The following is a 45005-nucleotide window of genomic DNA, read 5'->3' as shown; positions in this document are numbered from 1 at the left end:
CGGTCAGAAGGTGCAGACCGCCGGCAACAACATGGCCAACACCGACGCCTCGGTCGGCTCCAGCTGGGCCTGACCGAAGCCCCAACAAAGCAAACCGGCGCAGCGGAGGGGGCTGCGCCGGTTGTTTTGTTTCCCGGACATCGCCATGCACCCGGTGGCGGCCGGCCGAGCACGAAAAGCGGCGCCGGTCCACATGACTGCCAGGAATTCCTCACCTGACTTGGACGGAACTTCCAGGTCATCGACGAACAGCCCAGCACCGATGCGGCGGTGGAGTCCAGTCGGGCCCGCGCCGGACCCCCAAATCGCTGGGAAGGGCCTGTGCGAATAAACCGTCAAGAATCCTGGCAGGGGCGTTAAGAACCCGTAAACGACTTCCCCAAACCGGCCCTCGGCCGGAAACAGTGGACCCTGCACTCGGCCGAAGGCCGGCCCGTTTTCCACCAGGAGAAGTCATGTCCTTCGTGACCACCCAGCCCGAGGCGATGGCGGCGACCGCCAGCAACCTGCAGGCGATCGGCTCGGCGATGACCGCGCAGAGCGCCGCGGCCGCCGCACCCACCACCGGCATCGCCCCGGCGGGCACCGACGAGGTCTCGGTCTTGCAGGCGACCCAGTTCGCCGCCTACGGGCAGCTCTACCAGCAGATCAGCGCCCAGGCCGCGGCGATCCAGGAAATGTTCGTCAACACCTTGCGCACCAGCGCCGACTCCTACGGCAGCACCGAGACGGCCAACTCGGCCGCAGCCGGGCTAGGCACGGCCACCGCCGGACTGGGCGCCGGCTCGGGGGCCGCTGACCCGACATTCGGGCTGGGCGGGATCGCCAGCAACAGCTCCATCCTGGCCGCCATGCAGGCCGGCACCATCGGCTCGGCCGCTTCGGAATTCACCGGGCTGGGCAAGGGCTACATCACCTCCCCGTCCGGGGTGGTTCACCAAGTCGCACCCGACATGCCCGCGGCCGGTCTCACCGGCCAGACCGCGCCGGCCGCCGCCGCAGCACCGGTCACCACGACCGCCGGTCAGGCCGCGGCACGGACCCTCGGCGCGCCCACGCCACCGGCCTGGGCCGGCGAACCCGCGCCGGCGGCGGCCACGCCCGCGGCGCTCTCCGGCCAGAGCACAGCAGCCGCCGCACCCCGCGCCTCGACGGCGGCCGTGCCCGCCGGGCTGCCGGCGTCCTCTAGCGAGCAGGGCAGCCGCGGCCGGCTGCGCTACGGCATCAAGCCGAAGGTGATGCCGCGCCCACCGGTGGGCTGACGGCAGACAATCGGTTACCAGCGAACGGAATTGACGAACATGGACTTTGGCGCGTTACCCCCGGAGATCAACTCCGGCCGCATGTACGCCGGAGCCGGTGCGGCACCGATGATGGCGGCCGCCGCGGCGTGGAACAGTCTCGGCGCGGAGCTTTCCACGACCGCGACGTCCTACCAGTCGGCGATCGCGGCACTGACCGGCGAGGAGTGGCAGGGGCCGGCCTCGGCGTCGATGGCCGCGGCCGTGATGCCGTATGTCAACTGGCTCAACACCACCGCGGCCGCCGCCGAACAGGCCGCCGCCCAGGCAACCGCATCCGCAGCCGCATTCGAAGCGGCGTTCGCGATGATGGTGCCGCCCCCGGTGATCGCCGCCAACCGGGCGCAGCTGATGGCGCTGATCGCCTCGAACTTCCTGGGCATCAACACCCCGGCGATCGCCGCCACCGAGGCGCAGTACGCGGAGATGTGGGCGCAGGACGCCATCGCCATGTACGGCTACGCAGGCTCGTCGGCGAGCGCCGGAATCCTGCAGCCGCTGTCCTCCCCCAACCCGATCAGCAACCCGCTCGGTACCGCGGGCCAGGCGGCCGCAGTCGCGCAGGCATCGAGCGGAGGCGCCCAGAGCGGGTTGTCCCAGCTGGTTTCGGGGCTGCCCAACACCATGCAGACCCTGTCCTCGCCGCTCAGCGCCGCGGCCGGTCCGGCCCAGGCGGGCGATTTCCTGACGAATTTCATCGATTCGACGCAGAACATCGGGATCTGGAACGCAATCCAGACCTACAGCACCTACGCGGTGACCGCCGGGTCTTGGCATCTGTTCGCCGGCATCGCCAGCGCGCTCGCCATCGCCTCACCCGGCGTGGGTGCCGCCGGTGGAGCGGTCCTGGTGGATTCGGTCGACGCCCCGGCCGGCGCGGCCGCCGCCGGCTCTGCGGCCGCCGGCCGGGCGCCGGTGCTGGCCGGCATGGCCCAGGCGGCCCCGGTCGGGGGACTGTCGGTGCCGTCTACCTGGCCGGGGGCACTGCCGGGCGGATCCGGTGCGGCGCCGTTGATCACCTCCGAGTGGATTCCCGGTGCGGTCGAGGAAGGGCAGTCGATGACCGCGGTGCCGGCCGGGATGGGTGCCGCCGGTGCGGCCGCAGCGCGCGGCGGTCGCGGTTTCAGCGATCCACACTACGGATTCAAACCCACTGTCATGGCACGCCCGGTCGCCGCTGGCTGAGAACGGCGGTTGCCGGGATGATGGTCGGGTGAGCGTCGTGAGTCAGCGCGGGGAACTCCGCATCTACCTCGGTGCCTCGCCCGGGGTCGGCAAGACCTACGCGATGCTCGGCGAAGCCCACCGGCGGGTCGAGCGCGGCACCGACGTGGTGGCCGCCGCCGTGGAAACCCACGGCCGCAGCAAGACCGCCGAACTGTTGCGGGGCATCGAGACGATCGGCACCCCCGACGCAGAACTCGACGTCGCCGCGGTGCTGGCGCGGCGGCCCGAGGTGGTCCTGGTCGACGATCTCGCGCACACCAACGCCGCCGGCAGCCGTAACCCGAAGCGCTGGCAGGACGTCGAGGAGTTGCTCGACGCCGGGATCACGGTGATCTCCACCGTCAACGTGCAGCAGCTGGAGAGCCTCAGCGACGTCGTCACCAAGATCACCGGCACCATCCAGCACGACACCGTGCCCGACGCGGTCGTGCGCCAGGCAGCTCAGATCGAACTCATCGATGTCGCCCCGGAAGCGCTGCGCCGCAGGCTCTCCCACGGCAACGTCTATCCGCCGGAGAAGGTCGACGCAGCGCTGGCCAACTACTTCCGCGGCGAGACGCTCACCGCGCTGCGCGAACTGGCGCTGCTGTGGCTGGCTGGACAGGTCGACGCGGCGCTGACGAAATACCGTGCCGACAAGAAGATCACCGAGACCTGGGAGGCCCGCGAACGCATCGTCGCCGCGGTCACCGGCGGCCCGGAGTCAGAGACCTTGGTACGTCGCGCCTCCCGGATCGCCTCCAAGGCAGGTGGCGAGCTGCTGGTGCTGCATGTGCTGGGCGGCGACGGAATCTCCGGCGCACCGGCGCCCCGGGTGGGCAAGATCCGCCAGCTGGCGATCAGCTTGGGCGCCTCGCTGCACACGGTGATCGGCGACGACGTGCCGGCCGCGCTGCTGGAATTCGCCCGTGACGTGAACGCCACCCAACTGGTGATCGGCAGTTCGAGACGCTCCCGTTGGGCGCGCATCCTCGACGAGGGTGTCGGTGCGGCAGTGGTGCAGCAGTCCGGCGACATCGACGTGCACATCGTCACCGACGAGGACATCAAGCCGAGTTTCCGGGCATTCTCGGTCTCGCCGCGGGAACGGCGGGCGGTGTCCTGGCTGGCCGCGATCGTCGTCCCGTGCGTGATGTGCGCAATCGTGGTCGGCTGGCTGGACCACTACCTCGAGGCCGGCCAGAGTGCGCTGTTCGTCGTCGGCGTTCTGCTGGTGGCCCTGCTCGGCGGTATTGCCCCGGCGGTGCTGTCGGCGTTGCTGTCCGGGGTGCTGATGAACTACTTCCTGCTCACCCCGCGCCGCGACTTCACCATCGCCGAACACGACGCCGCGGTGACCGAGGTGGTGCTGCTGTTGGTGGCGGTCGCGGTGGCGGCCCTGGTCGACGGCGCCGCCAAACGGGCCCGGGAAGCTGGTCGCGCCTCCCGCGAGGCGGAATTGATGACGCTGTTCGCCGGGTCCGTGCTGCGCGGAGCGGACCTGGACACGCTGCTGGAGCGGGTTCGCGAGACCTACGCGCAGCGGTCCGTCAGCCTGGTTCGCGTCCCGGCCGCAACGGCGAAGACCGGGATCGCCCGCGCCACCAGGGTGGTGGCCTCGGTGGGCGAGCAGCCCTGCACCTCGGTGGATCTCGCCGACACCGCTATCGATGTCGGCGACGACGAGTTCTGGATGCTGATGGTCGGTCGGCAACTGGCCTCCCGGGACCGGCGGGTGCTGTCGGTGGTGGCCCGCCAAGCCGCCGGACTGGTCCGCCAGGAGGAGCTGGCGGCCGAGGCCAGCCGGGCCGACGCGGTGATGCGCACCGACGAATTGCGCCGCTCGCTGCTCTCGGCGGTCAGCCACGACCTGCGCACCCCGCTGGCGGCGGCCAAGGCGGCGGTGTCGAGCCTGCGCGCCGACGACGTCGCCTTCTCACCGGACGACACCGCCGAACTGCTGGCCACCGTCGAGGAGTCCGTCGACCAGCTCACCGCCCTAGTGGGTAACCTGCTCGACTCCTCGCGACTGGCCGCCGGGGTAATCCGGCCCGCGCTCACCAAGGTGTATCTGGAAGAGGTGGTGCAGCGCGCTCTGATCGGAATCGGCAAGCGCAGCAACGTCTTCGGGCGCGGCAGTTTGGAACAGGTGAAGGTGGAGGTGGGTCCGACAGTGGCTATGGCCGACGCCGGACTGCTGGAACGCGTGCTGGCCAACGTGATTGACAACGCGCTGCGCTACGCCTCGGACAGCGTGGTGCGCGTGACGGCGGGCCAAGTCGGCGACCGGGTGCTGATCAACGTCGCCGACGAGGGTTGTGGGCTGCCGCGTGGCGGCGAACTACACGCATTCGATCCGTTCCAGCGACTCGGCGACCGTGACAACACCAGTGGTGTGGGACTTGGATTGTCGGTGGCGCGGGGTTTCACTGAGGCGATGGGTGGCACCATCTCGGCGACGGAGACACCGGGTGGCGGGTTGACCATGGTGGTGGACCTGGCCGCACCGGCAGGAGAAGGGTGATGAGCACACGTGTTCTGGTAGTCGACGACGAGCCGCAGATTCTTCGAGCACTGAAGATCAACCTGTCGGTGCGCGGCTACGAGGTCGTCACCGCCGCGACGGGCGCCGGTGCGCTGCGCGCCGCCGCCGAGCAGCGCCCCGACGTGGTGATTCTCGACCTGGGACTACCTGACATCTCCGGCATCGAGGTGCTGGCCGGGCTACGCGGCTGGCTGACGGTTCCGGTGATCGTGCTGTCCGCCCGCACCGACTCCGCTGACAAGGTCGAGGCGCTCGACGCCGGGGCCGACGACTACGTGACCAAACCGTTCGGCATGGACGAGTTTCTGGCCCGGCTCCGGGCAGCTGCACGCCGTAATGCCGCTACGGCCGAAATCGACCAGCCGATAGTGGAAACTGCTTCGTTCACCGTTGATCTGGCTGCCAAGAAGGTCACCAAGAACGGCTCTGAGGTGCACCTGACCCCCACCGAGTGGGGCATGTTGGAGATGCTGGTGCGCAATCGCGGCAAACTGGTCGGCCGTGATGAGTTACTCACCCAGGTGTGGGGCCCGGCCTATGCCAAAGAAACCCAGTACCTGCGCGTTTACCTGGCGCAATTGCGGCGCAAACTCGAAGATGATCCGTCCAATCCCAAGCATCTATTGACCGAAGCAGGCATGGGTTACCGTTTCGAGGTTTGAAAACTGTCAGCGCGGATATGTATTCGGGGACCTAGCGGAAGGAGTTTTACCGTGATGTTCTCTCAGATCGCCAAAAAGACGGCGGTGACAGCGATCGGCCTCGCAACGGCAGGAATGCTGGCGGTGGCACCGGCTTCTGCGGACCCGACAGTCGTCGGGTTCGGTCAATCACAGGAGATCCAGAGCCCAGGCGGAGCTATCGACTACACCGTCGAGAACCTGCAACCCAGCGGTCACAACGACGGAGTCTGGTACTCCGACGTGACTGCGAAAGCGGTAAGCGGCTCTCCTACCCCGAACATCGCCGACTTCAACGCGCGCGCGGTCAACAGTTCGACGTACGCCGTCATGAAGGGCAACGAGGTCGACGGCCTGCCCAACGGCCCGATCGCGCAGGGCAGCCAGACCAGCGGGCGGCTCTACTTCGACGTCAAGAACGGCACCGCGCCGGACAGCGTCGTCTACCGCGACGCCGGCGGCCACGACAAGGTCGTCTGGAAGCAGGGCTAAGCCCGGCTAGTCAAAGTCGGCGATCGACAGCGCGATTCCGTCCAGGATGTCGTGTTCGCTGACCACCAGCTCCTCGATGCCGGCGAGCCGGTTTAAGGCGCGGGCGAGTTCCTGCACCACGATCGCCCCGCCGCCGATCACGTCGGCACGTCCGGGGTGCATCGGCCCCAGCGCGGCACGCTGCTCCCGGGCCATGCCGATCAGCTGATCGCAGACCGCCAGTAGGTCGCCGAAGCCGACCCGGGACAGGTGAATGACCTCGGGGTCGTATTCGGTCAGGCGGTGGGCCAGCGCGGCGAGCGTTGTCATCGTTCCGGCCACCCCTACCCAGGTGCGGGCCTGCGCCACCGGCACCGCCCGCAGGGCCTCACCGAGCAGCTCGCCGGCAAGGCCGCGGGCGGCGGCGATCTCGTCGGCGGTCGGCGGATCGGAATGCAGGCAGCGCTCGGTCACACGGACACAGCCGATGTCGGCGGAGTAGCTGGCCCAGACCCCGCCGACTGGATCGCCCAGCACCAGCTCGGTCGATCCGCCACCGAGGTCGACGACGATAAAGGGGCCGGCGGCGCTGTCCAATTCGCCGACCGCCCCGCGAAAGGACAGCTCCGCCTCCTCGCGGCCGGTGATCACCTCGGCCACCGCGCCGGGAACGGCTGCACTTAACACCTGCGCTGTCATGGCGAAGAACTCGTCGCGGTTGGCCGCATCGCGGGTGGCCGAGGTCGCCACCATCCGCACCCGCGAAACCCCGTGTGCCGCCAGCAATCCGGCGTAATCCGCCAAGGCCGCGCGGGTGCGCTCCAACGCACCGGAAGCGAACCGGCCGGTCGCGTCGACACCTTCGCCCAACCGGACCACCCGCATCTCGCGGTGCACGTCGTGCAGTCGGCCATCATGCGCATCGGCGATCAGCAGGCGAATCGAGTTGGTGCCGCAGTCGATTCCGGCGACGCGGTTCGGGGGAGTCATAACCACTGCTCCGGTACCAAGATGCCGGCCATCCCCGGCTCGGCGGCCAGGATCGCCAACGCCTCGTCGCCGAACGGGTTGACGCCGCGCCCCTTGGCCAGTGCGTGTGCGATCAGCACATGCAGGCACTTGACCCGGTCGGGCATGCCGCCGCCGGAAAAGGTGGTACCCAGCGGCTCGATCGCGTCCCGTTCGGCGAGAAAGGACTCGTGGGCACCCCGGTAGCGCGCGGCGAGTTCGGTGTCAATCTGCAGCCGGGCGGTCATGTTAGCCATCAGCCCCGAGGACTCAAGCCGGCTGGCCGCGGCGGTCAACACCGGGTGGGTCAGGTAGTACAGGGTGGGAAACGGTGTTCCGTCAGGCAGTTTCGGCATCGTCTTCACCACGGCGGGCTCACCGTTGGGGCACCGGTAGGCGATCTCCAGGACACCGCGTGGTTCTCGGCCCAGCTGCCGGCCCACCGCGGCCAGGTCAGCGGGGTCAACCAACGGGCACCACCGGTGCGGGCGGAACCGGAAGCCCCGGCGGTCCGGGCGGCGGCGGAGGGTGCGGGACGTCGGCGATCGTGTGCCACAGCGCGGTGTACCAGGGATCACCGCTGGGGGCGGCCAGGGGTTCGGTGCCCGGCTCGCCCGGCACCTCGACCGGGGCGGGCAGCTGCACCTGATACGGGATCTCGCCCGGCATGACGAAGCCGAGCCGCTCGCGGGCCTGCGCCCGGATATGCGCCGGGTCATCCATGTTGGCCTTCTGCTGCTGCAGATCGGCGATCTGACCGCGCAGGGTGGCTTCCAGCTGGGACTGCTGCTTCATCTCCGCGTGCTGGGCGAAGAACGTGCGGACCGGTCCGGCGAGGGTCAAGGTGAGCACGCACATCACCGCCGCCAGGATGACCGCACGCCGCGCGGTGAAACCGACCCGCAGCTCCGCGCGCTGCTCGGCCGCTGTCGATCGCTGGACCGGCTGAGCCGGTGATTCCGGCGCGCTGCGCGAGGTGCCCGGCCCGCGGCGCACCGCCGCTGAGCGGCGTGGGCGGGCGCGTTCGGTTTCACCGGCCCGGCCCGGCCGCGACGTCGCGGAACGCCGCTTCTCGGGCCGTTTCGGATCGGACATGGCAGCGGCCCCGAGGAGCTATTTGCTCTCCGGCGCATAGCGGGGGAAGGCCAGGTCGCCGGCGTAGCGGGCGGCATCGCCGAGTTCCTCCTCGATCCGCAGCAGCTGGTTGTACTTGGCCACCCGCTCGCTGCGGGCCGGTGCACCGGTCTTGATCTGACCGCTGCTGACGGCCACCGCGAGGTCGGCGATGGTGGTGTCCTCGGTCTCGCCGCTGCGGTGGCTCATCATGGTGCGGTAGCCGCTGTGGTGAGCCAATGTCACCGCGTCCAGGGTTTCGGTCAGCGTGCCGATCTGGTTGACCTTGACCAGCAGCGCGTTCGCCGCACCGCGCTCGATGCCCTCCTCGAGACGTTCGGGGTTGGTGACGAACAGGTCGTCGCCGACGATCTGCACCCGGTCCCCGATCTCGGTGGTCAGCGCCACCCAGCCGTCCCAATCGTCTTCGGACAGCGGGTCTTCGATCGAGACCAGCGGATAGGAGTCGAGCAGCTTGGCGTAGAACTCGGTCAACTGCGCGGCGGTACGGGTCTGCTTCTCGAACGCATACCCGCTGCCGTCGGTGTAGAACTCGGTGGCCGCGACGTCGAGCGCCAGCGCCACATCGCTGCCCAGCTTCAGTCCGGTGGACTCGATCGCCGAGCTGATCAGGTCCAGCGCGGCCGTGGTGCCCGCGACGTCGGGGGCGAAACCGCCCTCATCCCCCAATCCGGTGGACAGCCCCTGCTTCTTGAGCACCGCCTTCAAGGCGTGGTAGACCTCGGCGCCCCAGCGCAGCGCCTCGGCGAAGCTGGGGGCGCCGATCGGGGCCACCATGAACTCCTGGACGTCGACACCGGTGTCGGCGTGCGCGCCGCCGTTGAGGATGTTCATCATCGGCACCGGCAGGATGTGAGCGTTGGGGCCGCCGAGGTAGCGGTACAACGGCAGCGCCGCGGAGTCCGCGGCGGCCTTGGCCACTGCCAGCGACACGCCGAGCATGGCGTTGGCGCCCAGCCGGGACTTGTCCGCGGTGCCGTCGAGGTCCACCAGGGCCTGGTCCACCAGCCGCTGGTCATCGGCGCTGATCCCGATGACCGCGGGCGCGATCTGGTCGAGTACCGCGGTGACCGCCTTCTGCACCCCCTTGCCGCCGTACCGGGCGCCGCCGTCCCGCAGTTCGACGGCCTCGTGCTCACCGGTGGACGCCCCGGAGGGCACCGCGGCCCGGGCAAACGTCCCGTCCTCCAGCGCCACCTCGACCTCGACCGTGGGGTTGCCGCGGGAATCGAGGATCTCGCGGGCGCCGACCTGCTGGATGATGGGCACTGACTTCTCCTTGAGCTGGGTGGGGACGGGCCGTTGTCAGCCTATTGGGAGCCTAACGGTGGTCCCCGCCGCGCACCTCACACACACCTCACAAGGGCCGCCCGGCCGCGTACGCGGCGGCCCAGTCCCGAACCGCGCGGGCGTAGATCTCCGACTCGTTGTAGGCCATCAACGCCGTCATCCAGCCTTTGGCGGTGGCGAGATCCTTTCCGCGCCAGCACAGATAGCCGGCCGCCGACAGCGCTGCGTCATCGATGTTGTCCGGGCTGACGATGCCGTCGTTGTTGGCGTCGACGCCGTAAAGACGCCAGGTCTCGGGGATGAACTGCATCGGGCCCATCGCGCGGACCACGCCGTCGTCGTCGGCCAGGTCCGGCTGCAGATTCTCGACGATGTGCAGCGTGCCGCCGGAGCCGTCGAGCCGCACGCCCCGGATCTTGGGCCGCACGTCGCCGTTGCGTGCCACCGTGGCGTGGTTGTAGCGACCATGATGACTCTCGATCTGGCCGATGCCGGCCAGGGTGGTCCAGCCGAGGTGGCAGTTGGGGTTCTCCACCTCCGCGACGCGTGCCGCGTACGCGTAGGCCTCCAGCGCGGTGACCGGGATGTCGAGCACCGCGGCCCGCTCGGCGGCCCAGTGGTAGAGCTGGTCGGCCGGACGGCCCGCCACCAGCTGGGTGTCCACCGGCGGGACCGGGTCCCCGGGCGGCGGCGGCACCCCCTGCGGGATGGGGTTACCGAGCTGCCAGCTGCAACTGGAAGCCAGCAGCACAGCCGTCGCAGCCACGACGGCGGTGGTCCGCAGCCAACGACGCGCCGACACCGCTCTCCCCAACCTCGAAACGCTGTTCTGTGTCCATCGTTCCATGACCGCTGCGCCACCGACGGACGTCACCGGGCCGAGTCACGGCCTAACCGGTCAGCTCGTCGCGTTCCGAATCCGCGAGCAGCGCGTCCCGGGCGCGGGCGACCCGGGAGCGGATGGTGCCCACCGGGCAGCCGCACACCGCGGCGGCGTCACGGTAGGACAACCCGAAGAGTTGAGTCAGCAGCAGCGCCTCGCGCTGTTCGGCTGACAGCCCGGCGATCAGGGTGGTCACTTCGACGACGTCCTCGAAGCCGCGGCTGGGCCGGTCGCGGTCGAGCAGCAGCTCGGGGTCGGCGCCGGCCGCGGTGCGCGGACGCGACCGCAGGTAGCGAATGTGGTCGGCCACCACTCGGCGTGCGATGGCCAGCAGCCAGGTCCGGGCACTGGAACGTCCGGAGAACCGGCCGATCGCGCCGATCGCCCGCAGGAAGGTCTCCTGCGTCAGGTCGTCGGCGTTGACACCGTCGAAGAGATAGGCCACGAACCGCCAGACGTCGCGCTGGGTGGCCTTGATGAACGCCTCCAAAGCCCGGGCGTCCCCGTTGGCGGCGGCAAGAGCGAGTGCGGTGACAGCGCCATCGTCGACCCGGTCAGCGCTCGCCATGGAAAACCACCCTAGACCCCGTGCTGGAACCGCTCTACGACGCATGGTCGTAGCGGTATCCGAACCGTTCACCGACCGCAGGTGCCGGCCTTTCCGGCCCCACCCGCGGCGGTCGGTGTCCGCCGGCGGCAGCGTCTCGTCGGCATCGCCGTCGGCGGCCCGCGAGCCGAAGCCACCGGCCCGGTGACGCGCCACCAGCAAAGCGAATACCAGGCCGATCAGGACCGGCAGATGGCTGGCGATCCGCGCGGCCGTCACCTGGCCGTGGTAGGCGTCGATGGCGACGTACCCGGTCAAGGCCAGGGCGAACACCCCGGCGATCGCGGCGACGCCCGCCGCCACGCCGGGCCAGATGCCGGCCGCGATCATCGCCCCGCCCAGCGCCAACAGCCACGCGGTGGATTCATGCAGCAAATGAGCCCCGGTGGCCGCCCCGTGGCCGTGCGCCGACACCATGCCGAAGTCGACGCCGACGATCTGGGCCAGCGCCATGGCCACCTGAAATACCCCGACCGCGATCAGCGCCAGCCGTCGGTAACCCCAGCTCGACCAGCGGCTGCCGACCGCGATTCCGCCGGTGACCGATGTCACCCCGGCGGCCGCCAGGATCTGTGCGGCCAGGTCAGGGCCGTCTCGGGAGTCGGCGTCGATGTCGATCGTGGTGAATCGGCGGGCTTGCGCGGCCGCACCGACCAGCCAGCGCCGGCAGCTGCGGCATGACGCCAGATGCGCGTCGACCTGTTGCGCCGGCAGGTCCTGCTGCTCGCCATCGAGCAGCGCCGACAGGGTTTCGCGCACCACCTCGCACCGCATGCCGACATAGTCGCCTATTCGGCGGCCTTTCACAAAGGTCACCGGCGCGGGAACCAAAGCGGGCGCCGATGCGACCACTTGGGTGTCGGAGAACAAATCACGATCGTGGGGAGAGGTGTTCCATGACCGCACCGGTCTGGCTGGCGTCGCCGCCGGAGGTGCACTCGGCGCTGCTGAGCGCCGGGCCGGGACCCGGCCCCCTGCTGGAAGCCGCGTCGGCGTGGTCGGCGATGAGCACCGAGTACGCCGAGGTCGCCGCCGAGCTCGACGCGGTGCTTGCCGGGGTGGAGACCGCCGCCTGGCAGGGGCCGAGCGCCCAGCAGTACGCGGCCGCGCACGCTCCCTACCTGAGCTGGCTGACCGAGAGCGCCGCCAAGAGCACCGCCGCGGCCGCCGTGCACCAGACCGCGGCCGCCGCGTACACCACCGCGCTAGCCGGTATGCCCACGCTGGCCGAGCTCGCCGCCAACCACGCCCTGCACGCCACGCTGGTCGCAACGAACTTTTTCGGCGTCAACACCATCCCGATCGCGCTGAACGAAGCCGACTATGCCCGGATGTGGATCCAGGCCGCGGAGATGATGACCATCTACCAGGGCGTCGCGGGAGCGGCGGTGGCCTCGGTTCCGCCTGCGACGCCCGCGCCGCCGATCGTGTCCCCAGGGGCTGCGGCCGACGCCAGTGTGAGCTGGGAACAGCAGATCGCCGACCTGCTCACCCAGTTCAACATGGGCTTTGCCGACCCGATCGCCAAGTGGCTGTGGGCGCAATTGGGTGTGGACGGATATCCGATCGAGGCATTTCCGTTCGCCAGCGCGGTCGGCCAGATGCTGCTGCAGGTCCCCGGGATGTCACCGATTCTGGCCACCTCCCTGGGCTGGACCGTCTTCCACACGCTGATGTTGTTGTGGCCGATGGGACAGATCGCGGTGCAGATGGCGATCCCGATTGTCATGGCAGCAGCGCCAGGCCTGATTGCTGCTGCCGCCGGGCTCGGTGCGCTCGGTGCGATCGGTGCGGCGGGCGGCGTGGAGCAGGCCGTCGAGCCGACCCCCGCGCTGCCGGTGACGGGCGGCGTCGCTGGCGCCCCGGTCCTCGGCACCGTGGTACCGGCCGGCGCGGAGGTGTGCGCGTGTGCGGACCCGATCTCATCGGCCGGCCCCACTGCTCCGGGCACCGTCAGCGGCGGGATGCCGGCCGGCGGCGGCGCGGCCGGCGGCGGCCCGGGAGTCGGTTTCGGGCCGACCTCGTGTCTGTACCTGGTGAGCAGCGCCGCGTCATCGGCCCGGCAGTCCAGCGGCTCGCGGCGCTCCCGCAGCGCCGAGGAAGATGCGTCGGAGAGCCAAGGCGCCCCCGGCGAGGCCGCGGCGGAGGCGTTAGCCCAGAAGCGCCGGCGCCGCCACCGGGCCCAGCAACGCGGGTTCGGCGACGAGTACATGGACATGAACATCGGGGTAACGCCGGACTGGGAGCGGCCGCCGAGCGCATCGGATTCCGGTGCCGGCCCATTGGGCTTCGCCGGCACCGCCACCGCGGTTCGCCGTCGGGCGGCCGGGATCACCGTGCTCGCCGGCGACGGTCTCGACAGCGAGCCGCGGATGCCGATGCTGCCAAACGGTTGGGGTGAGGACCCCGAGTAGCGGCCGGCGCCAGCCTCGGCGTTAGGCACTACCACTGGGGCCAGTGCGTGCGCCACTCCGCCTCGCTGATCTCACCGAGGGGCGCGGGATCATCGAGAACGTCCACGCCGCCGCCGCGCGCCGCCGCGATCGCCTCCTCGACATCGCGGACGGTATCCATGAATTCCAAAATTGCTGTGCGCAAACGGTTTTCGACGTCTCCGTCAGCGGTGATGGTGACCGCGGTGATCGCGTCGGGGATCAGCTCGGCGGGCAGACCGGCACGGGTGACGCGCTGCAGCACCTTGCTGGCCAACGCCAATGCCGGCTGGGCGGTCGACAGGTCGTCCATGATCGAGTTCCGGGACGCCTTCTCCAGTGCTTTTCGTTCGTGCCACTGCGTCACTTGGTCTTCGAGCGAGATCTCCTGGCCGGCAAGCACTGTCGGCACCCGATTGCCCAGCTTGCGCAGCAGTGCGTCGGCGACGTCGTCAATGCCGAACGGGTGCTCGGGGGCATCCTCGGCGATGCGGGCGTGGAACAGCACCTGCAGCAGCACGTCGCCGAGCTCTTCGCACAGCTCCTCGGCGTCCCCGCTGCGCACCGCGTCGAACAACTCGTAGGTCTCCTCGAGCAAGAACCGCCGCAGGGAATCATGGGTCTGCTCGCTCTCCCACGGGCCGGCGGTGCGCAACCGGTCCATGATCGCGACCGCGTCGACCAACCGCTCCCCCGGCGGCGCATCCGGTGCGGCGATCAGCGTCTCGCCGGCCGCCAGCCGCGCCACGACGGCGGGATGGTCGCGGTCCGAAGACAACAGCACCGCGGCCTGCCCGCAGTCACCGGAGAGCACCGACCGGGCCGACGGTAGCGACCACGGCACCGCGATCGGCAGTTCCTCGGTGTAGACGACGTCGCCGGTCAGCAGCGCCAGAGCTTCCACCGGCACCAACGAGGGCCGGCGCGGGTCGACCAGGACGACGGTCATCGTCGGCCGGCCGGGGCGGCTTCCGGAACCGCCGCCGCCACATCGACATGGCCCTGCGGCTTGCCCTCCAGCGCCGAGATCAGGTCGGCCACCATCTGGACCAGTTCGATATCGCGGATCCGCGCTGCGCCGACCGAAGAGCCGGCGCGAGGGATGGGGACCTGCACGGTGGCGGTGGTGGCGCGGTAGCTGGCGGACGGGTGCAGCCGCTTGAGTCGCAACTGCGCCGAATCGGCCAGCGTCATGGGGGCCAGCCGCAGCGTCGTCGCCGAGGCAACGCTGACCTCGGTGATACCGACGCTGCGGCACAGCAGCCGCAGCCGGGCCACCGCCACCAGCCGGCTCGCCGGCTCGGGCAGCGGCCCGTACCGGTCGGTCAGTTCGTCGATGACGGCGTTGATCGCCTGATCATCGGGGGCAGCGGCCAGCCGCCGGTAGGCCTCCAGCCGCAGCCGGTCGGAGTTGATGTACTCCGGCGGCAGGTGGGCGTCGACGGGCAGGTCGATGCGGACGTCCTTGGTCTCCTCGCTGGTGACGGTCTCGCCGTTGAACGCCGCCCGATAGGCCTCGACGGCCTCCCCGACCAGCCGCACATACAGGTCGAAGCCCACCCCGGCGACGTGCCCGGACTGCTCCACACCCAGCACGTTGCCCGCGCCACGGATCTCCAGGTCCTTCATCGCCACTGCCATCCCGGCACCGAGTTCGTTGTTCTGGGCGATGGTGGCCAGCCGGTCGTGGGCGGTCTCGGTCAGCGGCGATTCACGCGGGTAGAGGAAGTAGGCGTAGCCGCGTTCCCGGCTGCGGCCCACCCGGCCCCGCAGCTGGTGTAGCTGGGAGAGCCCGAAGGTGTCGGCGCGTTCGACGATCAGGGTGTTGGCGTTGGAGATGTCCAGACCGGTCTCGATGATCGTGGTGCACACCAGGATGTCGTACTCGCGGTTCCAGAAGCCCTGCACGGCGGTCTCCAGCAGTTCCTCGGGCATCTGGCCGTGCGCGACAATGACCCGGGCCTCGGGCACCAGCGCGCGCACCCGGGCGGCCGCCGCGTCGATGGAGCGGACCCGGTTGTGCACGTAGAAGACCTGGCCGTCACGCAGCAACTCGCGCCGCAACGCCGCCGCCACCTGCTTCTCGTCGTGCGGGCCGACATAGGTCAGCACCGGGTAGCGGTCTTCGGGCGGGGTCAGGATCGTCGACATCTCCCGGATGCCGGCCAGGCTCATCTCCAGGGTGCGCGGGATCGGGGTGGCGCTCATGGTGAGCACATCGACGTGGGTGCGCAGCGCTTTGATGTGCTCCTTGTGCTCGACGCCGAAGCGTTGCTCCTCGTCGACGATCACCAGGCCGAGATTCTTCCAGCGCACGCCGGTCTGCAGCAGCCGGTGAGTGCCGATCACGACGTCGACGGAGCCGTCGGCCAGGCCGTCGATCACCGCCTTGGACTCTTTAGGGTCGGTGAACCGGGACAGGCCCTTGACCGTCACCGGGAACCCGGCCATCCGGGTGCTGAATGTCTGCAGGTGCTGGTCGGACAGCAGCGTGGTGGGCACCAGCACCGCGACCTGCTTGCCGTCCTGGACGGCCTTGAACGCCGCCCGCACCGCGATTTCGGTCTTGCCGTAGCCGACGTCACCGCAGATCACCCGGTCCATCGGGACCGGCTTTTCCATGTCGGCCTTGACCTCGCCGATCGCGGTGAGCTGGTCGACGGTCTCGGTGAACCCGAAGGCGTCCTCCATCTCGGCCTGCCACGGGGTGTCCGGGGCGAACGCATGGCCAGGCGCGGCTTGGCGCTTGGCGTAGAGCGCGACGAGCTCGTCGGCGATCTCGCGCACCGCCTTGCGAGCCTTGGTCTTGGTCTGGCTCCAGTCGCTGCCGCCGAGCCGCGACAGCGCCGGCGCCTGCCCGCCGACGTAGCGTGACAGCTGATCCAGCGAGTCCATCGGCACGTAGAGCTTGTCGGTGCCGTTGGCGCCCCGTTTGCCCGAGGCGTATTCCAGCACCAGGTATTCGCGGCGCGCCCCACCCACGGTGCGCTCGGTCATCTCGACGAACTTGCCGATGCCGTGCTGATCGTGCACCACCAGGTCGCCTGCGGTCAGCGCCAGCGGGTCGACGGCGTTGCGGCGCTTGGCCGCCAGCCGCTTACCCTCGGGTCCGGCGACCCGATTGCCGGTCAGGTCGGTCTCGGTGACGATGACCAAATTGGCGCCCGCGATCACCAGACCGGTGTGCAGCGGCCCGGCCAGCACCCCGACCACCCCGGACTTGGGGGCCGCGCCGGGCTCCAACAACGTTGCCGCAGTGTCGGATTCGGCCAACTGCTCCACCAGCCGCCGTGCGGTGCCGACACCGGGAGTCACGATCGCCGCGGTGCCACCGGTCGTGACGTGCGCGCGCAGCATGGCAAAGATCTCGTCGATGTCGCGCTGTCGGCCCCGCGCCGACGGCGACGGGCGCACCTCGAGTTGGATCGCCGCCTCGTCGGAGAGCTGACTCAGCGTCCACCACGGATGGCCACTATCGACTGCCGCGGCGTGCGCTTCGTCGAGCTCGCGGAACCCCGACCCGCCCAGCTGCTCGATGTCGATCGGCGCGTCGCCGCCGATCGCTGCGACCGACCAGGACGCCTCCAGGAACTCGCGGCCGGTCTTGATCAGGTCGGCGCCGCGGGCGCGGACCTTCTCCGGGTCGCAGATCAGCACCGGTGTGCCGGCGCCGAGCTGGTCGGTCAGCAGGGCCTGCGGGCCGGGCCGCAGCACCGGACCCAGCGCCTCCATCCCGTCGACCGGGATGCCCTCGGCGAGCTTGGCCAGCATGTCGCCGACAGTGCCGGCGACGGCGTTGCCCTCGGCGTGCGGCTGGTCTCGGGCCAGCGACGACATTTCCATGGCCCGCTCCCGGACGTCGTCGGTGAGCAGCAGCTCCCGGCAGGCCACCGCCACCACGGTGCCCGCCTCGATCTCGGGGATGGAGCGCTGGTCGGCCACCGCGAACGGCCGCATCTCGGTGATCTCGTCGCCCCAGAACTCGACACGCACCGGGTGCTCGGCGGTCGGCGGGAAGATGTCGAGGATCCCGCCGCGCACCGCGAACTCGCCGCGTTTTCCGACCAGGTCCACCCGGGTGTAGGCCAGCTCGACCAGCCGGGCGATCACCGCCTCGAAGGGGGTCTCGTCGCCGACGGCCAGGATGACCGGTTCGATCGCGTCCAGTTGCGCGGTCAACGGTTGCAGCAGCGAACGGGCCGTGGTCACCACCACACGCAGCGGCTGCCCCAGCCGGGCGTCGTCGGGCCGCGCCAGCCTGCGCAGCAGCAGCATCCGGGCCCCCACGGTGTCCACGCCGGGTGAGAGCCGCTCGTGCGGCAGCGTCTCCCAGGACGGGAACAGCGCCACCGTGTCGCCGTAGACCCCGCGCAGTTCGCTGGTCAGATCGTCAGCCTCGTGGCCGGTGGCGGTGACCACCAGCAGCGCGCTGTTGCGGGCCAGCGCGGCGGCGGCGAAGGGCCGGGCCGCGGCCGGACCGACCAGGTTGAGCTCTGCGGGCCGGTTGCCGGCACGCTCGATGAGATCGGCGAAGGTCGGCGCGCTCAGTGCGGCTTCGACGAGCCCCGCGATCGGGGTCTGGACAGTCTGGTGCCCCGGTGCGGTCATGATGCGGACAATTCTAGGCGGTGCTGAGCCGGGCGCCGATTTGCGTTGGGGTGCATGCCTTATTCGTCGTGCAAGGCCGGATCGACCTCCAAGTGCGACAGTCCGTTCCAGCACAGATTGACCAAGTGCGCGGCCACCACTTCCTTTTTGGGTTCGCGCACATCCAGCCACCACTGGGCCGTCATCGACACCGAACCGACCAACGCCTGGGCATACAGCGGGGCGGTCTCCGGATCCAGGCCGCGTCGGGAGAAATCGCCGGCCAGAATCGACGACACCTGGCCGATCGCATCGTTGAGCAGGGTGGAATAGCTGCCGGAACTGATCGAGGCCGGGGAGTCGCGGATCAGGATCCGGAAACCGTCGGTGTGTTCGTCGACGTAGGTCAGCAGCGCCAGCGCGACCCGTTCGACCCGCAGTCTCGATTGGTTGTTGGTCGACTGGGTCAGCGACGTGGTGATGCCGTCCAGCAACGCCGACATCTCCCGGTCGACCACCACGGCGTATAGCCCCTCTTTGCCGCCGAAGTGCTCGTAGACCACCGGTTTCGACACGTTGGCGCGCAGCGCGATCTCCTCGATGGAGGTGCCCTCATAGCCGCGCTCGGCGAACAGCGACCGGGCGACGTCGATGAGTTGGTGCCGGCGCTCGCTGCCGGTCATCCGGGCCCGAGGGGGCCTACTATCCCTGTCCAGAGCAGCCACACGATCCAGGATATCGAGTTCGGTAGAGTCTCCTTGCACTCCATCCGTCGTGGTGTAATCGGCAGCACCTCTGATTTTGGTTCAGATAGTTCAGGTTCGAGTCCTGGCGACGGAGCAATCCCCTGGTACATGCCCTTTGGATGTTCTAGACTCCCTTCCATACCGGCAGTCACTCGGTTGGGGATTGGGGTCGCGCCCGCCCCGGATCGATGCCTCAGATGCGCCAGCGAGGGCCCATGATCCTTCCGAAATGGCCTAGCCAGCTTCAATTTCGCGCGGACCTGGGAACTCCCCCTACCCGAACCTATGCGGCAAACGGCGATTCGCAGCACGCTCCGGGGACCCCGATGGGCAGCATGTTCGCTCGAGCCGCGCTGCCGGGGCATTCACCGCCACGCCAAGATGAGCAGCGACGCCCACTCGGTCTGGTCAGCTCATGGCGGGGAGTCACCGCGACGTTCCTCTTCGACGTCGCTGTGCTGGTGGCGATCAGTCACCTGCCCGATGGCCGACCGGCGACCGTGGTGTGGTGGTTGGGCGTCACCGCCGCGGCGACGGTGACGATCGCAGCGGCACTCACCTACCACGGCGTGACGGTCATCCCTGCGCTCGCCAAGTGGTTGTGGAGCTGGTTCCGCTACTGGCGGCAGTCGGCGGCGGCAACGCAGCCGGCGTCGATCCCGGGAAGCCTCCCGGGCATTGACCACTGGCGCCGCTTCGGGCACGGAGTGGTAGGCATGCGTGAGCTCCGCGGCCAACTCGTCGCGGCGATCGCCGTCAACGATGCCGCAGACATGTCACCGGGTGGGGGCCAGTGGCCGACCGGCTCGCCGGCCACCTTGCCGGTTCCCGCGGTCGCCGCGGCGCTGCGCCAGTTCGATGTGCGCCTCGATGCCATCGACATCGTCTCGGTCCGAAAGCGCAACCCCACCGAGCGCACCGGTCCGCCGGCGCCGCACAACGTGGACGGTCACCCCACCGGAGGCCAGAGCGGAACGTGGCTGGTCTTGCGGATGGATACCCAGCACAACGTTGCCGCGATCGCGGCGCGTGATTCGGTGGCCTCCACCTTGGCAGCCGCCGTCGAACGGCTCACCGGTGATCTGAACGCCCGGCGCTGCACGGCCCGGCCGGTGGCTGGGGACGAGTTCGCCCGGGTGGACGCCGCTGTGCGGGCGGGCCTACAACGGACTCCGATCCGGCCGGGACTGTGTAACCTCCGGCACCTCGACAAGTACGTGACCAGCTTCTGGGTGGCGCCTCGACGCATCACGTCAGGCAACCTGAACATGCTGTGCCGGCAAGACACCGATGCCACCGTGATGACAGTTCGGCTGACCGCCACCGCAGGCCGGGCCGAGGTGTCGGCGTGGGTGCGCTATCACAGCAGCGAGCCGCTGGGTAAGGACTTCTGGACCGCGGCCGGCCTCAGCCGCCTGATGGGTCACCAGTTGGCGGCGGTCCGAGCCAGCCTGCCGACCCCGATGCGGCGGCCAGCGCTGGTGGTGCCGTCACGGGAACTACCCGACCAAGACCAGCTCGCAGTACGGGTGGGCGCCGTTGAGGCGGAGCTGGCCGCGGTCACCCGACGTCCGAGCCCGGGATTGAGCGACGTCGCCTGGCACGCGAAAGCGATCGGCGCCTGCAGAGGGGCGGCTGTTCGGGTGGCTGGGCTTCTGGGACACGGCATCAGGCGCCGGCATGACGGCCTGCCCGCACGCCCCGAGGAGAAGTCGCCGTTATCGCTGGTGGCGAAGTGACCGCCAACCGGCGCGATCGCCACCGCCCGCGCTGGACGAGTCTGCTGAAATCAGCCGCAGCCGCGCTGGCCATGTGGTTGGTCTTCGGCGTTCCTCTGGGGGCCGACGACAGGAACGCGGTCAGCCGCGCGGACGCCGGAAACGCCTGTCCCCCGGCACCGCCGGCCGTCGTCGACGACTTCTCCGGTCCGGCCGGTGCGCCGCCCAATCCGCAGCTGTGGAGCTACTTCCTGGGCGCCGGCGGCACGGACGGCCAACTGCAGGCATACACCAACAGTCCGCGCAACGCGTCCCTGGACGGCAACGGGAACCTCGCGATCAATGCCTTCAACGAGCCGGTCGACGTGCCAGGATTCGGCACGTTCCCGTACAGCAGCGCTTGGCTGAACACCCCCGGCCAGCTGGACTTCTGCTTCGGCACGGTCGCCGCCCGCATCAAGCTGCCTGCCGGCTCAGGCCTGCGGCCCACGTTCTGGCTGTTGGGCTCCAACGTCGGGACGGTGGGTTGGCCGGATGCCGGCGAAATCGACATCATGGAATTGCCCGACGGGGGGTCGACCCTGCACGGCGTCGGCGGGTACCTGCTGCCGTTCCGCGTGCCGCTCGCCGTCGGTACGGGTTGGCATGAGTATTCGCTGAATTGGCGGCCCGACGAAATCTCCACCTTCATGGACGGACAGCTGGTGGGTACTTGGACGCCGGCGTCGCTGCCGCCCGGTACGCCATGGACATTCAACGACAACCCGATGTTCGTTATCCTCAGCATGCCGATCGGCGGGCCCTACGGGATGCCGGACGCTTCGACCCCGTTCCCGGCCACGATGCTTGTCGACTGGGTGCGCTACACACCCCTCGCATGATCCGGCTCGCCGCAGCTGCCCTGGAAGCGCGCCTTGAGAAACGCCAACTCCTGATACAGCGACGTGCCCTCCCACTCCGCGAGCGACATCGGTTCATCGCGCGGCACTGCTCGCATGATCACGACGCCGGGCCGATCCGCAAAACATTGTGAGAAAACGAGCCGCGCCCGCGGGAGGTGATGGCGCCAACTGACCACGATGATCCGCTTCCAGTGCCGTTCGGTCGCCAATTGACGGGCCGCCAGCGCCTCCCCACGCGTGGTCGCCGGTGCCGGGCGGCGGCAGATGACCGTAATACCCTGGCCAGAACCGGCGCAGGCACGCCGCATGACCGGGTCGTCGGCGGCATAGGGGTTGGACAGCACCAGTACTGCCGCGGAGACCTGCCGAGCCACCGCAAGGCCATATGATTCGCGGCCATCATGTGCCCCCGCCAGCACGACAACGGCATCGGCGTGCTGCAGCGCGTCATCACCGACCCGTCCCAGCCACAGATACCCGCCGGTGCCGACGACGATCAGCACCGCCAGCAGGACGGTCGCCGCCGAGGTGACAACGCAACCGAGAATCGCCGCCGCCGTCTGCTTGGCGCGCGATTTCGGCCGAACCGGCATTCCCCTGGCTTCGTCCGGCGAGGGAATGTCGGGCGAGGTCATCGTTGCGGACCCGCCGTCCCGGTGTCAGGGCGTAGCGCCGCATGCCGGGCCCACAATGGCCGCGGCTGGATCGTCGAAAGCCGAGCCGGCGTCACCGACCCCGTCATCCGATCTGCCGAGGCCTCGACGCGGTTGACCGCGACGATCGCTGCTGCGCAGCCCACCATGTAATACAGAAAACGGTCGGTCAGCTGATTCTCCACCGCACCGATGGACAGCCATGCCACAACCGATATCAGCAGATAGGCCCCGAGCACTTCGCCCTCGCGCTTCGCCACCCGGCACGATTGGATCGTGCCGAACCAATAAACAAGCATCCCGACGAGAAGAACGCTCCCCCCGGCCGACACGATCTGCAGATAGATGTTGTGCGCTTCGTTGATGTGTTTTATTCCGATGCCGAACAAAGGATGATTTTCGAAGTCGGACCAAGCTTGAGCGTAAAGCTGGCTGCGCTCTTCATCACTGGATGCACTGGTACTCACCCCCGGCAACGTGATGCCGGCTCCGAACCGAAACAGTTTGTCGAGAATTCCAGGGACCAATTGGCCCAGGACAGTGACTACGCCGACGAACGACGCTACGAGGGTAACCGCCAGCCACCCCACGACCTTCTTCTTATGTGGCGAGGCGAAGACCGCGGCGAGTACCGCGACTGGCAAGGCCAGTTGCGCCCCTCGCGACCCGGACGCCACCACGCCCCCGCCGAGCAGCACCAGCGCGAGACATGGCAGCCAGCGACGTCGCGACTTGCTGATGAGGTGCACCGCGAAGGGTGTTGCGATGACGCAGACCAAGCCGAGCGTATTGGGGTGGTCGGAGAGGCCGGTTTGCCTATCGGAGTCGAACTGGTAATCGAGCGAACGCGCGAAATGGGTGAGTTTCGTCAGATCAGTCAGGGCGATAAGACTGGAAACGCACACCCCCGCAAGGAAAGACGCGGCAATCCACTCCGGTGCGCGTGACTCCAGTGCCGTGGCGGCGAGAGCGACGATCGGCACGACCACCAGCGCGATCACCCAGAATGCCGACTTGACGATACTGCCCGGCGTGCTGGAGACATCGACACCTGCGCTTTGAAGGGTGTGCTCGTACCGCACTGCAAAAGACGCGGCGGGAATAGGACGGTATGTCAAGGCGGCTGCGCATATGAGCAACGAGACAGCCGGCGCCCAGAGCCATCGGGGAATACGGAAGCGCAGATTCCCGAATACCGCCATCGCCGCCGCAACGACGAAGGCGAAAAGAAGAAAAACGTCGGCCGGCTGAATACCGCCGAGGTGGATGCCGCCCCACGTCGCGGTGAAGGATGCCACCAGGAAGGAACCCACCACCGCCTTCGCCAGCCACGGCGGAAACGCCACCGCCCCCGGGGCATTCCCCCGGGACACCCGTCCGTCCGTCAGGCTCGCCATCCGCCGGGGACCCCCCACGTGACAGCGCAGGGCCTTCCGCTGCTGCACATGCTGACCATCTCCCGTTCGTCTCGAGCGATCGGCGGCATAACCATCATCTGGGGGATACTCTCGAAGGTCAACACGCGGTATGTTAGGTCCGGGTAAATCATGCAGTATGACTCTTATCGCCGCTGAGATGAGGGACCCGGGATGGAAACTACCGAGTCGGCCGGCAAGCGAGACTGGCTAAACGTCCTTGTCCGCGAGTGGAAGCTCACCGTTGGCATCCCGGTCGTCTTCGGTTTGCTGACGCTGCTCGTGTGTTCGCTGCAGACGCCGGTCTACGAAGCCACCGCAACCCTGTACGTGACGGCGGGTACGAACGGCGAAGGCCGTGCTCAGCCCTACGAGAATGTGCTGGGCGCGGCGGGCCGGGTCACCTCATACGTCAAACTGGCCTACGCCGACGAGGTGATCGCGAGCGCAATCAATGATGTCGGCCTTGACATGACGACGGCTGAGGCGCGGGCATCGGTACGCTCCGCGGTGGTGCCGGAGAGCGAAATGTTCACCATCAGCGCCCAGCATAAGAATCGCGAAGTAGCCCGACGCTTTGCCGGCGCGTTGGCCCACTCGATCACCGACACCGTCGCCTTCCTGGAAGTCCCCAACGGTGGAGGGCACCCGGCCGCCAGGCTCAGTACAGTGACCCCGGCCACGGTCAATCCGAATCCCGTGGCGCCCAACACATTAATGAACGTAATCCTGGCAACGCTCGGCGGTCTGTTGATCGGCGCAGCCGCCGCCTTGACCCGTGAGCGGCTCAATAACACCGTCCGCGACGGGCGGGATATCGAGAGTCTCTTCGGATCACGGCTGCTCGGACGCATCCCTCATGACGAAATCCTCGGCGCCGAGAAGATCATCGACTTCGGGGCTCCGGCCACCGCGGCGGCCGGAGCATTCCGGCATCTGCGCACTGCCCTGGCGGTCGCGCATGCGAAACGTTCGCTTACCACGATCCTGGTGACGAGTCCCCGTAGAGGTGACGGAAAGTCAACGCTCGCACTCAATCTCGCAGCCGCATTGGCCGAGAGTGGCAGCACGGTGGTCGTCGTCGACGCCGATCTCGACCATCCTGCGGTGGCGAAACGTACCGGAAATTTCGAAGGCCCAGGGCTCGCTGATGCCATCCGCACCCAGATTCCACTACTGCAGCCGTCGACGATCGATAACTTGAAAGTGATCAGCGCCGGAGGCATGAGCGACGACACGCTGGCCGACCTGCTGGCGTCCAGCGCGTGCGGGATATTCTTCGACCGCTTGGTAGGCCCGTTCGATTACGTCATCGTGGACGCTGCCGCGCTGTCCGACGGTCCGGAAGCCGAGGAGCTCGCGCAGTGGACCGATGGGGTTCTGCTGGTCGCCAGACAGGGCCGATCGAAAATCTCCGAATGCGATGAATCGGCCGCCCAACTCGCCGCCGTCGGCGCCGAACTCGTCGGAGTGGTGCTCAACGATGCGCGTCCGCTCAGGAGTCACGCGCTGGCGGCGTCCCCGCCTGCGGCGCGGCCGCGGCTGCCCCGATCGGCATCCGCAACCTCGTCAACCATTTCGCCTAACGGGTCTCCGGCAACGTCGCCGGACTCGTCCGCCATGCAGGCGCGAGACCAAAACGCCTGACACTCCACTGTTTCTCTCCTTGTCTGCGAGGCCCATCGATGGAGCGACACAACACCACCACAAACGGGAACACGCCCGGGAGATCGCGGCCGAAACGGGCGCTCATTACCGGGATCACCGGACAAGACGGGTCTTACCTCGCAGAATTGCTGCTGCGCAAAGGATATGAAGTCCACGGCCTGATTCGGCGTGCGTCGACGTTCAACACGGTGCGGATCGATCACCTCTACGTTGATCCGCACGACCCCGGCGCACGACTGTTCCTGCACTACGGCGATCTCAGCGACGGTACCCGTTTGGTCACCTTGCTGGGAGCCATCGAACCCGACGAGGTGTACAACCTTGCGGCACAGTCGCACGTGCGGGTGAGCTTCGACGAACCGGTGCACACCGGCTACACCACCGGTATGGGCTCCATGCGATTGCTCGAAGCGGTTCGGCTGTCCCGGGTCCAGTGTCGCTACTACCAAGCGTCCTCCTCAGAGATGTTCGGGGCATCGCCCCCGCCGCAGAACGAACTGACGCCGTACTATCCGCGATCCCCGTACGGCGCGGCCAAGGTGTACTCCTACTGGGTGACCCGCAACTATCGCGAAGCGTACGGCTTGTTCGCCGTGAACGGCATCCTCTTCAATCACGAATCGCCGCGGCGCGGTGAGACGTTCGTGACCCGCAAACTCACCCGCGCTGCGGCACGCATCCAAGCCGGAATCGAGTCCGAGGTCTACATGGGCAATCTCGGTGCGGTTCGCGACTGGGGGTATGCACCGGAATACGTCGAAGGGATGTGGCGGATGCTGCAAGCTTCCGACCCGGACGACTTCGTTCTGGCCACCGGCCGCGGCTACACCGTGCAAGAGTTTGCCCAGGCCGCATTCGACCACGCCGGGCTGGACTGGCAGAAGCATGTCAAATTCGACGAACGGTATCTGCGGCCTACCGAGGTGGACGCACTGATAGGCGACGCCGCCAAGGCTGCGGAGGTGCTCGGTTGGAAGGCCGTCACCCACACCGCCGGACTGGCGAAGCTCATGGTGGATGCGGATATCGCGGCCTTGGAGTGCGAAGGCAAGTCCTGGATCGACGTGCCGACACCGGCCGGCCTGCCATGAGCGCCGGGATCTCCGCCGGCACCCTCGACCGTGCCGCACCGGTGTACATCGCCGGTCACCGTGGCCTGGTCGGGTCGGCCCTGGAACGCAGGTTCCAGGCGGAGGGATTCACGAATCTTGTTGTGCGGGAACGCGGCGAGCTCGATCTGACGGACCGAGCGGCGACATTCGACTTCCTTCTCACGACCAGACCCGCCGTCGTCATCGACGCGGCGGCAAAGGTCGGCGGCATCATGGCCAACAGCAGCCAACCCGCTGAGTTTCTCTCCGAGAACCTCCAGATCCAGGTCAATCTGCTCGACGCCGCACTGGCCGCCCGGGCGCCGCGGCTGTTGTTCCTGGGCTCGTCGTGCATCTACCCGAAATTCAGCCGACAGCCCATCACCGAAAGTGCGCTGCTCACAGGTTCGCTGGAGCCGACGAACGAGGCTTACGCGATCGCCAAGATCGCGGGTCTCCTTCAGGTGCAGGCGGTCAGACGTCAATACGGACTTTCGTGGATCTCTGCAATGCCCACCAATCTCTACGGACCGGGTGACAATTTCTCACCGTCAGGCTCGCATCTACTGCCTGCCCTGATCCGCAGGTACGAAGAGGCCAGGGCCAGTGGTGCCCCTCGGGTGACGAACTGGGGCAGCGGAGAACCGCGACGAGAACTCCTGCATGTCGACGACCTGGCGCGCGCGTGCCTGCGCCTGCTGGAGCATTTCGACGGCCCGACTCACGTCAACGTGGGCACCGGAGTCGACCACACCATCCGTGACATCGCCGGCATGGTGGCCGACGCTGTCGGTTACACCGGCGAAACCGATTGGGATACCACCAAGCCGGACGGCACACCGCGCAAGCTGTTGGATGTCTCCGTGTTACGGGGCCTGGGGTGGCAACCTCAAATCCCGCTGCGCGACGGTATTGAGTCGACGGTGGCGTGGTACCGCGCGAATGCCGGCGCGGCGAGGACCTGACCGTGCGCATCAGCATCGTCGGCATCAACTATGCGCCGGAGCGATCCGGCATCGCGCCGTACACCACCGCTATGGCGGTCGGTCTGGCGGCTCGCGGACATGATGTCGAGGTTCTCACCGGCCTTCCGCATTACCCGGAGTGGCGCGTCGATCCGGCCTATCGCGGCTCGTCGGGACCGGCGCGTGCGATCGACGGCGTCGCCGTGCGACGCTTCGCGCACTACGTACCCGCCAACCCCACGACCCGCAACCGGGTGGTTTTCGAGACAACCTTCGGTGCGCGCGCGGTGTCTGCGCGCTGGAACAAGCCCGAGGTAGTCCTCACCGTGAGTCCAGCACTGCTGGCCAGCGCCATGGTCATCACCCGCGCCAGGGCGGCCGGCATTCCGGTGGGCATCATTGCCCAGGACCTGTACGGCAAGGGTATTGCCGAAACCACGGCCATGCCTGCCGTGATGGCCGGATCGGCAGCCCGGTTCGAGGGGGCGGTCTTCAACCGTGCGACGGGTACCGCCGTCATCCACGATCGCTTTGCGCAGGCCGCAGTCAGCATGGGGGTAGACCCCCAGCGAATCGCCGTCATCCGAAACTGGGTTCACGTCGAGGCGCCGAGTACCGCCGACACAGCGGCGATACGCATCAAACACGGCTGGCTACCGCGAGAACGCATCGTTCTGCACAGCGGCAACATGGGCGCGAAGCAGGGCCTGGAAAACGTCGTTGCGGCGGCTCGGCTCGCCGACGAACAGCGGGTCGATATCCGATTCGTGCTGCTGGGCGACGGCAATCAGCGCAGACTTCTGCAGCAGTCGGCCCACGGCGTACAACGGATCGAATTCAAGGCTCCGCTGGCGGAGGAGGACTACTGCCAGACGCTCGCGTGCGCAGACGTTCTACTGGTCAACGAACGCCCGGGGGTGGGTGAAATGGCGGCGCCCAGCAAGCTGACTTCCTATTTTTCGGCCGGTCGCCCGGTGCTGGCCGCCACCGACATCAACGGAGTGACCGCTGCCGAGATTCGGGACGCCGAGGCCGGTGTCGTGGTCCCCGCCGGAGATCCGGCCGCGCTGCTCGGCGCGGCAGTGCGGTTGGCTGACAACCACGAAGCCGGCCAGCGACTAGGCATCTCCGGCCGGCGCTATGCCTGTCGGCTGCTGGGTGCGGAACGAGCACTGAACGAGTACGAAGGCTGGTGCCGACGACTCATCGAGAGCCATCCGAACTCCACCCACTGAATCCCCCAGCGGCCAACCGCTATTCGCCGCGGAACTTCTCGTCATCGAAGAGGGCCGCCGGCGTGAAGTTCTCGGTGCGATCCCAGAACGCAGACTTCTCGATCTGCCGGATCAGGCGCGCCGGAACTCCGCCGTACAGGCCGGCAATCGGCATGGTCTCGCCCTTCTTGGCCTTTCGAAGCACCGAACCCGCTGCGAGCACCGACCGCTCGGGCAGGGCCGAGTCCTTGAGGAGGATGCAGCCGGTTGAGGTCACCGCCCTCCTGCCCACGATGACCCGGCCGGGTTCCGTCTTGTTCTCGATCAGATCGAGTTCGTGGCTCTGAATGATGCTCTTCAGACCGCCCACCGCCGCGCCCGGCTCCACGATGACCTGCCCGGAGCAGTCGACGTAGTGGCGATTCGTGACGACTCCGGATTCCCCGATCAGCAACCTGCCCACCAGCGGGCTGTATCGCTGATATTCAGCGGCCGCGGTGAACTGGTTGTAATTGCCGATGAACCCCTTCGGGCCGACCTCGACGCTGGATAGCGACTTGAAGATGTTGAGGGTCCCGAACACGACCCCGCCGGCGAGGGCGAACGGACCGCAATTGAGTACAAGAGTGGGCCCGAGAACGACATCGCGTCCGATGTCGTTGCCCAACAACCGTAATGCCCACCGTTTGACGCCACAGTTCGGCAACAACCAGGCGATCACCGACAGCCACTTGTTCGGACGACGACCTGACACCTCGCCCTCCAATCCCGTGTCTATTCGATGTGACGACGGTATCGGCACCACGATGGGCCTGGGTTAAATCCGCGAGAAAATTCCAGTTTTGCCAACCCCGGGAAACGGGCTGGCGGAGGGGCCGACGGCGTATAAGCTCAACACCGTGACTCGGGTGATCGGCGCCGGGCGGGCGAATGTCATCGGCAGGGCGTCGATCGAGGACGGCCCGCTGGGTGCTACGTGGCGATTGCGATGGCACCGAGGCCGGTGAGATGCCGCCGGTACGTCTGCTTCAGGTAGCAGGCACACTCAACCCCACCTACGGGGGCCCGTGCGTCGTGGTCAATCAGCTCACCCGAAGCCTGACCGAGTTGGGCCATTGCGTCGACGTGGTCACCACCGATCCCCCGTCAGCGCCGTGGCTCACCGACCTGCCCGGCGCTCCGCGCCCCTTCGGCCCGGCACGCGGAAGGTACGGCTACTCAAGGCAGTTGAGTCTATGGCTGCAACGGCATGTCCCCGACTACGACGCCGTGACCGTCCACGGCATCTGGCAATACCAGAGCCGAGCGGTGCACGCGGCGTGCCGCGGAACCGGGGTGCCGTACTTCCTTTTCGTCCACGGCGCGCTGGATCCCTGGTTCGAGCAGCGCTATCCCGGTAAACACCTCAAGAAATCGCTCTACTGGCGCCTGTTCGAGCATCGAGCACTCCGCGATGCCCGAGCCGTGCTCTACACCTGCGAGGAGGAACGGCGGCTGGCCCGGACCGCGTTCACGCCCTACCAGGCGCGGGAAGCCATCGTCGGTATCGGGATCGAACGGCCGCCGGGCGATCCGGCGCGTCAGCGCGAGGTGTTCCTGGCGCAGAACCCGCACCTTGAAGGCGCTCGCACCCTGCTCTTCCTCGGCAGGTTGCATCCGAAAAAGGGATGTGACCTGTTGATCGAGGCGTTCGCGCAGATCTGCCATCAAGATGAGCGGCTCCACTTGGTGGTGGCAGGACCTGATGAATCGGGAACGGAGACCAAGCTGCGGATGCTCGCCGAATCACTGCGAGTGGCAGACCGCATCACCTTTCTCGGGATGCTGAACGACGACGCCAAGTGGGGCGCATACCGATCAGCTGACGCGTTTGTGCTGACATCGCATTCCGAGAACTTCGGGATTGTGATCGCTGAGGCGCTCGCGTGCGGTCTGCCCGTCCTCATCAGCGACAAAGTGAACATCTGGCGCGAGATTCAGCGTTGCGACGCAGGCCTTGTCGAGACCGACACCCTCGCCGGCGCTACCTCGCTGCTGCAGCGCTGGATAGCACTGCCCGGCATCGAACGTGCAGAAATGCGCCGGCGCGCGCAGGCCTGCTTCCTGGACAACTTCGAAGCGCGGGGTGCTGCACTCGGGTTCATCACATCGATTGCCGAAGCGATCGGAGAGGCAGGCGCCGCATGAGACGCTCGGCGAAACTTCTCGCCATCCTGCGGGTGGCGCCGTATAGGACCGCCCTGCTGCGGCATCGGGTCGCCGCGGCCGTCGAGCACCGCGAAGGACTCGCGGGGCTGACATTGCGCACTGTCGTCGACGTCGGCGCCAACCGTGGCCAGTTCGCACTCTTCGCCCGGCATGCCTTTCCCGCCGCGCGGATCGTCTCGCTGGAACCGCTCGCAGCGCCCGCGGCGCGGTTCCAGCGGGTCTTCGCCGACGAGCCACGGGTCACGCTGCACCACGCCGCGCTGGGCCCGGCGAGCGGAGAGTCCACCATGCACGTCTCCGGCCATGATGATTCGTCGTCGTTGCTGCCCATCACCGCCACCCAGCGGCAGCTTTTTCACGGCACCGGTGAAGTGGGGACCGAGACGGTCCGGATCGGCCCGCTGTCCGAGTTTCTCGACGGCGGTTCCATCGACGGGCCGGCGCTGCTGAAGCTCGACGTTCAAGGCTACGAGTTGGAGGCGTTGCGCGGCTGCGGCGAACTGCTCGACCGTTTCGACTACGTCTGTGCGGAGGGCTCGTTCATCGAGCTGTACAAAGGGCAGGTGCTGGCCGACGAGCTCACCGGGTGGCTGCGCGAACACGGCTTTGAGCTTGTCCGCAGCTATGGAGCCGTCAGCGATGAGAACGGGCGGGCGATCCAAACCGACATGTTGTTCAAGCGCGGCACGCCGGGCTGATGCCGGGGATCACCGGCCCGGCGCTCGCCGCCCAGATTTCGGTGAACCCCACCTGCGAGTCGGTGAAGCCGTGATTGGCGTAGGCCTCGAACGTCGCGAACGGTCCCGCCCACTCGCCGATGCGGGAGTCGCGCACCCTCTGGTGTCGGCCGTCCGGCAACTCGATGTCCGCCCGGTCGCCGTCGATGTCGGCCCGCGCCTGATAGACCCGGGTGCCGTCCTGGTCGAGCGGCACGCGAAAGCAGCCCGATCGCAGCGTCTGCAGTCCATTCGGTGTGGCGCCCGCCGGCGGCCAGACCCCGAAGCCCCACCGGTTCGGGGTTATGACCAGATGCACCGGTAACGGCCAGTTCAGTGCCGTCTGAGAGACCAGCAGGGCCATCACACCCGGTGTCCCGCGCCGCGCGGTGAACGTCCAGCGAGCGCCGATGGCGGTTACCGGCGCCCCCAGGTTCGCCGACGTGTAGTAGCCGGCCGCACGACCCCCGACGGTTGGCGCGTTCGTCAGTCTTCCGCCTACGACGCTCAGGTAAGTGGTGGGATCGTCGGGCGGGTCGGCTGTCGATAAGGCGGCGCCAGGACCGAAGCGCGCCGGCGCCGGACCGTCCGCAAGACCGCGGAAATCCAGCCGGGCCTGGGTCCGATAGCAGGACACAGGAATATGATCGCGCGGTGGTGACCGTTTCGCCAAGGAAGCGCGCCTCTCGACTGTTGCCCTACGTTGCCTGCGGCGCGGCGCTCGGTGTTGCGGTCCGCGAAGTGTCCGCGTCGATGTGGCCGCTGCTGCCGCAGCGATGGATCTCGGTGCTGCTGTTCACCGCGGCAGCCTCGTTCGCTCTGGGTTGGATGCTCGCGGTTCGGGCACAACCTCGCCTGCTGGCGACCGTGTGGGGCGGATCGGGGGCACTGTGCAGTATCAGCGTGATCACGACGCTGACGATCGGCAGTGCTCCGATGTGGGGCTTACCCTGCCTGGCATTGCTCCCGGTGAGCTCCGCTGCCGGCGTCGTCGCTGGAGCGTTCGTGAGCATCAGACGTCGTCGACGGCCCCGGGCGGCAGAAGAGCATTCCGGATGACTGCGCTGCCGCTCATGTGCGTCGGCGGCGCCGGCGCGGCAGTCCTGTTGTCGTTGTTCTATTTCCGGCAACCGTCGATACGGCTGGTGATCGCCGGGAACTGCGGCGCCTGCGCGTTGGTGGCCGCATTGACGGTCTATCCGCACTACTACCCCGTGTTGACGCCGGTGGCTGCCGGCTTCCTCTCCACGGCGGCTCCTTTGACGTCGGTTTTCCAGCCCTGGCCGGCCGTTGAAACCATGTCTGAGGCACTACGGTTCGCCGCCCGAGTGGGCGGACTGCTGGCGCTGAATCTGCTCTATGGCACAGCATTCGCGATGGTCGGATTTCTGAGCGTATTTCTCGTCGCTACCCCCGCACTGCGTTGACGCCGCCGCAAGACTCTTCCCGTTGCCGTTGTTTTCGCGGTCCGACAGCGCTATTTCGTGGGAAGCTGGATGCTGGCAAGTCCGGCGACATTCGGATGCCTGGCACAACCCGGGGGGGCGGCGCCGACAATGAGATCAAGGACAACGGGTCCAGGGAACACACCGCTGATGACGCGGATGATCGTGGCGATCATCGTGACGGTGCTGGCGGCGTTGCTGTTGTATTTCGTTTTCCTCTCCGGCTAGTGCCCGATTCACGGCGAGGTGCAGCGCATGGGTCGTCACAGCGAAACCTTCACCGGCTTCGGCAGCCCGCGGGCTTCCCGCCCGCGGGTCGGTGAATGCGATGTCGAAACAGTAATGGCGCCCGCAAAATTGGGCCGCCGGGCCCGGGTCTTCTCGGCGACGATCGACCAGGGTTTCTCCAGCGCCAGCAACGGGATCTTCACATTCGCCGTCGCGGTCGTGTCCACGACAGAAGAGTTCGGCGGAATCGTTCTGATGATCACAGCCCTCATCGCGATCCTGGTGACGCAACGGGGTGCGCTCGGCACTCCGCTGCTGCTGAAGTCCGATCAGACGACCGAGCGAGTACGCCGGGAGGGTTCCTTCGCCGTCTCCGCCGGCTTAGCGATCGGCTGCGCCGCGCTCGCCGTGATGGTGCTCTTCGGGCGCGCGCTCGGCCTTCCCGCTCTCCTGCTCGGCGTCGCTGCGCCGATCGTCTTGTGCCAGGACGTCTTGCGGTACGTCACGATCGCCGAAGGCCGACCGCACATCGCGGCGATCTGGGATGGCGTCTGGTTCCTGGGGACTGTGCTGCTCATCGTCACGGCCTGGCTGAACATGTCGACAGTGTCCTGGTTGATCGGGGGGTGGGCGAGCCTCGGCCTGATCGCCGCTGTTGGTATCGCGACCGATCTTCGGGTACGGCCCAGGATCACCGGCCTCAGAAGATGGGCGACGGCCGGGTGGCAACACCGCATCAGGTACGGCGTCGATGCTGGGCTCGAGCAGACCACCGTCTTCCTGGTTCTCGCTATGGCCGCGGCACTCGTGAGCGCCACGGCCACGGCGGCGCTGCGGGGTGCAACTGTCCTGTTGTCGCCCATTGCGATATTGGCATCGGCCCTGCAGCTGGTCGTCATCTCGGAGAGCACCCGCGATTCCGCCCCGCCTCGCACCGTCTGGTTCGCCTCCTTACGACTGTTGGGCGGCATCGCCGCGTTGGCTGTGATCGGAGGCGTGGTGCTGTGTTCGTTGTCGGACAGCGTCGGCGCTTACCTGCTGGGGGAATCGTTCGAACCCGCACGGCAGGTGCTTCCCATCGTGGTGATCGAGTATTGCGCAACCGCAGTCGCGTTCGCTTTGGGTGTCTTTCTCAGAACGTTCAATCGGAGCTCGGCTGTGGTGCGGTTCAAGGTCGTGTCGATGACGGCGACGCTCTCGACTTCCTGCTGCGGCGCATTGTTGTTCCGCAGCGCAACCGGCATCGCCGTCGGCCTGGCGGTGGGAACGATTCTGGCATCCTCGCTCGGACTGGCCTATTTCGCGCCGTGGGAGGCGCGTAAACGGACGTCGTCGGTGGACGTCGCCGCCGTAGCAGAGGTTACCAAGTAATGCCTCTGACCCGGCACGACTCGGTCCGGGCCGGAACGCTAGGCCGGGGTACGCGAATCGCTTGTGTCACTTGGCGAGTGGAGCCGCCCATAGGTGAACAGACTCGGGCTTCCCCGCATCGTCCGTGCCGGCGGGACGTTGAGGAGATTGGCCAGCAGCGATGGGGCGACGTCCAGGACATCGACCTCCCTGCGCGATGAATCCGGCGCGATGCCTGCGCCGTAGGCCAGCAGCATTCCGTCCGGGATGTGATAGGCGGTGTTGCCTCCGCCAAGTCTCTGACGCACCGCCAACCCCAGCTCTGCCGGCATCCCGATCGCCTCGGCATCGGCGCCGAGTGGCAGATAACGCAATCGAGTGCGTTGGCCGGCCTCCGCGTCGAGATTGATCATGAACGTTACGCTCCGGCCTTCCTGCCTGCAGGGAAGTTCCGCGGAACTGAACAGCTGCCCGCCGTTGTCAGTCCGCACCGACTCCAGGGGGATGATCGCCTCGCGTGCCTCCGCTTCGTCAGCGAAGACCAGGGAGATGCCCGGATACATGGCCAGACGGACCTCGGCGGGTTTCAGACCAAGTCGCGAGAGCAGCTGCGCGGGATCCTCGAGAACAAACAGATCACGGTCGGTGAATCCGGTCGGTATCGGGCCCTGGCCCATGCTCGCCGCAATCACCAACATCGATGCCGGATTGGCTGCCAGGTGCTTACGTATGCGACCCAACTGCCGATCGGTGTAATCCATCGCGGTCATGATGAAATCGCCGTACACGTCATCGGTCTCGTATTCGTAGGCGTAATCGGGCATGGCATCGCCCCAGTAGCGGTGCATCATGCCTGCCACGTGGTTGGTGAAGAAGATGCTGAGCCGCGGTCGGTACGTCTGATGCAGGCGCCAATACAGGTCGAAAGCGGGCAGGGCCTGGAGGGCCGATCGCCTGGCCTTATATCGGCTATCACGCTTCTCGCTGACCAGCTGGGCGACGAGCGTGTAGGCCGATCGCAGTGTGAGCCCGCGCCGAACAAGATCAAACCCCGCAGCGAGTAGTGCCGTCGGCTTCAGTGGCATGTTCGACGAGAAACCCTGCTCGAAGGTCATCGCCAAGTTGAATCGTTGAAATCTCTCCAACGCGGCGGGATATGTCTTGCTGTCTTGACTGAAGGTGTCGGGGATGTAGAAACCACCACTTCGAAACTGCCGGGCGGGCCAACTCTGCATCGGACCGAAGATTCCCACGCTAAGACCTGCTCGGTCTGCGACGTCCCAGATCGGGTCACCGCGAAACGTGGCAGGATCTTGACCCAGGTCGAACGAGTTGTGGTCATAAGTCGACGTGTGCAAGCTGGGCCACGTCCGCCATGGGCTCAGATGTAATGAGTCATCGTGACGGGTGGTCAACGACTCGCCTCCGCGGACCAGCGCGGCCAGGTGGGAGTCGGGGCGCCGCTCGATGTAGTAGTCGACTACCCGCCACGGAACCTCATTGAGTTCATAGAGGATGACATCCCTCCTGAGCTCCCGGAACAATTCCTTCGCGTTGGTCATCATCTCTCCCTCCGCGTGCCGGATCAGATCTTGCGTTTCGCGGGCAACGCTGCGCTAGGCCGTTGCGGCGCAATCGCGGTGGGTGCGACCGCACCCGGGCCGCCTGAGCCGTTCTGCCGAAAATGCGTGGCGCATTCGCCGTTGCTCCGCCACCACGCCTGCCCGGCCGCGGGCAAGCTGTCGATCGGGTCGTAGTACGGGTAGACCTGATTGAAGGCATCGACATCGATGGCATCGAGGCCGGTGCGATAGTTCTTGCTCCAGTATGAGATTCCCAGCGTCCGGTCGTATTCCACCACCTGGTGGACCCACCGTTTGCCGACGTAGGGCACATCGCATACCAGCCGCGGCGTCGCGAAGCCCGGTAGATAACCCATGATCGCCGACTGCAGTTGTTGCGCATATCCCAGGGCGATCCGCCAGTGTTCGGCGTTGGGAATCATGTCGCACATGTAGAAGTAGTACGGCAGGATGTTCGCTTCGCCCTGCAGCGCAAAGCACAGGTCGAGCAGGTCGTCGGCGGTGGTGTTCACCCCGCGCAACAACACTCCCTGGTTGCGCACGTCTCGCAGCCCGGCGTCGAGCAGGGCTCGCGTCGCTTCCGCGACCAGCGGCGTCACCGACTGCACATGGTTGATATGGGTGTGCATCGCCAGGTTGACCCCGCGGTCGGCCGCAACACGGGCCGTGCGGGCGACTCCTTCGAGCACCTTGGCCTGCAGCCAGTGCTGCGGCAGCCCGGCCAGCGCTTTGGTCGCCAGGCGGATGTCACGGATAGTGTCGATGTCGAGCAACTGCATGAGAAACGATTCCAGCCGGGGCCAGGGAATGTTGGCGACATCCCCGCCCGACACCACCACGTCCCGGACCGCCGGTGTCGCGCGCAAGTAGTCCAGCATCCGGCCTTGCCGGTCATCCGGGCGTAGTCCCAGCCTGGCCTTGCTGACCGTCGGCGTGGAGTTGCCGACCAGATCCATCCGCGTGCAGTGCCCGCAGTATTGCGTACAGGTTGCCACCAGTTCAGCGAGCACCTTGGTCGGATAGCGATGAGTCAAACCCTCCACTACCCACATGTCGCTCTCGTGCAACGAGTCTCGTTGGGCGTAGGGGTGCGATCCCCACTCCACGTCACGATCGCTGAACAGCGGCAACATGTAACGCCGAATCGGATCGGCGTAGAACGCATCGGTGAGCCCGCCGCCTTCGGGCACGCAGTGCGGGGCAATGGTGTTCAGCATCTGCGGCGGCAGCAGCATCGACATGGTGGCCCGCCGCTGCTGATCGGCGGCCAAGTCGGCATAGAAACATTCTTCGAGCAGGTTACCCATCACCCTACGCAGCTCTGCGATGTTCTTCACCGAGTGCGCCCGTTGCCACTGCGGATCGCGCCACTGCGCGTCGGTGACTCCCGCCCAGCCCGGGAAACGGCACCAATCCGGCTCGGACAAGCGTTTGCGCACATAGTTATACGGCTGATCGGTGGCGGGCATGAATTCGGCAGGCACCGATTCTTCGAGCGCGGTCATCGGACCACGACCTCGGGCGGCACGGTCGACGGTTCGGCCGCGTGAATCAGTTCGGCGGCCACCCGCCGGCCCGACCTGATGGCTCCCTCCATCAGACCGAAGAACTCCAAGCTGGTTTCGGTTCCCGCCCAGTGGACTCGGCCATGCGGCGTGGTCAGGGCCGGGCCGAGGCGCAGCCAGTCGCCGAGGCCGAAAAGAGCGGCATATCCTCCCCTGCTGTACTTCTCGGCCAGCCAGTCGCTGACGGTGCATCGAGTCGGCGCCGGCAGCTGTGGAAAAAGACGGTGCACGTGCGCGACTGCAGCGTCACGTTGCTTGGTTGACGACAGTTCGCCGAACAACGAGGTCGCGGCGCCGGTCACAAAGCCGGTGAGCACCCCGGCGGAATCGTCTGGCGGGGAATCGTCGACTGTCGACAGCAGCGGCCCATTGGTACTCAGCGACCATCCGGACAATCCGTGCTTGCGCCATAGCGGAGCCGGAAAAGTCAGATGCACCTTGGTCGCGCAACCGGGGCGGGTCGCCGCCGTCGCGCGTGGCGTCGGCAGACCTGGCCGGAATTCTATGCGTTGGGCCAACAGTGGCGGGACTGCGACCACCACACGATCAGCGGGATAATCCTGTCGGGTGCGGTCAGCCGCCGAAACGCAACGCACTACCGCACCGCCGGCATTCTGGTCGATCCCGTACACCGGATGCCCCAGGAGTACTCGCTGACCGAGCCGCTGGCTGAGCGCCGCGCACAGCCGATGAGCGCCGCCGTCGATCCGCCATTGCTGGGCACCGCCCTCGAAGGCGTTGAGATAGCGGATTCCACCGCCGGAACGCAAGTAGAAGGCCATGTGTAATGCGGAGATCGCGGATGGGTCAGCCGCCATCATCTCGCCGATGAATAGTGGAAAGAAGGTTCGCGCATCCGGATGCACACCCTGATCGTCCATCCAGCCCCCGGCAGTGATCCCGTCGAGGTATTCGGCTCGTGGGCTCCGCCATGGCGCCTCGGCATCGACCTGGTCGACGAGTTCCTCGAGCCTGTCGAACAACTTGCCGAGCGCGACGCCACGCAACGGGGGCATCCGATTCGCCGATGTCGTTCGATGGTCGTACATCAGGAACGTGCTGTCTCCGGCCATTCCGGTGGGGACCAGACCGAGACGGTGCTTGCGCAACAGCGCAAGCAGTTCGGTGTGCCGAACACCCAGATACGCGGCACCAGCATCGGCGACGGCGGTGTCAGCCACCGGAACCCCGTGTACCCGGCCGCCTACCCGATCACGCGCCTCCAGAACGGTGACCTCCGCCCCGGCCGCGACCAACTCGACCGCTGCGGTCAGCCCGGCCAAACCGGCGCCAACGACGACAACCCGCGAAGCTGCCCCGTTCATCGCGTCACACCTGCGACTTTCGCAAAAAGTCCGTCCGCGCAGGGATCATCGACGAAGTCCTCAAACATCAGTTCTGTCCCGAATTCCCGGGCGATCGCGCTGAGCACTCGGGTGGCGAGCAGAGAATCGCCCCCGAGTTCGAAGAAATCGGAATCCGTATCCACTTCCGCGGTATCCAGAATGCGGCGAAAGACCTGGACGATGAAATCAGCGCTCATCGAGATACTCCTCTACTGTGGCAATCGGTCGCGGCCTCTCGTGTCGCTGCCCGATCGATCTTTCCGCTGCTCGTATAGGACAGGGCAGCAATGAATTGCACGCGACTTGGTACGAATTGCGCGGGTAGGCGCTCACGCAGATGTCGTCTCAACTCGGCCGACGTAGTACCGGCTGCCGCGACCACGTACGCACACAACGTCGTGTGTCCGAGCCTCCGCTCACCGACCACGACCGCACCCGCGACCGCAGGATGGTTTTGTAGTTGCGCCTCCACCTCAGCCGGATGGACCCGCACGCCGAGCACTTTCACCTGATCGTCGATGCGCCCCCGCGGATACAGCAAGCCGGCGTCGCGGCGGACGACCACATCACCGGTTCGGAACCAGCGCGTCGGCCCAAAGCCGTAGTCGGCAAACGGAAAGCCGATCGCGGTGAGCTCCGGCAAGCCGAGATATCCGGTGGCCAGGTTGGGGCCCGCCACCAGCAACTCACCGTCGTCACTGACGTGATCGCGCACGTGCGCCAAGGGACGCCCCAGCGGCACCTCACCCTCGTGATCCGCGACTCCCCGTTCGGTGCCCGGGCCACTTAGCCGGACCGCGTGCGTCACCATCGTCGTTTCGGTGCACCCATAGGTGTTGAGCAGCATCACCTGTCCGGAGTCGAGGCTCCGCCACTGCCGCAGCCGGGTTGGATCGACCCGCTCGCCCCCGATCACCACCAGCCGGACGCAATCGGGCAGGGTCTCGCGTTGCTCGTGCAAGAAGAGCACCAGTTCGTGCCAGAACGCCGTCGGCAAGTCGAGCACCGTAATTCCGCGTTCCGCCACCATGCGGACGAAACGCGGGAATGAGCCCGAGTGTGCCGCGTCGTCGAAAACGACTGCGGCACCGGCAGTCAGTGCCGGCAACATCTCCTCCAGGCAGGTGTCCCACCCCAGCGAGGCGAATTGGAGCACCCGGTCGTGGGGGGTGAGCGCGAATAACCGCCGCAGCATGCGCACCGTGACTGCCAGTGCGTGCTGGGAGATCACCACCGGTTTCGGCGCACCGGTAGAGCCCGAGGTGCACAGTATGTACGCAGGATGGTCCTGCTGCCAGGAAAGGTCCCCCCGGGCCACCGGGGCCTCGTCAAGGACTTGGAGCCGTAGGTTCGTCACCCCGCAGTGTTCCGGGGCCAGCGTCACCAGATGGTCGACCCCGAGTGCCGCGGCCAGCGCCATCTTCCGGCCGGCGGGCAGAGCCGCGTCGATCGGGCAGTAGGTTTCGCCGGCCTGCAGCATCGCGAGCAGGTGCTCCGCCACGGTGGGGGTCGGCGAGACCAGCGCTCCGATCAGAGCGTCCGGACGTTCCGTGGCGGCTCGCCGCCGCCGGTAGCGCGCCGCGGTACGGCAGATCCGTGCCGCAAGTTCTCGATAGGTGATAGCGCTCCCGTTGTGCACGAGGGCCGGTAGGTCAGCCGCATGTCGCGCCGCGGCGGCGAAGTCGGCCATCACCTCACCGAACCCGGCGGTGTCCGCGAAGGCGATGTCAGCGTCGGAGAAGATGGTGTGTGTCATGGCTTCCTCGTCGTTCTCGTAGGCGTCGGCCGCTGGCCGACCGGAATACGCAGCTACCACCTCAGGCCTCCTCGACCGGAACCGGTGCTTCGCGCCGACGTCGGGTAGATGCGGCGCCGAAGACCAGGGACACGTTGTGCCCGCCGAAGGCGAACGAGTTGGACATCGCGATCTCAACGGATTTCGCGACCGCATGGTCGCGGAGGTGGTTGAGATCGCACCGGCTGTCCGGAGCGTCCAGATTCATCGTCGGCGGGAGTTGCTCGCGTGCCAGTGCGAGCACCGTTGCGGCTGCCTCGACCACGCCGGCCCCGCCCAGGAGATGCCCTGTGACGCCTTTCGTCGAACTCACCAGTGGCTGGTGCTCGCCGAAGACCGCGCGTATGGCCTTTGCCTCAGTGACGTCACCGATACGGGTACTGGTGCCGTGGGCATTCAGATAGCCGGTCTCGGCCGGTACGACACCCGCGTTGCGCAACGCGAGGCGCATGCTGTCGGCGATGCCACTAGCGTCCGGTCGCGGAATTGCCAGATGGTAGGCATCACTTGTCGCGCCACAGCCGATGAGATCGGCGTATCCGCTTCCTCCGCGCGCATCGGCGAGATCGCCACGTTCGATCACCAGTACGCCGCCGCCTTCAGCCGTCACGAAGCCGTTACGGTCGGTGTCGAACGGCCTGCTCGCGGCGGCCGGTTCGGCCCATCCGGTGGCGAGTGCGCCGGCGTTGCGAAACCCGGCCAGGCCGGTGGGCCCCAGTGGCCCTTCGGTGCCACCGCAGATCACCACGTCGGCGTCCCGCGCACGGATCAGCCGTAACGCCTCGGCAATCGCGTGCGCGCTGGCCGTACATGCCGAAGCGATCGCGAAGCTCGGTCCGCGGATACCGTGTTTGATGGCGATGCGGGCCGCCGCCATGTTCGGCAGAAATCCGTTGAACAGATGGCGGTCTACCGCGTCGAACCCGCGGTTGTGCTGCACGATCGCCTGCCGTTCGAACGTTTCCATGCCGCCGGTGGCCGAGGCTATGACCGCTGCGACCCGCAACGGGTCGACATCGACACCGATCCTGATGCCGGAATCTGCGATCGCATCGTCGGCAGCAGCCAATGCGGTCACCGAGAAGCGGTCTGCGACAGCTGCATCGGTGTCGGGAAGGACACTGAAGGCGTCGATCTGCGGGGCGATACCGACCGCGTCGACCAAGCCTTCCGCGAAGTGCCCCGCTGGTGGGCGCACCAGGCCGGAGACCGGAGCGCACAATGCCGCGAAGAAGTCCTCGATTCCGCGACCGACCGGTGTGACAAGGCCGATCCCGGTCACCACCGCGTGCGGGAACGCATTTCGTCGCATGGCCCACCTTTCCGTCCGGTGTTCGCTTTCAGCGGCAAAATCGTTGTTGTTGAGATGACTTATTGCGGGATCAATATGCGCCGTTCGCGCCGCAGACTGCCCCGATCGTTTTTGCGGCAATCACCAAATCGTTGAGCATCGACCAGTTCTCCACGTAAGACAGGTCCAACCGGACCGAGTCGTCCCAGCACAGATCAGATCGGCCGCTGACCTGCCACAGTCCGGTGATGCCGGGACGCACGAGCAGCCGACGACGAACCCTGTGGTCGTAGGTCTCAACTTCGCATCGCAGTGGCGGCCTGGGGCCGACCACACTCATTTCGCCCCGAAGGACGTTGATGAACTGCGGGAGTTCATCGATGCTGTACCTACGCAGAAACTTTCCCGCTCTGGTGATTCGGGGATCCTCGCGAGCCTTGAACAGCACACCGCCGACGCTGTCGTTGAGGCTGGCCACCTCGGACAGCCGGCGGTCGGCACCATCGATCATGGTGCGGAACTTGATCATCCGGAACGGCACGCCATCGAGGCCGATGCGTTCCGCGCGATAGAACACCGGTCCCGGGCTTGTTGCCTTCACTGCCAGCGCGGCAACCACCATGATGGGCGATGCCGCCAATAGCGCCGCCAGTGAAAAGCAGACGTCAAACGCCCGCTTCTGAAAGCGCTTGGCCCCGTGGTATTGCGGCTTGTCCACGTGAATCAGCGGCAAGTCGGCCACCGGCCGGACGGTAAGTCGCGGTCCTGCGACATCGACGATGCCCGGCGATACCACGAGATCAACCCCGAGTTTCTCCAATTGCCAAGACAGATCGCGGATTCCCTCCGGCCCCAACTCCCCTGACGAGGTCAATGCGACGGTGTCGGCCTGCGATGCCATGATCGCGAAAGTGATGTCGGAGTCGTAGGGGAACACCCGCAGCGGACCTAGTCCGGGAACGATAAGCGTGAAGTCCTCGTCCTGGGGAACACCGGGGGTACATACACCGACGACGGTGTAACCGTCAGCCGGATGCCGTGCCAGCGACTGTGCAAGGTCGGTGACCGATTCAGCCCCGCCCACGGCCAGCACGGCAGTCATGAATCGGCCGTGGCGGCGCTGCCCTGCGATATACCTCCGGGCCAGATGGCGATTTGCCGAAAGTGCGACTAATCCGAGCGGAAACGCGACCGCAAGATAGCCGCGAGCGATGTCGAGTTTGAACAGCGTCGAGACGACGGCGATGGCTCCGAACAGAGACAACGTCGCCGTCCACACCCGACGGAACTCCTCGGGGCCGGCCCCGATCACTTGATGTGCACGGGTGTGATAAATCGCCAGCGCCAGCGTCCACATCGACCCGATCAGCACCGAAACAGCCAAGTAGGAAACCGACGTTCGCCCCGTCCACAGGCTGCCGCTCGTCATGTTGCCGAACCGCAGAATGTGCGCCGCCACCACAACAACACTCACGACAATGCCATCTGAGAGCAGCAGCCAATTGCCGTACCGGTGCTGCCATCGTGCCCGAAGAGACAGCGTCGCGAAGGAGTCAAGGGGCTCGGGACGCACCGAATTAAGCTCGGCTCCTACGTGTTTGGCTACCGACAGGGAGCGCAGCTGTTGATTCCAGCCGCGCACCGCCGGATGCAGAGCGGCTGGCGCGACGTTGCCCCGAATATCGGCTGCGCGGTAACCGGTCGTCACGGTCAGTCCCCCACTGTCTTTGGGTTCGGCTCGATGCCGCTAGGCCCAGCTGGACCCAACGGCCGCATCGGTGCTGGCCATGTTGTTGCCCGCGGTCTGAATCTTCTGGCCGTGGGCGTTGGCCTGCTCGTAGATGACCGCAAAGTTGCGTCCCAATTGGGTGATGAACTCCTGGCAGGCCACCGAGCCGGCGCCGCCCCAGAAGTCTCCGGCGGCCAGCACGTCGTGCACGATCGCCTGATGTTCCGCCTCGAGAGAGGCCGACTGGGCACGCACCAGCGCACCATGAGCGTCGACGTCACCGAACTGATAGTTGATGGTCATAGCACTCGTCCCCCAATTACTTTCAGCTGCTCAATATCTGTTGCGAGGCAGTTTCCTGCTGCTCGTAGTTGTTGGCGTCGCGAACCAGGCCGTCCCGTACCCCGTGCAGCATGGTCACGATGTTGCGGAACGCGTTCTGCATCTGGCCCATCGTGTCGTAGGACGTGCGTTCGGCAAGGCCACCCCAGCCGCTGCCGGAGATGTTGGTCGATGACGCCCACATCCGGCGGGCCTCATCCTCGACAGTCTGGGCGTGCACATCGAACCGGCCCGCCATGAGGCGCATCGCGTCCGGATCGGTCATAAAACGTGTTGGCATTTCATCTCCTTACCTTGCGGTTGTCTAAGTGACAGTTGGTTGGTACGTCCGGCGGATCTGACCGCGCTGCAGCGCGCGGCGGCTTTCCCGCCCCGTCATACGGTGGCCGGTTCGTCGTCGGTGATCGGCAAGTAGACGATCGCCGCCCGGTAGCCGGCGGGCGTGTGCCCGTTGAGCGAATACCCGTCGACCGTCGGGTAGCGGTATTTGGTGATCGGCGGGTCGGTCGATTCGGCGGCGTACCCGGCCGCGGCAGGTCGGGCGACCACCTTGAGGGGCGGGTCGTACTTGCTTGCGGCAGAGCCCAACCCGGCGACAGCTACCGGGCCACTTGAGCTTGCCGCCATCGCGGCACGGGGTAACGCGCTCAGGAACATTGGGGCGCCGATCATTCCGACGCCGCCCATTTCGCCGGCCGACATCGCCATCGGAAGGGTCGCCGGAGCCAGTGCTTCCAACGGTGTCGCCGCGGCGACGGCCCAGGTCGGCGGCACCGACAATGCGCCGACCGAGGTTGCCGCGCCCACACTCGATGCCAGACCCGCCGACACAGACCCCCACGCCCACGCCCGGTCCCATCCCGACCCCCACCGGCGCACGCCACTTCGGCA

Annotated in this window: 40 protein-coding genes, 1 tRNA gene and 1 pseudogene; 18 read left to right on the top strand and 24 right to left on the bottom strand. The window is 67.1% G+C overall.

Annotation, left to right across the window (positions count from 1 at the left end; translation table 11 throughout):
* The first annotated feature begins 455 nt into the window (after window positions 1-455).
* From A5771_RS24425 to A5771_RS00605, 5 genes are read left to right on the top strand one after another with little or no spacing between them, the layout of a single operon-like run.
* Window positions 456-1262, top strand: coding sequence for a PE family protein (locus A5771_RS24425; protein WP_064853266.1), 807 nt, complete (start codon window positions 456-458; stop codon window positions 1260-1262).
* Between the two features lie 39 nt (window positions 1263-1301).
* Window positions 1302-2486: a PPE family protein gene (locus A5771_RS00620; RefSeq protein WP_064853265.1), complete on the top strand. Its 1185-nt coding sequence runs from the start codon at window positions 1302-1304 to the stop codon at window positions 2484-2486.
* A gap of 28 nt (window positions 2487-2514) precedes the next feature.
* On the top strand, window positions 2515-5031 hold the full coding sequence (locus tag A5771_RS00615; RefSeq protein ID WP_064853264.1) for a sensor histidine kinase: 2517 nt from the start codon (window positions 2515-2517) through the stop codon (window positions 5029-5031).
* Window positions 5031-5714 carry a response regulator gene (locus A5771_RS00610; protein ID WP_064853263.1) on the top strand — a complete coding sequence of 228 codons (684 nt, stop codon included), beginning with the start codon at window positions 5031-5033 and terminating at the stop codon, window positions 5712-5714. Before A5771_RS00615 ends, A5771_RS00610 begins: the two co-directional genes overlap by 1 nt.
* 51 nt (window positions 5715-5765) lie before the next feature.
* Complete coding sequence (locus tag A5771_RS00605) at window positions 5766-6224, top strand: MPT63 family protein (RefSeq protein WP_064853262.1); 459 nt, start codon at window positions 5766-5768, stop codon at window positions 6222-6224.
* Between the two features lie 6 nt (window positions 6225-6230).
* Here the strand turns inward: A5771_RS00605 and A5771_RS00600 are convergent, their stop codons facing one another.
* From A5771_RS00600 to A5771_RS23645, 7 genes and pseudogenes are all read right to left on the bottom strand, one after another.
* Complete coding sequence (locus A5771_RS00600) at window positions 6231-7193, bottom strand: Ppx/GppA phosphatase family protein (RefSeq protein ID WP_064853261.1); 963 nt, start codon at window positions 7191-7193, stop codon at window positions 6231-6233.
* Entirely contained in the window at window positions 7190-7681 is a 492-nt protein-coding gene (locus A5771_RS00595; protein ID WP_064853260.1) for a DUF501 domain-containing protein, read from the bottom strand. The genes A5771_RS00600 and A5771_RS00595 overlap by 4 nt, the downstream gene beginning before the upstream one ends.
* Window positions 7674-8306, bottom strand: a complete 633-nt coding sequence (locus A5771_RS00590) for an FtsB family cell division protein (protein ID WP_064853259.1) — start codon at window positions 8304-8306, stop codon at window positions 7674-7676. Before A5771_RS00590 ends, A5771_RS00595 begins: the two co-directional genes overlap by 8 nt.
* Window positions 8307-8324: 18 nt before the next feature.
* Window positions 8325-9614 (bottom strand): phosphopyruvate hydratase, encoded by a 1290-nt coding sequence (gene eno, locus A5771_RS00585; protein WP_064853258.1) that lies wholly within the window; start codon window positions 9612-9614, stop codon window positions 8325-8327.
* Between the two features lie 88 nt (window positions 9615-9702).
* Window positions 9703-10437, bottom strand: a complete 735-nt coding sequence (locus A5771_RS00580) for a lytic transglycosylase domain-containing protein (RefSeq protein WP_064853257.1) — start codon at window positions 10435-10437, stop codon at window positions 9703-9705.
* An 88-nt stretch (window positions 10438-10525) separates the two neighbouring features.
* A complete protein-coding gene (gene sigC / locus A5771_RS23650) occupies window positions 10526-11086 on the bottom strand; it encodes an RNA polymerase sigma factor SigC (protein ID WP_234782882.1) in 561 nt (186 codons plus the stop codon).
* A gap of 183 nt (window positions 11087-11269) precedes the next feature.
* Window positions 11270-11899 (bottom strand): annotated as a pseudogene (locus tag A5771_RS23645) (DUF2275 domain-containing protein); the annotation flags it as partial.
* A gap of 122 nt (window positions 11900-12021) precedes the next feature.
* Here A5771_RS23645 and A5771_RS00570 point away from each other — a divergent pair.
* Window positions 12022-13539, top strand: coding sequence for a PPE family protein (locus A5771_RS00570; RefSeq protein WP_064853256.1), 1518 nt, complete (start codon window positions 12022-12024; stop codon window positions 13537-13539).
* A gap of 28 nt (window positions 13540-13567) precedes the next feature.
* Here the strand turns inward: A5771_RS00570 and A5771_RS00565 are convergent, their stop codons facing one another.
* Genes A5771_RS00565 through A5771_RS00555 form a run of 3 tightly spaced genes read right to left on the bottom strand, consistent with a single transcriptional unit; the run spans window position 13568 to window position 18827 of the window.
* On the bottom strand, window positions 13568-14506 hold the full coding sequence (locus tag A5771_RS00565; protein ID WP_064853255.1) for a nucleoside triphosphate pyrophosphohydrolase: 939 nt from the start codon (window positions 14504-14506) through the stop codon (window positions 13568-13570).
* Window positions 14503-18165 (bottom strand): transcription-repair coupling factor, encoded by a 3663-nt coding sequence (gene mfd, locus A5771_RS00560; protein ID WP_064853254.1) that lies wholly within the window; start codon window positions 18163-18165, stop codon window positions 14503-14505. The genes A5771_RS00565 and mfd overlap by 4 nt, the downstream gene beginning before the upstream one ends.
* A gap of 59 nt (window positions 18166-18224) precedes the next feature.
* Window positions 18225-18827, bottom strand: a complete 603-nt coding sequence (locus A5771_RS00555) for a TetR/AcrR family transcriptional regulator (protein WP_064853253.1) — start codon at window positions 18825-18827, stop codon at window positions 18225-18227.
* Between the two features lie 85 nt (window positions 18828-18912).
* Between A5771_RS00555 and A5771_RS00550 the strand changes: the two genes are divergently transcribed.
* The 3 genes from A5771_RS00550 (at window position 18913) to A5771_RS00540 (ending at window position 21489) form a co-directional block, all read left to right on the top strand.
* Window positions 18913-18984, top strand: a tRNA-Gln gene (locus tag A5771_RS00550).
* 241 nt (window positions 18985-19225) lie between these two features.
* A complete protein-coding gene (eccE, locus tag A5771_RS00545; RefSeq protein ID WP_082946980.1) occupies window positions 19226-20629 on the top strand; it encodes a type VII secretion protein EccE in 1404 nt (467 codons plus the stop codon).
* Window positions 20626-21489 (top strand): glycoside hydrolase family 16 protein, encoded by an 864-nt coding sequence (locus A5771_RS00540; protein WP_234782880.1) that lies wholly within the window; start codon window positions 20626-20628, stop codon window positions 21487-21489. Before eccE ends, A5771_RS00540 begins: the two co-directional genes overlap by 4 nt.
* On the opposite strand, the gene A5771_RS00535 is transcribed toward A5771_RS00540, so the two are convergent.
* Entirely contained in the window at window positions 21471-22145 is a 675-nt protein-coding gene (locus tag A5771_RS00535) for a YdcF family protein (protein WP_234782879.1), read from the bottom strand. The two genes, A5771_RS00540 and A5771_RS00535, sit on opposite strands and share 19 nt — an antisense overlap.
* The gene (locus A5771_RS00530) at window positions 22142-23560 is read right to left on the bottom strand and encodes an O-antigen ligase family protein (protein WP_131808874.1); all 1419 of its coding nucleotides are present in this window, start codon (window positions 23558-23560) and stop codon (window positions 22142-22144) included. The genes A5771_RS00535 and A5771_RS00530 overlap by 4 nt, the downstream gene beginning before the upstream one ends.
* Window positions 23561-23752: 192 nt before the next feature.
* Between A5771_RS00530 and A5771_RS00525 the strand changes: the two genes are divergently transcribed.
* The 4 genes from A5771_RS00525 to A5771_RS00510 are packed head-to-tail and all read left to right on the top strand — an operon-like array spanning window position 23753 to window position 28537.
* The gene (locus tag A5771_RS00525) at window positions 23753-25225 is read left to right on the top strand and encodes a polysaccharide biosynthesis tyrosine autokinase (protein ID WP_064853249.1); all 1473 of its coding nucleotides are present in this window, start codon (window positions 23753-23755) and stop codon (window positions 25223-25225) included.
* 38 nt (window positions 25226-25263) lie between these two features.
* A complete protein-coding gene (gene gmd, locus A5771_RS00520) occupies window positions 25264-26337 on the top strand; it encodes a GDP-mannose 4,6-dehydratase (protein ID WP_064853248.1) in 1074 nt (357 codons plus the stop codon).
* The gene (locus A5771_RS00515; protein WP_064853247.1) at window positions 26334-27302 is read left to right on the top strand and encodes a GDP-L-fucose synthase family protein; all 969 of its coding nucleotides are present in this window, start codon (window positions 26334-26336) and stop codon (window positions 27300-27302) included. The genes gmd and A5771_RS00515 overlap by 4 nt, the downstream gene beginning before the upstream one ends.
* A 2-nt stretch (window positions 27303-27304) precedes the next feature.
* Entirely contained in the window at window positions 27305-28537 is a 1233-nt protein-coding gene (locus A5771_RS00510) for a glycosyltransferase (RefSeq protein WP_064853272.1), read from the top strand.
* 19 nt (window positions 28538-28556) lie between these two features.
* Here the strand turns inward: A5771_RS00510 and A5771_RS00505 are convergent, their stop codons facing one another.
* Window positions 28557-29270 carry a hypothetical protein gene (locus A5771_RS00505; protein ID WP_064853271.1) on the bottom strand — a complete coding sequence of 238 codons (714 nt, stop codon included), beginning with the start codon at window positions 29268-29270 and terminating at the stop codon, window positions 28557-28559.
* 176 nt (window positions 29271-29446) lie between these two features.
* Here A5771_RS00505 and A5771_RS00500 point away from each other — a divergent pair, with 176 nt between their 5' ends.
* The gene (locus A5771_RS00500) at window positions 29447-30703 is read left to right on the top strand and encodes a glycosyltransferase (protein WP_342707846.1); all 1257 of its coding nucleotides are present in this window, start codon (window positions 29447-29449) and stop codon (window positions 30701-30703) included.
* On the top strand, window positions 30700-31422 hold the full coding sequence (locus tag A5771_RS00495) for an FkbM family methyltransferase (protein WP_064853246.1): 723 nt from the start codon (window positions 30700-30702) through the stop codon (window positions 31420-31422). Before A5771_RS00500 ends, A5771_RS00495 begins: the two co-directional genes overlap by 4 nt.
* On the opposite strand, the gene A5771_RS22920 is transcribed toward A5771_RS00495, so the two are convergent.
* A complete protein-coding gene (locus tag A5771_RS22920; RefSeq protein ID WP_131808873.1) occupies window positions 31400-31804 on the bottom strand; it encodes a hypothetical protein in 405 nt (134 codons plus the stop codon). The genes A5771_RS00495 and A5771_RS22920 overlap by 23 nt on opposite strands.
* A 290-nt stretch (window positions 31805-32094) precedes the next feature.
* Between A5771_RS22920 and A5771_RS00485 the strand changes: the two genes are divergently transcribed.
* The 3 genes from A5771_RS00485 (at window position 32095) to A5771_RS00475 (ending at window position 34484) form a co-directional block, all read left to right on the top strand.
* Window positions 32095-32499, top strand: coding sequence for a hypothetical protein (locus tag A5771_RS00485; protein ID WP_131808872.1), 405 nt, complete (start codon window positions 32095-32097; stop codon window positions 32497-32499).
* Window positions 32496-32867, top strand: a complete 372-nt coding sequence (locus A5771_RS00480; RefSeq protein ID WP_064853243.1) for a hypothetical protein — start codon at window positions 32496-32498, stop codon at window positions 32865-32867. The genes A5771_RS00485 and A5771_RS00480 overlap by 4 nt, the downstream gene beginning before the upstream one ends.
* A gap of 273 nt (window positions 32868-33140) precedes the next feature.
* Window positions 33141-34484: a hypothetical protein gene (locus A5771_RS00475; protein WP_131808871.1), complete on the top strand. Its 1344-nt coding sequence runs from the start codon at window positions 33141-33143 to the stop codon at window positions 34482-34484.
* A 38-nt stretch (window positions 34485-34522) separates the two neighbouring features.
* Here the strand turns inward: A5771_RS00475 and A5771_RS00470 are convergent, their stop codons facing one another.
* The 10 genes from A5771_RS00470 to A5771_RS00425 all read right to left on the bottom strand — a co-directional run.
* Window positions 34523-36028 (bottom strand): hypothetical protein, encoded by a 1506-nt coding sequence (locus tag A5771_RS00470; RefSeq protein WP_064853241.1) that lies wholly within the window; start codon window positions 36026-36028, stop codon window positions 34523-34525.
* 20 nt (window positions 36029-36048) lie between these two features.
* On the bottom strand, window positions 36049-37551 hold the full coding sequence (locus A5771_RS00465) for a KamA family radical SAM protein (RefSeq protein WP_234782878.1): 1503 nt from the start codon (window positions 37549-37551) through the stop codon (window positions 36049-36051).
* Window positions 37548-38936 (bottom strand): flavin monoamine oxidase family protein, encoded by a 1389-nt coding sequence (locus A5771_RS00460; protein WP_064853240.1) that lies wholly within the window; start codon window positions 38934-38936, stop codon window positions 37548-37550. Before A5771_RS00460 ends, A5771_RS00465 begins: the two co-directional genes overlap by 4 nt.
* On the bottom strand, window positions 38933-39154 hold the full coding sequence (locus tag A5771_RS00455) for an acyl carrier protein (protein WP_064853239.1): 222 nt from the start codon (window positions 39152-39154) through the stop codon (window positions 38933-38935). Before A5771_RS00455 ends, A5771_RS00460 begins: the two co-directional genes overlap by 4 nt.
* Complete coding sequence (locus A5771_RS00450; RefSeq protein WP_234782877.1) at window positions 39151-40773, bottom strand: AMP-binding protein; 1623 nt, start codon at window positions 40771-40773, stop codon at window positions 39151-39153. The genes A5771_RS00455 and A5771_RS00450 overlap by 4 nt, the downstream gene beginning before the upstream one ends.
* A 1-nt stretch (window position 40774) precedes the next feature.
* The gene (locus A5771_RS00445; RefSeq protein WP_064853238.1) at window positions 40775-42064 is read right to left on the bottom strand and encodes a beta-ketoacyl-[acyl-carrier-protein] synthase family protein; all 1290 of its coding nucleotides are present in this window, start codon (window positions 42062-42064) and stop codon (window positions 40775-40777) included.
* A 70-nt stretch (window positions 42065-42134) separates the two neighbouring features.
* Window positions 42135-43751, bottom strand: a complete 1617-nt coding sequence (locus A5771_RS00440) for a sugar transferase (protein WP_267887451.1) — start codon at window positions 43749-43751, stop codon at window positions 42135-42137.
* Window positions 43752-43790: 39 nt separating this feature from the next.
* The gene (locus tag A5771_RS00435) at window positions 43791-44075 is read right to left on the bottom strand and encodes a WXG100 family type VII secretion target (RefSeq protein WP_064853237.1); all 285 of its coding nucleotides are present in this window, start codon (window positions 44073-44075) and stop codon (window positions 43791-43793) included.
* 22 nt (window positions 44076-44097) lie between these two features.
* Window positions 44098-44394: a WXG100 family type VII secretion target gene (locus A5771_RS00430; RefSeq protein WP_082946974.1), complete on the bottom strand. Its 297-nt coding sequence runs from the start codon at window positions 44392-44394 to the stop codon at window positions 44098-44100.
* Between the two features lie 95 nt (window positions 44395-44489).
* The coding region (locus A5771_RS00425; RefSeq protein ID WP_207545364.1) for a PPE family protein, SVP subgroup at window positions 44490-45005 on the bottom strand (516 nt) is incomplete at its 5' end.

Source organism: Mycolicibacter sinensis, from assembly GCF_001667375.1.
GTDB classification, from domain to species: domain Bacteria; phylum Actinomycetota; class Actinomycetes; order Mycobacteriales; family Mycobacteriaceae; genus Mycobacterium; species Mycobacterium sinense_A.
The sequence above is the reverse complement of the archived record's forward strand: the minus strand, read 5'-3'. Positions and strand labels throughout refer to the sequence as shown.

Bases quoted from the DNA above. Each gene is read 5' to 3' on its own strand.
- A5771_RS24425 (WP_064853266.1), top strand. From the start codon at position 456: ATGTCCTTCGTGACCACCCAGCCCGAGGCGATGGCGGCGACCGCCAGC.
- A5771_RS00620 (WP_064853265.1), top strand. From the start codon at position 1,302: ATGGACTTTGGCGCGTTACCCCCGGAGATCAACTCCGGCCGCATGTAC.
- A5771_RS00610 (WP_064853263.1), top strand. From the start codon at position 5,031: ATGAGCACACGTGTTCTGGTAGTCGACGACGAGCCGCAGATTCTTCGA.
- A5771_RS00600 (WP_064853261.1), bottom strand. From the start codon at position 7,193: ATGACTCCCCCGAACCGCGTCGCCGGAATCGACTGCGGCACCAACTCG.
- A5771_RS00590 (WP_064853259.1), bottom strand. From the start codon at position 8,306: ATGTCCGATCCGAAACGGCCCGAGAAGCGGCGTTCCGCGACGTCGCGG.
- sigC (WP_234782882.1), bottom strand. From the start codon at position 11,086: ATGGCGAGCGCTGACCGGGTCGACGATGGCGCTGTCACCGCACTCGCT.
- A5771_RS00570 (WP_064853256.1), top strand. From the start codon at position 12,022: ATGACCGCACCGGTCTGGCTGGCGTCGCCGCCGGAGGTGCACTCGGCG.
- A5771_RS00565 (WP_064853255.1), bottom strand. From the start codon at position 14,506: ATGACCGTCGTCCTGGTCGACCCGCGCCGGCCCTCGTTGGTGCCGGTG.
- mfd (WP_064853254.1), bottom strand. From the start codon at position 18,165: ATGACCGCACCGGGGCACCAGACTGTCCAGACCCCGATCGCGGGGCTC.
- A5771_RS00555 (WP_064853253.1), bottom strand. From the start codon at position 18,827: ATGACCGGCAGCGAGCGCCGGCACCAACTCATCGACGTCGCCCGGTCG.
- eccE (WP_082946980.1), top strand. From the start codon at position 19,226: ATGTTCGCTCGAGCCGCGCTGCCGGGGCATTCACCGCCACGCCAAGAT.
- A5771_RS00535 (WP_234782879.1), bottom strand. From the start codon at position 22,145: ATGACCTCGCCCGACATTCCCTCGCCGGACGAAGCCAGGGGAATGCCG.
- A5771_RS00530 (WP_131808874.1), bottom strand. From the start codon at position 23,560: ATGGCGAGCCTGACGGACGGACGGGTGTCCCGGGGGAATGCCCCGGGG.
- A5771_RS00525 (WP_064853249.1), top strand. From the start codon at position 23,753: ATGGAAACTACCGAGTCGGCCGGCAAGCGAGACTGGCTAAACGTCCTT.
- gmd (WP_064853248.1), top strand. From the start codon at position 25,264: ATGGAGCGACACAACACCACCACAAACGGGAACACGCCCGGGAGATCG.
- A5771_RS00515 (WP_064853247.1), top strand. From the start codon at position 26,334: ATGAGCGCCGGGATCTCCGCCGGCACCCTCGACCGTGCCGCACCGGTG.
- A5771_RS00500 (WP_342707846.1), top strand. From the start codon at position 29,447: ATGTCATCGGCAGGGCGTCGATCGAGGACGGCCCGCTGGGTGCTACGT.
- A5771_RS00495 (WP_064853246.1), top strand. From the start codon at position 30,700: ATGAGACGCTCGGCGAAACTTCTCGCCATCCTGCGGGTGGCGCCGTAT.
- A5771_RS22920 (WP_131808873.1), bottom strand. From the start codon at position 31,804: ATGGCCCTGCTGGTCTCTCAGACGGCACTGAACTGGCCGTTACCGGTG.
- A5771_RS00480 (WP_064853243.1), top strand. From the start codon at position 32,496: ATGACTGCGCTGCCGCTCATGTGCGTCGGCGGCGCCGGCGCGGCAGTC.
- A5771_RS00475 (WP_131808871.1), top strand. From the start codon at position 33,141: ATGGGTCGTCACAGCGAAACCTTCACCGGCTTCGGCAGCCCGCGGGCT.
- A5771_RS00470 (WP_064853241.1), bottom strand. From the start codon at position 36,028: ATGATGACCAACGCGAAGGAATTGTTCCGGGAGCTCAGGAGGGATGTC.
- A5771_RS00465 (WP_234782878.1), bottom strand. From the start codon at position 37,551: ATGACCGCGCTCGAAGAATCGGTGCCTGCCGAATTCATGCCCGCCACC.
- A5771_RS00460 (WP_064853240.1), bottom strand. From the start codon at position 38,936: ATGAACGGGGCAGCTTCGCGGGTTGTCGTCGTTGGCGCCGGTTTGGCC.
- A5771_RS00455 (WP_064853239.1), bottom strand. From the start codon at position 39,154: ATGAGCGCTGATTTCATCGTCCAGGTCTTTCGCCGCATTCTGGATACC.
- A5771_RS00445 (WP_064853238.1), bottom strand. From the start codon at position 42,064: ATGCGACGAAATGCGTTCCCGCACGCGGTGGTGACCGGGATCGGCCTT.
- A5771_RS00435 (WP_064853237.1), bottom strand. From the start codon at position 44,075: ATGACCATCAACTATCAGTTCGGTGACGTCGACGCTCATGGTGCGCTG.
- A5771_RS00430 (WP_082946974.1), bottom strand. From the start codon at position 44,394: ATGCCAACACGTTTTATGACCGATCCGGACGCGATGCGCCTCATGGCG.